This is a genomic window from Flavobacterium qiangtangense (genome assembly GCF_042658345.1).
Lineage (GTDB): Bacteria > Bacteroidota > Bacteroidia > Flavobacteriales > Flavobacteriaceae > Flavobacterium > Flavobacterium qiangtangense.
Window position 1 is genome coordinate 519,044 of sequence record NZ_JBHSQB010000007.1, and the last position, 57,671, is coordinate 576,714.

Consider the following 57,671-nt stretch of genomic DNA (forward strand, 5'->3'; position numbering starts at 1 on the left):
CTGTTTTAAGACCCGAAAAAAATATTGAAACTTGCCATTTTGATGGTGATAATTTAGAATCAACACGTCATTTTGGATTATTTATCGACGATGAATTGGCCGGAGTTGCTTCTTTATTCAAATCAAATTCAGATTTATTTCAAGAAAAAGAACAATTTCAATTGCGAGGAATGGCTGTTTTAGAAAAATTTCAAAAAAAAGGAATTGGAGAATCACTTGTAAAATACGCTGAAGAAAATGCCAAATCCCGCTCTGGCAAATTGATTTGGTTCAACGCACGCGAAGTTGCCGTTCGTTTTTATGAAAAAATGGGCTACCAAATTATCGGCGAACCTTTTGACATTGGCGACATTGGAAAGCATTTTGTGATGTACAAAATTTCAGTATAATTAAATTTAACTTAAACTGATTAATTATTTGCTGATTTTTAAGTAATTTCGATTATAAATTTCAGCAATAATTCAAATGTTTAAATATTTCTCAATATCCGCCTTTTCACTGCTTTTATTTTCTTTTCCCGAGAAAGAAATCTCCTTTGTTAGTAAGTCATCGCCAAGATTTAATTCCGAAATAAATAGACGTACAATTGATTCCACGCTCTTAAGTCCGTTTTCAAATTCTGAACTCACTTCATTTTATAGAATGAACAATTTTAAAACAGTCTGGAATTCGTCAGAAAACAGAATTCTGGTAACAAGAATTTTATCAAAATCGGAAGAAGACGGCTTAAATTCAGACGATTATCAAGGCAAAGATTTGGCTGAAATTGAATCCAGAATCAACGATTTGACCGAAAAAGAATTGGTGAGTTATGACATTTCGCTGACAATTGCCACGCAAAAATACATTTCTCACATGACCAACGGAAAGTTAAATCCGAGAGAATTGTATGATGATTGGGATTTAAAATCGCCTTCTTTTGACATTAATAAAAACTTGACTGATGCTATAAATGGCGATTCTTTAAAAGTGATTTTTGAGAAAATTAAGCCAAAACACATCGTTTATAAAAAGCTAAAAACAGCGCTTTCTATTTTAAATTCTTTTCCCGAAGACACTTTAAAACAGATTGAAATTGCAACGAAATTAAAACCGAACGACTCTGATAAATCGCTGATTGGTTTAAAACAAAGATTGATTTATTGGAAAGATTTAAAACCAAAAGATTCATTGACCAAAATTTATGATGAAGAAACTATAAAAGCGGTCAAAAAATTCCAAAAAAGACACGGTTTGGCTTCTGACGGAATTATTGGAAAAGCCACAGTCACTGCTTTAAATATTTCAAAAGAAGAACGAAAACGACAGATTATTGCCAATTTAGAACGCTGGCGCTGGTTTCCAAAAGACATGAGCGAACAATACGTGATTATCAATATTCCCGATTTTAAACTTCACGCGATTGATAAAAATGATACAATTCGAACGCACAATGTTATCGTGGGAACTAGCAAACGAAAAACTCCGGTGCTAAATTCGAAATTGAGTTATGCCGTTTTTAATCCAACTTGGACGGTTCCTCCAACGATTTTAAAAGAAGATATTATTCCGGAAACAATAAAAAACAGGAATTATTTAGGCAAAAAAAACATCAAGATTTACGATTACAATAATAATGAAATCAGCGTTTGGAAATGGAAACCAGAAAAAGCGATGAATTATAAATATGTTCAGAGTCCGGGAACTTATAATTCTCTTGGGATGGTTAAAATTCTTTTTCCGAATGATTATACTGTGTATTTGCACGACACAAACCACAGAGAATATTTTGAAAAAACCGACCGTTCTTTAAGTTCTGGATGCGTGAGAGTTCAAAATCCGCTGGAACTTACAGAATATTTATTGGATGATAAAGAAAATTGGAATTTAGAAAAAATAACAGAAACGCTGAAAAAAGAGAAAACTCAAAATGTAAAAATCAAGAACGATATTTACATCTATCAGCTTTATTGGACTGCCTGGAGCGATAAAAACACGCTCCAGTTCAGACCAGATATTTATGATTTAGACAGCGATTTATATTGTCAATTACGAAATTAACTTCGTTGCTGTAGTATAATTTGTAGAAGGATGGTAGATAAAAAGACACGATTTGTCTTTAATTACATTGATGATTTCTTTTGTAATTCCCACCGGAAGTGCTGGACATCCTTGGCTTCTGCCTAATCTTCCGTGTGCTTTTATAAAATCTTCAGCAACATAATCAGCTCCGTGAACCACAACCGCTCTGCTTCTTGCATTGTCATTGATTCCTTTTTCAAGGCCGTCAAGACGAAGCGAAAGACCGTGTTTTCCTTGGTAAACTTCGCCGGTAGCATAAAATCCTAAGCTACTTTTGAAAGAAGAGCCAACGTTTGAAAAATCTTTTGCAAATTCTTCACCAGTATTTCTTCCGTGTGCCACCAATGAGTTGTAAAGCACTGTGTTTGTTGCCATATCGATGATCCACAATCTTTTGGTATTAGAAGAAAGCGTGAAATCTACGATAGTTAAAATATCTTTTTTAATGGTGCCTTTTGCTTTTAAAGCATAAAATCCTTGTAAAGCTTTTTGAAAACTTTCCATTTTTGGCAATGCAAGGTTGTTTGAATGTAAATTGCTGTAAATTTTTTCCGCTTTCATTTCGAAAGTTGATTCGGTGTTTGATGCAATTAATTTTTTAGGCTCAGTAGGTTTTGCTTCGTTTACAGAGAAAGAACTGAAAAAGAACATTAAGACGGGTAAAAACTTGTATATCATTGAAAATGTTTGGTTTAATATGACTTGGGGGTGGCCAAAAGTATTAAAAAAAATTTATTATCAAAATTCTGTTACTGTTAAAAAGTGGTATTTAACAAAAATGGTAATTGCGTAATGTTTATACAACAATTATATAACGTCATTATTTCAAATATATTGTAAACTAATTGTGTATGTTCAATTTATGACTATTTTTGTCTTACAAAACAACACTGATGCACGTACGCTTTCCCCAGATTTTATTTGCCTTGACACTACTTTTCGGTGTTGATGGATTTTGTCAGAAAAAAACTTTACAGACAAAGTCAATTTCAGAAAATATATCAATCGACGGGAAAATAAATGAACAAATCTGGAATTCAGCAACAGTTGCCACAGATTTTATCATGTTTGAACCAGATAATGGAAAACCAATTAGTCCTGAAAAAAAATCTGACGTGCGAGTATTATACAACAATGATGCCATCTATGTTGCTGCTATTCTGTATGATAACAATCCGGAAGCAATTTTAAGAGAGATGACGCAACGTGATAATTTTGGCACGGCAGATCATTTTGGAGTCTTTATAAACGGTTTTAACGATGGCCAGCAAGATTTTAGATTTTTTGTAAGCGCGGCTGGTGTTCAAATGGATGCGCTTGCTACTGAGGGAAACGAAGATTTTACTTGGGACGCCATTTGGGACAGCGAAGTTTCGATAACAGAATATGGCTGGGTCATAGAAATGAAAATTCCGTATGCGGCATTGCGCTTTTCAAATGAAGAAAAACAAACTTGGGGAATTAATTTTTTCAGAGAAATTAAACGCGACAGACAAAAATATACTTGGAATATTATTGATACGAAAGTTGGCGCACTGATGCCACAAATCGGGCAACTGGAAGGGATCGAGAACATAAAACCTCCCACACGCCTTTTCTTCATTCCTTATTCGTCTTATTATATTGAAAATAACGAAAACGGCACCGAACACACCTTTAAAGCCGGAATGGACATAAAATATGGAATCAACGATTCGTTCACGCTTGACGCAATTTTAGTTCCTGATTTTGGCCAGACAAAATATGATAATGTTGTTTTAAATCTAGGTCCGTTTGAGCAACAATTCAATGAAAACAGGCCTTTTTTCACCGAAGGAACTGATATTTTTAACAAAGGAGATTTATTATATACCCGAAGAATTGGTGGCGTTCCGTCGCTATATCTTTCGCCAGAAAATGAATTTGAAGAAACCAATAATCCGGCCACGGTAAATTTAATTAATGCCGTGAAAGTTTCAGGAAGAACTTCTGGCGGACTGGGAATTGGAGTTTTAAACGCTGTGACCGAAAAAACGGTTGGAACGATTCGAAATACAGAAACCGGCGATACAAAAAAGGTTGTCGTCGAACCATTGGCAAATTATAACGTAGTTGTTTTTGACCAAAGATTTAACCAAAATTCATCGGTAGCCTTCGTAAACACTAATGTTACCAGAAATGGTGAGTTTCGCGACGCCAATGTTTCGGCCTTGGTTTATGATTTAAACACAAAAAACAATCGCTTTAATCTTTCGGGAGATTTTAAATACAGTTACATCAATGAATTTGGCGATGCCGATAATCTTGAAGGTATCAATTCTTCAATTTCGATTGGTAAAAAAGGCGGAAATTGGCGTTATGATATTGGAGGAAATTATGTTTCAAAAGAATATGATTCAAATGATCTGGGATTACTTTACATTAACAATTATCACGGAATTTATACAAATACAAGCTATCGAATTTTAAATCCAAATAAAACGTTCAATACTTTTAGAATCAACCTGAACAACTATGTCGAATTTCACAACGAAACAGGTCGCATTCAACAAGGCCAACTGAATTTTGACTTGGCATCGAATACCCGAAAAAATGATTATATCGGGGCTTCCCTTTACATTAATCCCTTTGAAACTTATGATTTTTATGAATCAAGAGTTGCCGGAAGATTCGTTAAAATTCCAAAAAATTTTGATGCCGAAATTTATATTTCAACAAATTACAATAGAAAATTTGCTATTGACATTACACCCGAAGTTACTGTTACTGAGCAAAAAAACAGAATATATTATGGGCTGACAATTGCGCCACGCTATCGCTTTAGCAATAAATTTTTAGCCCAATATAGTTTCTTAACCAATACGCAACACGCCGACATCGGCTGGGTCGATTTTGACGGAGACGACATTATTTTTGCCGAACGTGATCGAAAAACACTCACAAACGAATTGTCTTTAAAATATTCTCTAAACCCAAAGATGACTTTTAATCTCGCCGCAAGACATTATTGGTCATATGCCGAAAATAACCAATTTTTAACATTGGAAAGCGACGGAAACTTAACGCCAAATAGTACCTTTACAGAGAATAAAAATTCAAATTTCAGCACTTGGAATTTCGACCTTTCTTATTCGTGGTGGTTTGCGCCGGGAAGCCAGATTTCAGTGCTTTACCGAAACAATGCCACAGATTCTCGAACTGAAATCGACAACCGACTTGGCAGAAATTTTAAAAACCTTTTTGAGAACAACTTAAATAATATCTTTTCTATAAGCATCAGATATTTTATAGACTACAATACGATTAAAAATAAATTTTAGATGAACAAGAAAGTAATCCTAATGATTTTGGACGGCTGGGGAAAATCTCCAGACCCAAAGGTTTCTGCAGTTGACAATGCCAATACCCCATTTATTGACAGTTTATATACAAAATATGCCAACGCATCGCTTCGAACTGATGGATTGAACGTTGGACTTCCAGAAGGACAAATGGGAAATTCTGAAGTGGGACACATGAATCTTGGCGCCGGAAGAATTATTTATCAAGATTTGGTAAAAATCAATTTGGCCGTTGAAGATAAAACATTGCAACACGAAAAGGCACTGGTTGAAGCATTTGCGTACGCCAAAGAAAATAATAAAAAAATTCACCTTTTAGGATTGGTTTCTGACGGAGGCGTTCACTCACACATCCAGCATTTAAAAGGTTTGGTTGACGCAACCGAAGAAGCTGGTTTAGACAAAGTATTTATTCACGCTTTCACGGATGGACGCGATGTTGATCCAAAATCTGGAATCTTCTTTATCTCTGAATTGCAAAAACATTTGGAAAACAAGAAGGCAAAATTGGCTTCGGTTGTTGGAAGATATTATGCGATGGATCGTGATAAACGTTGGGAAAGAGTCAAAAAAGCATACGATTTATTGGTTCACGGAACTGGAACTCCAACAAAAGATGTGATTTCAAGTTTACACGCGAGCTATGAAAAAAATATTACCGACGAATTTATCGATCCGTTGGTTGTAACTAATGAAAACGACGAGCCAACTGCAATTATCGAAAACGATGACGTGGTGATTTTCTTCAATTTTAGAACCGATCGCGGCAGACAATTGACCGAAGTTTTAACTCAGTTTGATTGTCACGAGCAAAACATGCATAAACTGAATTTGTACTATGTGACAATGACAAATTATGATGATAGTTTTACGGGAATGCACGTGGTGTATGACAAAGACAATATCACGGAAACTCTTGGAGAAGTTTTAGAAAAAAACGGAAAGAAACAAATCAGAATTGCGGAAACCGAGAAATATCCACACGTGACATTTTTCTTTTCTGGCGGAAGAGAAAAAGAATTTGTGGGCGAAAGCAGAATCTTGAAAAATTCTCCAAAAGTAGCAACATACGATTTACAGCCAGAAATGAGCGCTTTTGAATTAGCCGATGCTTTGGTTCCAGAATTGGAAAAAGAAGAAGTTGATTTTGTGTGCTTAAATTTCGCAAACGGAGACATGGTTGGACATACCGGAGTTATGGAAGCGGCAATCAAAGCATGTGAAGCAGTTGACAAATGTGCAGAAAAAGTAATCACAACGGCTTTAGAACACGGATATACAACCATCGTAATTGCGGATCACGGAAACTGTGAAACCATGATTAATCCAGACGGAAGCCCAAATACGGCACATACGACAAATCCGGTGCCCATTATTTTGGTGGATAAAGAATTGAAGCACGTGAATGACGGCGTTCTTGGAGATATTGCTCCAACAATTTTAGCATTAATGGGAGTTGAAAAACCAGAAGCAATGTCGAGACATTCATTGTTATAAGTTTCTTGATTTTTAAAATATAATTTGCCTGTTGGGATTTCTTCTTGACAGGCATTTTTTTTTAAAATTCTGACGTGATTTTTATTGTGAAATTTAAAATTTGGCTAAAGCCGATTTCTATGATCTTGATTTGAGAACGGGCTAAAGCCCGTTCCTATTCGTCTAATTGGAATTGATTTTTTTTTTCACAATCCTATTTTTCGAAATATTGTCATGAATAGGAATTGTTTTTTTGTTCACAATCCTATTTTCGAAATATTGTCATGAATAGGAATTGTTTTTTTGTTCACAATCCTATCTTCATGAATATTGTCATGAATAGGAATGAGGCTTTAGCCCATTCACAAAAAGGTTTTCTATATTCGGCTTTAGCCAAATTTTATGCAGCAAGCTGGAACCAAATTTGTTTTAACTGATTATTTCTTGAAAAAACACAAATTTTGTTTTAACCGAAATGCCCTAGCCCAGATTACTTCACCTGATTTTTATTTTTTAGTGGAGTTCAGTGAATTTCATTTGTCGCGGAAAGCCCGGAAGCCGGAAAGCTATTTTTTCTTGCAGGAAAAGAGCGACCAAAGGAAGCTCCTTTTACTGCTTAGAAAAAAAGCTTTCTGGCTGAGGACTTGTAGCAGAAAGCAGGATTGGCTTCAAAAAAAATTTAAAAAAAATGTGTACTTTTGCAAATCAAATTTTGAAATATGATTATCCAGAAAACCAGAGAAGAAATTGAATTAATGCGCGAAAGTGCGTTGTTGGTTTCAAAAACATTGGGAATGATTGCGAGAGAAATCAAGCCTGGCGTGACGACTTTGCATTTAGACAAATTGGCGGAAGAATTTATCAGAGATCACGGCGCTGTTCCAGGATTTTTGGGGTTATATGGTTGTCCGTCGTCGATTTTGACGAGCGTTAATGATCAGGTTGTTCACGGTTTGCCAACGAATACGCCAATTCAAGAAGGCGATATCGTTTCGGTGGATTGCGGGACATTGATGAATGAATATTATGGTGATCACGCTTATACTTTTGAGGTTGGCGAAGTGGCTCCAGAAACTAAGAAATTATTGCAGATTACAAAGGAATCTTTATATGTTGGAATCCGTGAATTTAAAGCCGGAAACCGTGTGGAAGATGTGGGTAATGCTATTCAAAAATTTACGGAAGCGCACGGTTATGGCGTGGTTCGTGAGCTAGTCGGACACGGTTTGGGCAAGAAAATGCACGAAGATCCAGAAATGCCAAACTATGGAAAACGCGGTCGCGGAAAAATGTTTGTGGAAGGAATGGTCGTGGCCATCGAGCCGATGATCAATATGGGTACAAAAAATATCAAGCAGTTGAAAGACGGCTGGACAATTGTAACGGCAGATAGAAAACCAAGCGCGCATTTTGAACACGACGTGGCATTAATTGATGGAAAACCAGAATTACTTTCAACGTATGCTTATATTTATGAAGCGTTGGGAATTGTGAGTAATGAGGAGGAAGAGTTTAGAAGACAGCCTTTGGTACTTTCGTAATGAAGAAAATTTTTAGATTTATACTCAATACTATCCCTCGCCCACTGTTAATCAGGCTGAGTTATGTGATTCGTCCGGTTCTGGCTTTTGCTTTAAAAGGACGCACTTATACTGATCCAATTGACGGAAAGAGTTTCAAGAAATTCTTGCCTTATGGCTACGGAACGCAACGCAATAATGTTTTGTCGCCAAGCACTTTATCATTGGAAAGACACCGTTTGCTTTGGCTTTATTTGAATAATGAAACTGATTTTTTTACGGCTACAAAAAAAGTTTTGCACTTTGCTCCTGAACAGGCTTTTTATAAATTGTTCAGAAATCAAAAGAATTTAGATTATACAACAACCGATTTATTTTCGCCTTTGGCGGATGTGAAAGCGGATATTTGCAATTTGCCTTTTGACGATAATTCGTATGACGTGATTTTATGCAACCATGTTTTAGAACATATTCCGGATGATACAAAGGCGATGCAAGAATTATATCGCGTCTTGAAACCTGGCGGTATGGGAATATTTCAGATTCCGCAGGATTTGAATCGAGCAGAAACTTTTGCAGATGATTCGATTACTGATCAAAAAGAAAGAGCAAAAATCTTTGGCCAATATGATCATGTTAGAATTTACGGAAGAGATTATTTTGACAAATTGAGAAGCATCGGTTTTACCGTAGTTGAAGAAGATTACACAAAGAAATTAGACCCTGAATTAGTGGAAAGATATTGTTTAGCGAAAGGAGAAATCATTCCGGTTTGTTATAAATAAGATTTTAAACAAAATAGAAAAAGCCTGAATTTCATCAGGCTTTTTCGGTTTAAACAACTAAATGAATTAGCTTTTTTCTGGCATCAAAATACCTACAACTTTATCTTTTGTCAAGTATTTTTTAGCCACATCTTGAATGTCTTTTGACGTGATTGCATTTACTTTTGCCTCCACTTGCAAGATATCTTCCGGACTTGTTTCGTTTGTGTAAGAACGGTTGAAATTTGTTAACCAATATTTATTTTCCTTGATATCTTTCTTGTAATCAAGAATTTCAGCTTCTTTGAATTTCTTAACATCGTTTTCTTGCGGTCCTTTCTCAATTATTTTTTGTAATTCTCTCAAAGCTGAATCCGTTAATTTCTCAGCATTATCAGGTCCGCACGGGAAACCGATATTAAAACTGTACGCTCCGTTTGGCACTTTGTTCATGTTTCCACGGGCGCTGATTCCATAAACACCGCTTTCGTTTTCTCTTAATTCTTCTATTAATTTGATAGTCAAAACTTCGCCTAAAGCTTGCATCGCCAGAGCTTCTTTTGGAGAATAATTTGCGTCGCCATAGTACATAATTGTTACCGTACTTTTTGGGTCTGTACCTTTATTGACTACTTTTTTAAGATCACCTTTCAACATTCTGTATCCCAAATCAACTGCTTTTTCTTTCTTTTGAGTTGATGGCAATGCGGCAATATATTTTTTAGAAAATTCCTCCATTTTTGCATCATCTAAATTTCCTACGAAGAAAAATTCAAAGTCGCCAGCATTTGAAAAACGCTCTCGGTATTTATCATAAGCCAACTTATAATCTGTTGTTTCCCAAGCCTTATCATCTGGAATCATTCCGAAAAATCTTGGGTTTTCTTTATACAAATAGCCAAAAAATTCTTGTTGAAAATAAAAATTTGGTTGCGACGCCATGTTTTTATAAAAACCAGATTGTTTCTGCTTGTAACCCTCAAAAGCATCTTTGTCTAAATTTAAATCTGCCATATAACCCACGGTCATTTGGAACAAATATTCTAAATCTTTTGGCGTTGTACTTCCTCTTAAACCTTCTGTTGTATTCGAAATATAAGGGTAAACGCTTGCGACTTTTCCCGACATAAATTTGTTAATATCATTTTCTTTAAGTCCCGAAAATCCGGCTTGGGCAAGGCCTCCGTTTGCAAATTGTGTTTTCTTTAATTCCTCATTTGAATAAAGATTTGTACCTCCAAAACTTACTGCTTCCATCAAAACTTCGTCGTTTTTAAAGTCAGTTTTTTTATAAGTTACTTTCGCTCCATTTGACAAAAATAAAGTCGTTGTTCCAATTTTCGCATTCGTTTCTTTTTTGAGAATCGTTCCTGGTTTCAATTCTTTTCTAAGCAAACTTGTGGCGATTTCTGTTTCGGCATAAGGCTGAATTTCATCAACATTTACTTTTAAAGCGTTTAAAACCTCTTGCTCTGTCACTTTTTTCAAACCCTCTTTTTCAGGTCCTGTTAAAATCACAACGCGATTATCTTCTTTAATATAATCTTTCAATAATCCGTTAACATCTTTTAATTCAATTGACGGCAAGATTTTATTCACTGCTTTAAATGTCCATTCAATTCCGGGAACTGGCTCTTTCTCTAAAAAATGATCTTGCAATTCAGTCACAAATTCCTTTGAATCTGTTTTGTCTCTGTCATTATATTGGTTTTCTAATTCAGCAAGATTTTCTGCTTTTGCACGATCTAATTCGCCTTGGGTAAACCCAAATTTTTTAGCTCTTTCATTTTCTGTAAGCAATGTTTTTAAGGCCTCCAACTGTTTGTCTTCTTGAGAAACCGCAAATGATTGATACGCTTCTTTTGTTCTTGCCCAAGTTCCTCCGTGATATGAATATCCAAATGTGAACGGCGGCGTTGGTGAATTCACCAATTCACTCAATCGATTATTAATCAGTGAAACATACAATTCTTCGATCAAATAATTTTTTAGATCTTTAACTTTTTCAACCACTTTTGGAGCATCATAATCTTTGTAAACCAATTGAACTTGTGCCATCGGAGCTTCTTTATCGCTTTCAATTGCTACAAAAGTTTCTTTGTGATTTGGCACTTCATAAATTTTTCTCGGTTTTTCATTTACCGGATTTTTATAGCTTGAAAAATGCTCTTTAATTTTCTTTTCCATTGCCACAACATCGATGTCACCCACAACAATAACGCTCATCAAATTTGGGCGGTACCAATCTTTATAAAAACTGATCAATTTATCGTGCTTAAAATTTTCGAGAATTTCTTTTTTACCAATTGGCAAACGATCTGCATAATGCGAATTGTGCATCATTTTCGGCATATATCGTCCCATCATTCTTTTGCTGGCGCCAAGACCAATTCTGTATTCTTCAAGAACAACGCCCCTTTCTTTATCAATTTCTTCTGGAGTCAAAACTGCATTAAAAGCCCAATCTTCAATAATTTGGAATCCTTTTTCTAATTTTTCTGGATCGTCTGAAGGAATTGGCAAAAAGTAAACGGTCTCGTCAAAACTTGTGTAAGCATTCAAATGCTGTCCAAATTTTACCCCGATGCTTTGCAGATAATCGACCAATTTATTTTTTGGAAAACGCTTTGTTCCGTTGAAACACATGTGCTCCATGAAATGTGCCAATCCTTGTTGGTCGTCGTTTTCAAGAATTGAGCCGGCATTGATCACAAGCCTCAAATCGACTTTATTTTCTGGCTTTGAATTCTTTTTAATGTAATATGTAAGTCCGTTTTCTAATTTTCCTGTTTTCACACTAGGGTCAAAAGGAATCGGGCTTTCACCATTAAAATCTTGTGCAAAAATTGACATTGGGAACGCCAAAAGCACTAGGCATAGTTTTCTGTAATGTTTCATATTGGTTTATAAATTAGTTGTTAAAACTATGCTTATAACTATAATAAGCAGAACTTATTATAAAAAATTTAACAGAATCTACTTACTTTTTAAATTTTTATAGTTTAAATTATAGAAATGTGAAGATGGTATGATTTTGGCTAAAACTTAAATCGTAATAAATTTGCTATATTTATAGCCAGAATTCAAATTTTCTACTGATGACCAAAAATAACTTTGCTTCCCTCATATTATTTCTTTTTACTACGTTACTGAATGCTCAAATTCAACAAGAAGTTGCGCCTCCATTTAATATTAAGACAGTCAGTTTTGTGCAAGGTGGTCAAAATGTTATTCCTATTTTTAAATTAAATGAAGGTTTTCAAGTTCAATTTGATGACCTTTTTGGCAACGAAGCAAATTATTATTACGAACTGGTTCACTGCAATTATGATTGGACGCCGTCACAGTTGGTGAAAAGCGAATACATTCAAGGATTTGATAATCAGAGAATTCAGGATTATGAAAATTCGTTCAATACCTTACAATTGTATTCACATTACAGGCTTTCTTTTCCAAATAAATTCACACAATTTCGTGTCACCGGAAACTATATCTTGAAGGTTTTAAACGAAGATCGCGAAATGGTTTTTTCGAGAAAATTCATCCTTTATGAAGATATTGTGGGCGTTCCGTTGCAGGTAAAAAGAGCGCGTGATGTTCGCGATATAAATTTTAAGCACAATTTGGATTTTGCCATAAAAACTACTGCCATAAATTTCATCAATCCGTTGCAAAACGTGAAAGTGACGTTGCTTCAAAATGGAAATTTCAACACTGCAATCAACAACATAAAACCGCAATATACAATTGGGAATGATTTGATTTATAAGTATGACAAAGAGACGCAATTCTGGGGTGGAAACGAGTTTTTATATTTTGATAACAAGGAAATTCGAGGTGTTGCGAACAATATAAATTATATAGAATCGAAGGAATTATACAACACGCATTTGTACCCAAATAAAGCAAGAGCGAACCAAATTTATACTTTCAATCCCGACGTAAATGGAAATTTTGTGGTTCGTAATTTATACGTAGAAAACAACCAAATTGAAGCAGATTATGCTTGGGTTTTCTTCCTTTTAGATGCGCCAGCTTACTTCGGAAAAAGTGATATTTTCATCAACGGAATGTTCAATAATTATGCTTTGAACGACGAAAATAAAATGGAGTTCAACAAAAAAACCGGAATGTATGAAAAAGCCATTTTGATCAAGCAAGGTTTTACCAACTTTCAATATGTGCTTGCCGACAAGTCAAAAAAGATTGATAACGAAAATGCAATTGACGGCAATTTTTATCAAACTTTAAATGATTATCAAGTGCTTGTTTATTACCGCGGAGTCAACGAACGATATGACAAAGTGATTGGAAAAGGAATGGCGTCTTCAGAAAACATTGTGAACTAACCTGATAGCTAAAAAACTGTTTATAAAACCTTTAAGTAAATTTTATTGTTTGTAAACGCATAACAAAGGCAAAAATTTGTAGTTTTGTAATATTAAAGAAAACTATGGTTACACAAATAACACGAGGCATTAAGATTTCAGTCTTGACTAGTTTTGAAGGAACTTACTTCAAAAACTACAAGATTCACTTTGCTTTTAGTTATGAGATCACCATCGAAAATCACTCGAAAGATTCGGTACAATTAATGTCACGCCACTGGGAAATTTTTGATTCCTTAAATGATAAAGAAATCGTTGATGGCGAAGGTGTTATCGGAAAAAAACCCGTTTTAAAACCCGGAGAATCACACACTTACAGTTCAGGATGTTTGCTTTCATCTCCATTTGGAGCTATGAAAGGCTACTTTAATATGATCAATTTTACCTCAACAAGAAACTTTAGAGTTATTGTTCCAAATTTCAAATTGAGCGCACCTTTTGCTTTGAATTAATTCTTTTTCACGAGAATAACTTCCTCTTTCGTAACGGCGTAAATCAAATCATTTACTTCGGGAACCATAATATATTTTCCAGTAAACTCACCAAAAGCTGGTAAAATCATCTGGTTTTCTTTCTGAAAAAAACAAGGCAATTTTATATTCTGACCACCGAAACCGCGTAAGGAAACTCCTGGATGAATGTGTCCCGAAAAATTAAAAAATTTCTCTCTTTCTGTTGGATGATGCGTCAAAAGAAAACCATCAATCTCAAGTTCCTTAAAAACTTTTACATCGATTTTATCATAATTTTCTTTGGCAATAATGTCGTGATTTCCTGCAATCAAAATGATTTCTGCCACACAACAATCCGACCATTCGACGAATAAATTCCATTCGCTGTTTTTGGAACTATGGAATAAATCACCCAAAAAAATGACACTTTCTGGGTCAAAATAATCTACGACTTCCGTCAATTTTGTAAAGTTTTTCGAAACCGCATTGTTTGGAATAGCAACGCCGTGTTTACGGAAATGTGATACTTTTCCTAGATGAACATCTGAAATTAAAAGTGCTTTTCGGTCTTCCCAAAATACCGTACCGCTTGGATGCAAGATAAAAGTATTTCTGTTTATTTTTATGGTAATGGTCATTTGTAAATTCTAAATCACTTCATATACGAAGCTGTCATTTTTTTAATTCGTTCGGCTAAAGTTTCACTAGATAATTTTTCTCGAAGTCGGTCGGTAATAATCGGAAAACTAAAAGGCGTTGGCTTTTTGCATTGTTTCCAAACAATTTCTTGATTGGCAATCCGTTCCAAAGCTAATAATAATCGGCCTTCTTCTAACTGATGTTCAAAAGTTTCGCGATACGCTTGCTGAAACAATAAATTTTCTGGTTCATAATCTCTGAAAACTTCAAATAGCAATTGTGAACCGCTTTGCAAATGCTTTGTCTTAACCATTTTTCCAGGCATTCCCGTGAAAACCAAACCTGCAATTACGGCAATATCTCGGAACTTTCTTCGGGCCATTTCGGTTGCGTTCAAACTTTTCATTAAATCGGAATGGACGTAATCGGTGGAAAAAAGATTGTTGTCCAACACTTCTTGCATATTAATTTCTTGATCAGAAAGCAATTCAAAGCCGTAGTCGTTATAGGCTAACGAGAAACTTATCGGCGAAAGCAAACTGATTCTATACGCCAGCAAACTCGCCAAAGCTTCGTGTACAAACCGTCCTTCAAAAGGATAAAAAATAGCGTGATAGCCTTCTCTTGTTTTAAAGGTTTCAATCAAGAATTCATCGGCGGTTGGAACAATTGATTCTTTTCGTTGTCGAGTAAACATTGGCTTTAACGCTTTCAATTCGGGAGATAAATCATTCGTATTCGCACGATACAATTCCTGACGAAGCAATTCACTCATTTGTGCCGAAAGTGCCATCCTTCCTCCCATCCAACTGACTAATCTTGATTTTTTAGTTGGGTCGGCTTTTTTAACCAAAACCTGCATATTTTTGACGCGGTACAGTTCTAATTTTTTTCCACCAAAAGTAAAAGTATCGCCCGGATTTAATTTCGAAATAAACCATTCTTCAATCGTTCCAATAAAACCGCCACTCATAAATTTCACGTTCAGCGTCGCATCGCTTACAATGGTTCCAATCTGCATTCGGTGGTGCATGGCAATCATTCGGCTGTTGATTTTGAAAAGTCCGTTTTCTTCGATTTCTACTTTTTTATATTCGTCATACGCTTGCAAACTTTGACTTCCGTTGACGATAAAGTTTAAAATCCAATTCCAATTTTCCCTCGTCATCGCTTGATAACAGAATGTTCCTTTGACTTCTTCGTAAATTTCATCGGGAGAAAATCCATCCGAAACTGCCAATGTATTCAGGTATTGCACCAAAACATCCCAACTGTTCAAATACGGCACTCTGTCTTCGACAACGGTATTTTCAACTGCTTTTTTCAAGGCCGAAGCTTCAATCAATTCGATCGAATGGGTTGCGAGAAAATAAATTACGCTTTCTTTTCCCGGCTGGTGACCACTTCGTCCGGCACGTTGCAAAAATCGGGCAACGCCTTTCGGACCACCAACTTGAATAATGGTTTCCACTGGAGCAAAATCGACCCCCAAATCCAAGCTCGAAGTACAAACCACGACTTTCAATTCTTCATCCCGAATGGCTTGCTCCACCCAAAGTCGGGTTTCGCGGTTGATGCTTCCGTGGTGCATGGCCATTTCGCCAGCAAACTCTGGATATTTTTCTAATAATCGTTGAAACCAGATCTCACAAGCCGAACGTACATTCGTAAAAAGTAAGGTCGTTCGGCTTGCTTTTATAATTTTCGCCACCTCATCAATTAAGTGCAAACCCATGTGTCCACGCCACGGATACGTTTCCATCTTGTCTGGGATTATCGAAATCACGTTTATTTTTTTATTGATAACCGCCTTGATTAAAACCGAATTGCGATAAGCTTCCGAATCAATTCCAAGCAATACTTCCTGTGCTTGTTGCAGATTTCCGATGGTTGCCGAAATCCCCCAAATGCGCATATTCGGAGCGATTTTCTTTAATCGAGATAAGGCCAATTCGGTTTGAACACCACGTTTTGTTCCCAATAATTCGTGCCATTCATCAATGACAATTGCTGAACATTCCTTGAACGTTTTTTCATAACCTTTGGAAGCCAAAAGCAATTGCAAACTTTCGGGAGTGGTAACCAACAAATCGGGCATCTTGCCTTTTTGTTTGGCTCGTTCACTTGCCGATGTATCGCCTGAGCGAATCCCGACGGTCATTTGAGTTCCTAAATCATTCACAACACGTTCTGCAGATTGTTTTATTTCTACAGATAAAGCTCTCAAAGGTGTAATCCAAATCGCTTTCAGTCCAGGCTTATGTTTTTCTTTATAATCTGGATTTTTTTTGATGTAATCGAGAACAATCGGCAACCATAAAGCGTAGGTTTTTCCGCTTCCTGTTGGAGCGTTTAATAGGCCGTTTTTACCCTGCAAGAAAGCCGTCCAAGTTTGGGTTTGGAACGGGAATGGCTTCCATCCTTGTTGATGGAACCAGTCGCTTGCTAGGTTAAAAAGTTGTTCTCTGTTCATTTAAAGCATTTGTTTTTGTTTTTGTTTTTTGAACCATTAAAAGATTAAGGAAAATCAAGAATTAGCTTAATGAAACTTAATTCCTTAATGGTTTATTTTTTTAACGCAAAGTTCACAAATCTTTTTCGCTAAAAATCTGTGTTAATTTGTGAAATCTGTGTTGTGTTTTCTCGCAAAGGCGCTAAGTCGCAAAAGCTTTTGCCTTTTGGCTAATTACTCTTGCCTATCTCAAACAATCATACCCTTCAAATCATCAATCGAATTCGCTTCTTCGATTTTCTTGTCGATTCGCCATCTTAAGATTCTTGGGAAACGTGTGGCAATTCCGCTTTTATGCCTTTTGGAAAGTGCAATTCCCTCGAAGCCGATTTCGAAAACTAACTTCGGTGTCACACTTCGGACTGGTCCAAAACGTTCCAACGTATTTTTTTTGATGAAATCATCGACCATTCTGAATTCAGCATCTGTTAAACCGGAATACGCTTTTGCGAAAGTGACCAATTCGCGTTCGCCATTTTCGTTGTCTTGCCATAAGGCAAAAGTGTAATCGGTAAACAAATTCGAGCGTCTTCCGTGGCCTCGCATTGCATAGGTGAGGACGGCATCGATGGTTAGCGGTTCTATTTTCCATTTCCACCAATCGCCTTTTTTTCTTCCTACCAAATAAGGAGAATCTTTTCTTTTCAGCATCAAGCCCTCGCTTTTCATTTCTCTGGAACGGATTCTTTCTTCCGCAACTTCTTCCCAAGTGGAAAATGAAACGCGTTCTGAAAGCTGCAACGGAATGTCTTTATCTTTTATTTCTTCATATAATTTTTCCAATAAAATCCGTCTTTCTTCAAATGGTTTGTTGCGAATATCTTCTCCTTTCCATTCCAATAAATCGTAAGCCCGAATGACGACAGGAGAATTTTTCAAAATTGCCTGAGACACCGTTTTTCTTCCGATTCTCGTTTGCAAATCATTGAAGGTTCCTATTTCTCCGTGTAGGAAGGGTAGAATTTCTCCGTCGATAACCGTTCCGTCAGGAATTACTCCGATGAACGATGCAAATTCTGGATACTTATCGGTTACTAATTCTTCTCCCCGACTCCATACATAAATTTCATTTTCACGAATAATGGTTTGCGAACGAATGCCATCCCATTTGTGTTCAGCACTCCAGTCTTCGGGATTTCCGAGATTCGACACTTCGCCTTCTATCGGATATGCTAGATAAAACGGATAAGGTTTCGATAAATAATCACTGCTTTTTTCATCCAAAATCAATTCTTGAAAAGTGATGGTATTTGGGTTCCAATCGCCCATTAGTTTATAAGCCAAAGCATCTTCTTGAATATTTTCTGCTTTTGACAAGGCTCTTGTCATCAGTTTTTGACTGACACCGATTCTAAAACTTCCGGTGATTAATTTGGTAAAAACAAAGCGTTCGTAATAATTTAAAGCCAGCCAATTTTCGTGTAAGTATGCTCTTTTTTCTTCGTCAGTTTTCTTTTTTAGGGCTATAATTTCTTGTAGATATTCCGTCAGACTTTTTTCGGAATGTTCTTTTGTGGTAGGAATTACGAGTGCAATTGTTTCAGCCAAATCGCCGACGATATGATAACTTTCTTCAAACAACCAAAGCGGAATATTCGCCAATTCATTTGCCCATAATCTTAATAAAGTAGTATTTACAGGTCGTGGCGGACGACGATGCGAAAGAATGGCGATTGTCCAGACTTTATCTTCATCGCTGGCGCTTTTGAAATAAGTTGTAAGCGCGTCAACTTTGACCGACGTTTTGTTGGAGCTATCTAGGGCTTTTATGAGTTCGGCGAAGTTTTTCATATTTTTTTATTTCACGGAGATTCACTGAGGTTTTTCGCAGAGATTCGCAAAGTTTCAGTCATTGTTCTTTTCTTTTGATTCTATTCTCATTCTACATTTTCTTCTTGGTTTTTATCACTTTCTTCTTCCTCCATTTTTGCGTTCATTTCCCCTGATTCGCCTTCGTATTGGGTATTGGCGGTTCGGGCATCGTAGCCTAATTCAATCAAATACTTTGAAAAAATATCGGAATAACCGTGAGTGCAAATTACTTTCTCAGCTCCGGTTGCTTTTATGCTTTCTAATAATCCGGTCCAATCGCAATGGTCGCTTAATACAAAACCTCTATCAACAGCTCGTCTTCTTCTGGCACCTCGGAATGCCATCCAGCCACTTGCGGAACCGGTAACATAAGGCGTCATTCTTCGAATCCAAGTGCTTCCGTGTGCGCTTGGCGGCGCGAGAACAATACTTCCCAATAAATCTTCTTTTTTGGTTTCCCTTGTAATTCGTGTGGTTTCCGGAAAGTCAACCATCGGACGCAACACTTCGGTCATATTTTCTATGGCTCCGTGGGTGTATATTTTTCCGATATCAGTGTCTAGATATTTTAAAAGACGTTGTGCTTTTCCGAGTGAATAACCAAACAATACAGATGTTTTTCCGTCGGCTCGATTTTCTGCCCACCAATTATTGATGTCCGTCATGACTTCGGCTTGCGGCGTCCATTTAAAGGCTGGTAATCCGAAAGTGCATTCTGTTATGAAAGCATGGCATTTTATTACTTCATAAGGTGTTGAAATTCCGTCGTCTTCGGTTTTATAGTCGCCTGTAAAAACCCATACTTCCCCTTTATATTCTACTCTTATTTGGGCCGAACCGATGATGTGACCGGCAGGATGCAACGAGAATTTCACTCCGTTGATGGTAAAAGTTTCGTTCCAATCTTTTCCGGTAACGTTTATTGGTCCGAGGCGATGTCTTATAATAGGTACGTTTGTGTGATGCGTGATGTAATTTTTGTGTCCCCAACGAGAATGATCTGCGTGGCCGTGGGTTATAATAGCATTGGTGACAGGTCGCCATGGGTCTAAATAAACGTCAGCTTGCTGGCAATAAATTCCTTTATCGTTGAATGCTAAGAGTGGCTCTTTCATTTTTTGCGGTGTTGTATATAAATTTAAGATTTGATTTTTTTGTTTGGAAGTGAATTGTGGGAAGTTTAACTTTTGTTTGAAAGATTGTTTTTGAGATTTTATTTAACGCAAAGGGCGCGAAGTTTTTCGCAAAGTTTTGAGAGGTTTTCTCGCAAAGGCGCTAAGACGCAAAGCTGGATGCGTACTTTGCGAAACCTTTAAATCTTTGCGTTAAATTGACAAAGAATATCGACAATCTTGGTCCCGAAATTTAAAAAAGGAAATGACCTTTGGAAATAGCCCCGATTGGCGGCAGTAGCCTTTTCTTCCGTTTTCGGAGAAAAACTACTGCAGAAAGCGGGACTATGATTAAAAAATGTACTTGCGTTTTTGCTTCTGGAAAAGAAATATTTTGTGAATTGTTATTGAAATGGTAAATCGTTTATTAATCTAATTGGTTTTGTATCTTTGTGGTGCAAAAATTTGATAATTCTTAAAAATTTAAAAAGTATGCCAAAAGGAATTTTTCACGTACCGAATGCGGTTAATGAGCCGGTAAAATCGTACGCACCAAATACTCCAGAAAGAAAAGCGGTTCTGGATGCTTATAAAACAATGTGGAATTCGAAAATTGATGTTCCGTTATACATTGGAAGCGAGGAAATCAAGACCGGAAACACTAAAAATATGACTGCGCCTCACGATCACAAACATGTGGTTGGAACGTATCATTTGGCTGAAAAGTCGCATGTTGAAAAAGCGATTGCAAATGCTTTGGAAGCTAGAAAAGCGTGGTCTTCAACTCCTTGGGAACAAAGAGCGGCGATTTTCTTGAAAGCAGCAGAATTGGTTGCCGGACCTTATCGTGCGAGAATAAATGCAGCGACAATGGTGGGGCAATCTAAAAATGTACACCAAGCGGAAATTGACGCAGCGTGCGAATTCATTGACTTCTTGCGTTTTAACGTGGAATATATGACGCAGATTTATGACGATCAGCCGAATTCTGACCAAACAATGTGGAATCGCGTGGAATACCGTCCGTTGGAAGGTTTTGTGTATGCGATTACGCCGTTCAACTTTACTGCAATTGCCGGAAATCTTCCTGCAAGCGCGGCGATGATGGGAAATGTTGTGGTTTGGAAACCAAGCGACAGCCAAGTTTTTTCTGCAAAGATTATTATTGACATTTTCAAAGAAGCTGGTGTTCCGGATGGTGTTATCAACGTGGTTTTTGGTGATGCTCAGATGATTACGGATACTGTTTTGGAAAGCCGTGATTTTGCTGGAATTCATTTTACGGGTTCTACTCACGTATTTAAAGATGTTTGGGGAAAAATTGGAACGAAAATCAGCCATTATAAAACATACCCGAGAATTGTTGGAGAAACTGGTGGTAAAGATTTTATCATCGCGCATCCAAGTGCGAATGCGAAGCAGGTTTCTACAGGAATTGTTCGTGGTGCTTTTGAATTTCAAGGTCAGAAATGTTCTGCGGCTTCACGAGCTTATATTCCGCAAAGCCTTTGGGGCGATGTGAAAGAGCAGATCATCACGGATGTGAAATCTATGAAAATGGGGTCTCCTGAAGATTTAGGAAACTTTGTTACAGCGGTTATTCACGAAGGTTCTTTTGACAAATTGGCAAGTTATATCGACCAAGCGAAAAATGACGCTGACGCGGAAATTATCGTGGGTGGAAATTATGATAAGTCTGTAGGATATTTTGTGGAACCTACGGTTATCGTGACTACGAATCCGAAGTATAAAACTATGGAGACAGAATTATTCGGACCTGTGATGACAATTTATGTTTATGAAGATGCAAAATGGGCTGAAACATTAAAATTGGTTGACGAAACTTCTGAATATGCGTTAACTGGAGCAATTTTCAGCAAAGACAGATATGCTGTTGCAGAAGCTACAAAAGCACTTGAAAACAGTGCCGGAAATTTCTATATCAATGACAAGCCAACTGGCGCTGTTGTTGGGATGCAACCTTTTGGTGGCGCAAGAGCTTCGGGAACAAATGACAAAGCGGGTTCTGCATTGAACTTGTTGCGTTGGGTTTCTCCGAGAACTATTAAAGAGACTTTTATTACTCCGGTGGATTATAGATATCCTTTTCTTGGGGAATAGATAGCAGTTTGCAGAGGTCAGATTTCAGGCCTTGTTTGCGTATAAAAAAAGCCGAATCTAGATTTAGATTCGGCTTTTTGTTTGAACACAGATTTCACAGATTAGCACAGATTCCTTGTGATTTTAATCTGTGGAAATCTGTGAAATCTGTGTTATACTCTATGCTTTAAACTTCAATGGCAAATGAACAACCTTTTTAGTTTCAAAAAATTCATTGTCAAAAAATTCTGAAATGTTGTATTCTGTGGCTTTTGGGAAATCTTTTAATTCTTCGGTCAAATCGCCTCCTTTTAAGTATAAAATTCCGTTTTTAAGCTCGTGCTTGTTTTGTTTCTTGATTTTATCTTTGATCCAGGACACGAAATCGGGCATATTTGTTACGGCACGGCTGACAATAAAATCGAAATCTCCTTTTACATTTTCAGCTCTAATTTGTTCGGCTTTTACATTCTTTAATTCCAATGCTTCGGCTACTGCTTTTACGACATTTATTTTTTTTAGAATAACATCAATCAGATAAAATCTGGTTTCTGGGAACAAAATTGCCAGCGGAATTCCAGGAAAACCACCGCCAGTTCCTACATCTAATATATAAGTTCCTGGTTCAAACTCTTGAATTTTGGCAATTGCCAAAGAATGAAGCACGTGCTTTGTATATAATTCGTCGATATCTTTGCGCGAAATAACATTGATTTTTGCGTTCCAATCTTGGTATAATTCTTCTAATTTTTCAAACTGTTGCTTCTGAATATCAGTTAGATTAGGGAAATATTTTAGGATTTCTTCCATTTTAATAATTTTCACAAAAGTAATCAATTCCGATTGAAATTTTTTAGGTTTTTCAACGTTTACATACATAAGAATATTTACCTTTGAAACTTCTATTTTGAATAATTATAAATTATCTATGAATACCACCATTCCTACTTTTTCTAAACAGGACAGCCTAAAGTTTTTTAGAACGCTGAATTCTCGCGTGAACAATTACTTTAAGGAAAATAACATCAAAAAAACCGGAAACTGGAAACTGCACCTAAAAGCAGTGATTATGTTTGTGCTTTTCTTGACGCCTTACTTTTTAATACTGACGTTGCAAATGCCTTTTTGGGTAATGCTTTTACTTTCGATTGTCATCGGAATTGGGATGGCAGGCGTTGGTATGAACGTTATGCACGACGGAAACCACGGTTCATATTCCAATAAAACTTGGCTGAACAAATTTATGGGCGGAAGCATTTATATCTTAGCTGGAAATGTTCATAACTGGCAAGTACAGCACAATGTTTTGCACCACACTTATACCAATATCCACGGTCACGATGAAGATTTAGATGCGGGAAGAATTATCCGTTTTACGCAAGAAGCAGAATGGCATCGTTTTCATAAATTCCAACATTATTATTCTGTTTTTCTTTACGGATTATTGACTTTTAACTGGGCTTTGACTACAGATTTTAAGCAAATGAAAGCGTATTTGAAAAGAAAATTATCATATGGAGAACCGCAAAGTCCAACTAAATTATGGACAGTTTTAGTAATTACTAAAATTATTTATGTTTCGGTTTGGCTAGTCCTTCCAATGATTATTGGAATCACTTGGTGGAAAGTTTTGATCGGATTTTTTGTAATGCATTATACGGCTGGTTTGATCTTGAGCATTGTTTTCCAATTGGCGCACGTTGTGGATGAAACCACAAATCCTGTTCCGAATGAAGAAGGAGAAATTGAAAATACTTGGGCAATCCACCAATTGTACACTACTGCAAATTTTGCTCCGAAGAACAAAATCGTAAACTGGTTTACCGGCGGATTAAACCACCAAATTGAGCACCACATTTTTCCGCACATCAGCCACGTTCATTATGGCAAAATTGCTGAAATTGTGAAAGAAACGGCTAAAGAATGTAATTTACCTTATCACGAATTTAAAACGATGCGAGGTGCTGTTATTGCTCACTTTAAACACTTGAGAGATTTAGGACAAAATCCTGCAATTGCATAATTAACTACAAAACCCATAAACAACAAACCCTTATTCAATGAATCATTTATCGGATAGAATTAACAGCTTATCAACTTCACAAACATTGGCAATGGCAGCATTGGCCAGAGAATTAAAAGCACAAGGAAAAGACATTATCAGCTTAAGTTTGGGCGAGCCAGATTTCAATACGCCAGACTTTATCAAGGAAGCGGCAAAGAAAGCGATCGACGAAAACTACAGCACTTATTCTCCTGTTGACGGATACGCTGAATTAAAAGATGCTATTTGCAGAAAATTTAAAAGAGACAATAATTTAGATTATAAACCAGCAAACGTAGTGGTTTCAACTGGTGCAAAACAATCTTTATACAATATTGCCCAAGTAATGTTAAACGACGGAGACGAAGTAATTCTTCCGGCGCCTTACTGGGTTAGCTATTTTGAGATCGTAAAAATGTCTGGTGGAGTTCCTGTGGAAGTACCAACTTCTGTGGAAAGTGATTTTAAAATTACGCCAGAACAATTGGAAGCTGCGATTACGCCAAAGACAAAAATGATCTGGTACAGTTCTCCTTGCAACCCAAGTGGTTCTGTTTACAGCCGTGAAGAATTGACTGCTTTGGCAAAAGTTTTGGAGAAATATCCAAATATTTTTGTGGTTGCTGATGAAATCTACGAACACATCAACTTTTCTGGAACTTTCTGCAGTATTGCTTCGATTCCGGGAATGTTTGACAGAACAATTACCGTAAACGGAGTTGCAAAAGCGTTCGCAATGACTGGTTGGAGAATCGGTTACATCGGAGCGCCAGAATTTATCGCAAAGGCGTGTACAAAAATGCAAGGGCAAGTAACTAGCGGAGCAAATTCAATTGCGCAAAGAGCTACGATTACTGCTGTTGACGCTGATCCAAGCGTCTTGAACGACATGGTTGCCGCTTTCAAAGGCCGTAGAGATTTGGTTGTTCGTTTGATCAACGATATTCCAGGATTAAAATTGAATGTTCCTGAAGGTGCATTTTATGTTTTCCCAGACGTTTCTTCTTACTTCGGAAAAACTTTGAGAGGAACTGAAATCAAAAATGCAGATGATTTTTCTATGTATCTTTTGGCAGAAGCAAATGTGGCGACCGTAACCGGAGACGCTTTTGGAAATCCTAACTGCATCCGTTTTTCTTACGCGACAAGCGAAGAGATTTTGACGGAAGCCTTGAAAAGAATAAAAGAAGCTTTAGCTTAAATATAAAATCATTCAAAGTTTAAGGTTCAAAGTTTAAAGTTCTTCCAAAACCTTAAACTTTGAACCTTAAACTATTTATAGAAGATGTCAAAAATACTATTACTCGGTTCGGGAGAATTAGGAAAAGAATTTGTAATCGCTGCACAGCGCATCGGGCAAACCGTGATTGCTGTTGACAGTTATGAAAACGCGCCAGCAATGCAAGTCGCACACGGTTTTGAAGTCATCAATATGCTTGATGGAGAAGCTTTGGATAAAATCGTGGCGAAACATAAACCAGACTTCATCGTTCCAGAAATTGAGGCGATTCGCACCGAGCGTTTTTATGATTATGAAAAACAAGGAATCACCGTAGTTCCTTCCGCGAAGGCGGCGAATTTCACGATGAACAGAAAAGCAATTCGTGATTTGGCTTCAAAGGAATTAGGCTTAAAAACCGCCAATTATAGATATGCCACTTCATCCGAAGAATTACAAAATGCCGTGAAAGAAGTCGGGATTCCGTGCGTTGTGAAGCCTTTAATGTCGTCTTCTGGAAAAGGACAATCGACCATCAAAACGCCAGACGACATTGAAAGAGCTTGGAATTATGCCGTGGACGGTTCTCGTGGCGATGTTGTGGAAGTGATTGTGGAAGCTTTCATAAAATTCAATTCAGAAATCACGCTTTTAACGATTACTCAAAACAATAATCCGACACTTTTTTGTGCTCCAATCGGACACCGACAGGAACGTGGCGATTATCAAGAAAGCTGGCAACCGGCTCGAATTTCCGACAAGGATTTATTTGAAGCCCAAGATATGGCCGAAAAAGTGACCGAAGCCCTTGGTGGTGCTGGACTTTTTGGTGTTGAATTTTTCTTGGCAGATGATGGCGTTTATTTCTCCGAATTATCTCCAAGACCTCACGATACCGGAATGGTGACTTTGGCTGGAACCCAGAATTTCAATGAATTTGAATTGCATCTTCGTGCGATTTTAAGCCTTCCTATTTTTGAGATTACGTTAGAAAAATTTGGAGCTAGCGCTGTTATTTTGGCTTCAGAAAATTCATCAAATCCTAGTTATGAAGGTTTGGAGAATATCGCTGGATTAGCTAAAACAGATTTCAGAATTTTTGGAAAACCTACGACAAGACCTTATCGAAGAATGGGCGTTGCTTTGACTTCTGACACTTTGGAAACCAACATTGAAGAAGTTGTGGAACGAGCAAAAGAAGCCGCAAAATTGGTTTCGGTAAAATACTAAAAATCATTTCATAAAATATACAAAGTGCCTTTTTTGGGCACTTTTTTTTTGATTATTTCAGAGTAAAACTTCTTAAAAAAATTGCATCTGATTCTTTTATTCCAGTTACATTAGGAATCTAGCAAAAATGTTTTATTCTAAATTGTTTTGCATAACTTTAAGAACTCAATGCTTATTTTTGTTTGTTAAACGTTAAAAATCCCCTGCATGAAGTTACTTGTTGTTGAAGATGAACCGAATTTGCTATCCATAATTAGGAAAGGACTTTCTGAAAACAATAACGAAGTAAGCGTGGCGATGGACGGAAGAACGGCTTTGGAAATGATTCAGAATCACTCTTTTGACGTAGTTATTTTAGACATTATGCTTCCGGATATTAACGGAATTGAGATTTGCAGAAGATTACGCGCTGCTAAAAATTTTGTTCCGATTTTGCTTTTGACAGCGCTTGGAACTACAGAAAATGTCGTCACCGGATTAAACGCTGGAGCCGATGACTATATGGCAAAACCGTTTAAATTCAGCGAATTGCAAGCCAGAATCAGCGCTTTGGCAAGACGTTCAAATCAAGATAACAAACCAAATGATATTATTTCTATTGACGATCTGGAAATCGACGGACGCTCAAAATCAGTAAAAAGAAACGGAGAATCGATCGTTTTAACGGCAAAAGAATTTAAACTTTTGTATTATCTGGCAAAAAATGCGGGAACAATTTTATCCCGCGAACAGTTGCTTGACAACGTTTGGGACATTAATTTTGACATGAATACCAATGTTGTTGACGTTTATATCAACTATGTCAGAAATAAAATTGACAAACCTTTTCAAAATAAATTAATCCACACAATGAAAGGTTTGGGTTATGTAATGCGACCGATTTAATGCAAATTAGAAAGAAAATAACGTTTACTTACATCGCACTTTCTTGCTTCAGCACGCTACTTTTGAGCGTGGTGGTTTTCTTTTTATTTAAGCAAAACAACCAATACCATTTCTTGAAAAGGCTTCAGGACAGAGCAAAAGTCGCTTCGTCAATTTATTACCAACACGATACTTTAAAGGCAAAATATTTCCAGGAATTTAAGAAAGAAGGCTTGGAAGAATTGATCGATGAGAAAGATTTCGTTTTAAAAGTAAACGGAAGCGAGAGCTTTGAATACAACACAAATTTAGACCTTCCGGCCTCTTTTTATTCCAAAGTAATGAAAACAGGAAGTGGTTGGATTGAAGACGATAACCGTTATTTTTATGGCCAAATTTTCTCAGAATCTGGGCAAAAATATATGGTAATTGTCACGGCAAAAGACCGAAGAGGAAGCGTTAGTGCAATTTACATACTTCAAATTTTAGTTTTTGGAGGAATTGGATTTGTGATTTTAGCTTATTTCTTCGGAAAATTTCTGGCTAAAAGAGTAATCAATCCGATGGCGCGAATTACGAAGGAAGTCAAACGAATAAGCGCTTCGAATTTGCACAACAGACTTCCAGAAACGGAAGGTCACGATGAAATTTCTGACTTGACAAAAACCTTCAATGATATGTTGGATCGTTTGGAAACGTCGTTTGAAATTCAGGCAAACTTCATCAACAATGCTTCCCACGAATTAAAAACTCCGATTACCACAATCATCGCCGAAACCGAAATTATGCTTTTGAAAGACCGAGAAACTTCAGAATATATTTCTTCGTTGGAAACCATAAATAAGCAAGCTTCAAAACTCGGAAATTTAACCGAAGGCCTTTTAAAATTAACCCAAACTGGTTATGACGGAACCAAACAAGTTCTGGATGTGGCCAGAATTGACGAACTTCTTTTAGATGCAAAATGTTCGATTGACAAAATTTATCCGAATAATCGCGTGAACATTAATTTGAGCGAAGTTCCTGATGATGAATCGCTTTTGAATATCGCTTGCAATCGACCATTATTAGAATTGGCTTTGAATAATATCATTTCAAATGGTGTAAAATATTCTGATAACGATGAGGTTTTTGTGTCGCTTTCAGCGGATAAAAGCAAAATTAAAATTGCAATAACCGACATTGGAATTGGAATTCCGCCAGAAGATATTCCTTATTTATACGAACCTTTTTTTCGAGGAAAAGTGGCTTCGAAATATAATGGCTACGGACTTGGGCTTCCGCTGGCGATGAAAATAATTAGAATGCACAACGGCGAACTCCAGATCAATTCTGAAACCGGAAAAGGAACCGTGGTGAATATCATTTTCGATAAAACCAACATTAGAAATTCTAATCTAAAATCTTAGAAAGTTCTAATTTTAATCTAAACTCGCTCTAATTTTAGAGAACTTAATTTGTATGTATAATAATAAAAGCAATTATACATATGAAAAACATATTGATACCCACAACACTTCAGGCAGACACGATTAACGCTGTAAAAACTGCCATCAAGCAATCAAAAGGAAAAAATTGCCACGTTATTTTATTGCAAATTTCTGATGTTCCTGATACTGATTCAAGTGCTTTTTTTCTAAGAAGTATTAAAACTCAACTGACTGTTTCTCAAAAAAATATCTTGGAATCTAGCCGAAACTTGGTTGCAGTTTCTCAGAATTGTACTTTTAAAATCCAGCATCAATACGGCGTTTCAGCACCTTTGACACGAAACTTATTAGACCATCTTCATGTTGGACTGATTATTTTGACGCCTTCGTATAAAAATGCAGAAAAGAAAATTCACAAACAGTTTCTTCAGATTTTAGGAAATTGCAAATGTCCGATTCTTCACTTGAATTCTAATTTTGAGGAGCAAGAATTAAACAAAGCAATGTATTTGGAACAAACAAAATCAAAACTTCAAGCAGAAGATTTACAACAATTAATGCAAGGCCAATTTGATTTTAGAATAGTGAGCCAAGCCAAAATTTTTGAAGATCAAACGGTGGAAGAAATCAATCCGCAGTTATCAGAAGCGATTTCAAAAAACCAAATCAATCTACTGATTCAGACGAGAAAACCAGAAAAAATTAAATTATCTAAAAAAGATAAATCAAACATAAATGAAAGCTTAGGATTGCCGGTTCTGTCACTTTATGAGGAAATGGTTTAGTCTAAAAAATTACAAATTTTAAAGAAAAGATATATGCTGTTGAAGAAAAAAATCCCGATGAAATATGTTCTCGGAAAAATTAGAGTAGAACTTATTTTGGTACTATTATATGTAATATCATTTGACTTATTACACCGTTTTTATGAAACCGAAGCGATGAATATTCCAATCGCAATTCCCACGATAATTGGTACCGTTATCTCGTTATTATTGGCATTCAAATCAAACCAAGCGTATGACCGTTGGTGGGAAGCCAGAATGATTTGGGGCGCGATCGTAAACGATTCAAGAACTTTATTGCGTCAAGTAATTGGTTTTTACAAAGATCCAGATTTTTCTGTGGAAGCTAATGAATTCAAGGAAAGTTTTGCGAAAAGACAAGCTGCCTGGTGTTACAGTTTAGGCCAAGCTTTGAGAGGAAAAGATCCATTGAAACCTATAAAACATTTATTGACTGCTGATGAATTTCGCTATGTTTCAAAGCACAAACACGTTCCGAATGCGATCTTGATTTTACATTCAAGAGCGCTGAAAATCGCCAAAGATCAAGGAAAAATCAATACTTATCAGCAAGTGGAAATCGATAATACATTGACGCGCTTGTGTGATTCGATGGGAAAATGCGAACGAATTAAGAATACAGTTTTTCCAACAACGTATAGTTTGTATATCAGATTCACACTTTGTTTGTTCATTATGTTATTGCCTTTTGGATTGACAAATTTAGTGGGTTGGTTGCAAATTCCTTTGGTTACCACGATTGCCGCAGCTTTTTTCTTGGTAGAAAAAATGGCAATTCATTTGCAAGATCCGTTTGAAAACAGACCAACAGATACGCCGGTGACAGCAATTTCCACAGCCATTGAAAAGAATTTGATTCAAATGGTAAATGAATTTAGAGATGAATTTGACGAAAATATTGAGAAAATCGATTCTTCGTTACATCATATTCAGCCAGTAAAAAATGCTTATTTTGTTCTTTAGTTAGAACCGTTTTATTGTTAAAACTGGCTTTGATTGGCCAGTTTTTTGTTTTTTAAAACATTTTTGTTCCAGAGACTAAAAATATGTGAAAATTCTTTACTTTTACATAAACATTAACAATCAATTTATGAAGACAAATTTTAAAAACATCGCTAACAAAACTTTCTTTCTTTTAGCATTCGTATCATTCGGTTTCTTGACTTCTTGCTCAAATGACAGCAATCCAGAAGCAGTTGCAGAAAAATTCTTAAACCATGTAAACAAAGGTGAATTTAAGGAAGCAAAAGAATATTGCGACGAGCAAACAGCACAATTAATTGGTATGATGGAATCAATGGTTGCTGGAAAAAAAGAGGAGATGAAAAATGCTGACGCAAAAGTTGAAATTATTTCTTCTGAAGTAAAAGACGACAAAGCGACTGTAAAATATAAAATCAGCAACCCAAAAGAACCGGCTACAGCTGAGCAATCTTTACAACTTGTGAAAGTTGACGGAAAATGGAAAGTGTCTATTGACAAAGAAAATATGAACAAAGAAGGTGGAGCAAAAGGTGCTGAAACTGACATGGAATCAGAAGATACTATGGAAATGCCAGTTGATACAATGTCAACAAAAGCAGATACAACAGTTGTTGTTGAGTAATTGTTCAAAATCATAATTTTAAAAAGCATCACTAAAATGAAGAAAATCTTACTTTATTTTGTGATGCTTTTTCTTTTGGCTTTTACTATTTACAAAGCATTTTTCTATTTTGACCGAAAATCAGAACAGGCAGCAATTGTAAAAAATGAAGCAATAACACGACTTTCACCTGCCGAAATTTCCCAAATTAAAGAAGGAGATTTTATTTTAAGAAGAGGTTTTGGTTTCTTCAGCGATTATATTTCTGAAGAATTAAACGACAGTATAATCGATGTTACACACGCGGGAATTATCACGAAACGCAACGACTCTTTATTCGTAATCCATTCACTTTCTTCGGATGTTACTGATATTGACGGATTGCAAATCCAACCTTTAAAAACATTTTTGAGATATTCTTTTCCGGAAAAAATTGTGATTACACGACTTAGAAATTCCGATCCGGAAATTGGTTTAAAAATTACTTCTTTAGCCAAAAACTACCTTCAAAAACATATTCCGTTTGATCACAAAGGAAATTATGACGATGATTCTGAGTTATTTTGTACCGAAATGATTTGGAAAATTTTAGAAAAAGACCTCAAATGCGTCAAGATTCCAACGGAAGCCGAAGCTCGAAAAAAGTTCTTTTATTCGATGACTCCGATGTATGACACCACATATTTTGACATCAAGGTAAATCAGTATCTAAAGAATAAATAGTATTTTTGTCGTACAAAACTAAACGATTTAAAATGAAAGCATACGTATTTCCAGGTCAAGGAGCCCAATTCACAGGAATGGGAAAAGACCTTTACGAAACCTCAGAATTAGCAAAAGAATTGTTCGAAAAAGCCAATGAAATCTTGGGTTTTAGAATTACCGATATTATGTTTGAAGGAACTGCAGACGAATTAAAAGAAACAAAAGTGACGCAACCAGCGGTTTTCTTGCATTCTGTAATTCTTGCCAAAACTTTAGGCGAAGATTTCAAGCCAGAAATGGTTGCAGGACATTCACTTGGTGAATTTTCAGCATTAGTTGCCAACGGAGCTTTATCTTTTGAAGACGGATTGAAATTAGTTTCACAAAGAGCAATTGCAATGCAAAAAGCGTGTGAAATCAAGCCTTCAACAATGGCAGCCGTTCTTGGATTAGAAGATAAAATCGTAGAAGATGCTTGCGCTTCAATCGACGGAGTTGTGGTTGCTGCAAACTACAATTGTCCAGGACAATTGGTGATTTCGGGAGAAACTTCAGCAGTAGAACAAGCTTGCGAAGCGATGAAAGCGGCAGGCGCAAAACGTGCTTTGATTTTGCCAGTTGGCGGTGCTTTCCACTCGCCGATGATGGAACCAGCAAGAGAAGAATTAGCTGCAGCAATTGAAAGCACAACTTTTTCAACTCCGATTTGTCCAGTTTATCAAAACGTGCCGGCAACTGCGGTTTCAAGTGCTGACGAAATCAAGAAAAACTTAATCATTCAGTTGACAGCTCCAGTAAAATGGACACAATCTGTTCAACAAATGATTGCGGACGGCGCGACGTCATTCACAGAAGTTGGTCCAGGAAAAGTATTGGTTGGATTGGTAAATAAAATTGACAAAAGCGTAGAAACTTTTTCAGCTTAATCAATTTTTAAATATAAAAAAATCCCAAGTTAACGCTTGGGATTTTTTGTTTTATAAATATTTCGCATCTTTAGAATGACTATTAAGAATTCCGGTAATAATATATTTTTCATTTTTGTTTTCGAAAAATATGTACCAAAATGTTCTTGAATTGGCTTTATAAAAAATATATTTTGAACCGAAATGTTTCAGTTCTTTTGGAGAAGGTTTATAATTATTTGCTTTGAGATTTTCTGGAACTGAATCATAGATTTGAAAAACATAGTCTTCAGCAGATTCAATAAAACCAAAATATTCTTTTTTATATAAAATCTTGACTAAATCATCTAAATAAGAAATTACACTTGGAGTAAAAATGACTTCTATTTTCCCCACCATTCCCTTATCCTTCTAATTGATTCTGCCTTGGCTTCTTCTAAAGTGTAACCATTTTCAAATTCTTTGTCAAAGTCAAATTCTGGTTTTTCTTCAGATTCAGACTCTTCCTTAATCTTTGAAATTTGATACCAAACCTCTGGCTCTTCCAATTTTGAAAGCCATTCCATCAACTCATTTTTTCTGTATCGCGTGTCCACAATAATTTATTTATGTAGCTAATTTACAAATAATTAACTTTTCTTCCACAGAATTTTACAAAAGCTTTGTAAACTTTGCGAAAAAACTTAGCGCTGCTTTGGGTTACTTTTTTTCTAGCTTCTAATCTTTTTCTCCCACTTCCAAGCAGATTCTACAGCTTCATCTAAAGTGGATTCCGCTTTCCAACCTAAAATTGCATTTGCTTTTTCAGTATCAGCAAATGCTTCAATCACATCGCCTTCTCTCCTATCGACTAATTTATACGGCAATTTTTGACCGCTTACTTTTTCGAAAGAATTTATTACTTCTAAAACTGTACTTCCAGTTCCTGAACCAATATTAAAAGTCTCCACTTTTGACTCATTTTTACTTTCGATTAATCTTTTCAAAGCAACAACGTGTGCTTTTGCCAAATCAACTACGTGAATGTAATCACGAATGCAAGTTCCATCAGAAGTTGGATAATCTGCACCAAAAACAGACAATTCTTTTCTCAAACCAATTCCGGTTTGTGTAATAAACGGAACTAAATTTTGAGGAACACCATTTGGCAATTCTCCAATTTCTGCTGAAGGATGTGCTCCAATTGGGTTAAAATAACGCAATAAGACGGCAGTGATATTAGAAACTTTAGCCACATCTTCGATAATTTCTTCGCCTATTTGTTTTGTATTTCCATACGGAGAATTCGCCGGTTGAATTGGAGCATTTTCTGTAATCGGCATTTTTTCGGCTTGACCGTAAACCGTACAAGAAGAACTGAAAATAAAATTAGCTTTATCTTTTTGTTGCAATTCCTGAAGAATATAAATTAACGGATTTAAGTTATTTTCATAATAAAGTAATGGATTTTCTACGCTTTCTCCAACTGCTTTTGAAGCTGCGAAATGAATTACGCCAGAAACATCTGAATACTTTTTGAAAAAATCTTGAACGGAAGCTTTTTCTCTTAAATCTAATTTTTCAAAGATTGGTTGCCTTCCAGTAATTGCAATAATTCCGTTTAAAACATTTTCAGTTGAATTAGAAAGATTGTCAATAATTACCACTTCAAAACCCTCATTTTGCAATTCAACAACTGTGTGAGAACCAATAAAACCTAAACCTCCAGTTACAAGTATTTTCATTTTGCTTATAATTTAAAAACCACGAATTCACGAATGTAATTGTATTTCGTGAATTCGTGGCTTTACCTTACTATTTATTTATTTTAAAAATTCTAAAATCGAATCTGTAATAAATTGAATCTGTTCGTCGTCTAATTCAGTGTGCATTGGCAACGAGATAACTTCTTTTACCAATTGATTTGTCACCGGAAAATCTTCCTCTTTATAACGAGAATCTAAATAAGCTTTCTGGCTGTGCAACGGAATTGGGTAATAAATCGCACACGGAATTCCTTTATCTAACAAATATTGCATCAAACCGTCACGGTCAGCGTCAACAATTCTTAAAGTATATTGGTGGAAAACATGAGAATCTCTTTCGCCAGCAATATAAGGCGTTACGATGTTTTCGTGGTTGGCCAAAGCCTGGCTATATTTTTGAGCCGCCAATTGACGCGCTGCATTATATTCGTCTAACTTTGGCAATTTTGCATTTAAAACCGCCGCCTGAATACTATCCAAACGAGAATTTACGCCCACAACATCGTGATGGTAACGAACATACATTCCGTGGTTTACAATACCGCGAAGTTTGTGCGCCAAATCATCATCGTTTGTAAAAATTGCACCGCCGTCGCCATAACAACCTAAATTTTTAGAAGGAAAAAAAGACGTCGAAGCCACGTGACCGATAACTCCAGCTTTCTTTTTCTTACCGTCAAAATATTTGTAATCCGCTCCAATTGCTTGCGCGTTATCTTCAATTACGAATAAATTATGTTCTGAAGCCAATTGCATAATCGCTTCCATATTTGCAGCTTGACCAAACAAATGAACGGGAACAATCGCTTTCGTTTTTGGCGTAATTGCTTTTTTAATAGCTTCGATAGAAATATTAAAAGTATCCATTTCCACGTCAACTAAAACCGGAGTCAATTGCAATAAAGCGATAACCTCAACAGTTGCAGCGAATGTAAAATCAGCCGTAATTACTTCGTCGCCAGGTTTTAAATCCAGCGCCATCATTGCGATTTGCAAAGCATCAGTTCCGTTTGCACAAGGAATTACGTGTTTTGCGCCAAGATAATCTTCTAAACTTTTTTGGAATTTGTGAACTTCAGGACCGTTGATGTAAGTATTGGTGTCCAAAACTTCTTGAATTGAAGCATTTACCGCTTCTTTTATATTTTCGTATTGACCTTTCAAGTCAACCATTTGAATTTTTTTCATCTAAATTTGAATTTAAAACACGCAAAATTACTAAATTAAACGTTGGTCAAGCAATGTTATTATTACAAACTAATGTATTTTAGCAATTCAAAATTGGTCTTATGTCTTTTCTCTATAATTTATTGGTAATCATTGCGGGTTTTGCATTGAAAATTGTCGCACTTTTTAATCCAAAAATGAAACTTTTCATTAACGGAAGAAAAAATGTTTTCAAAACTTTAGGCAATAAAATCGGGCCAAAAGACAAAACTATTTGGTTTCATTCGGCGTCGCTTGGCGAGTTTGAACAAGGACTTCCTGTAATGGAAAAGATTCGTATTTTATATCCAAGTTACAAGATTGTGCTGACTTTCTTTTCGCCTTCTGGTTATGAAGTCAGAAAAAATTCGACTGCCGCAGATGTGATTGTTTATCTTCCTTTGGACACAAAAAACAATGCTAGAGAATTCATAAAATTGGTGCATCCAGAAATGGCTTTTTTCATCAAATATGAATTTTGGCCAAATTATCTAAACGAATTAAAACAGAGAAATATTCCTACTTATTTATTCTCAGGAATTTTCAGAGAAGACCAAGTATTCTTTAAATGGTATGGCGGTTTTTACCGAAAAGCCTTGACTACTTTCAAGATGTTTTTTGTGCAAAATGAAACTTCGAAATTGCTCTTGCAGAAAATTGGCTTCAACAACGTAAAAGTCAATGGCGATACGCGTTTTGACCGAGTTTCAAAAATTTTAGAAAGAGATAATACGTTAGATTTCGTAGAAAAATTCAAAGACAATAAACTGACAATCGTTGCCGGAAGCACTTGGCCAAAAGACGAGAATAATTTGGTCGATTTTATAAATACAAATTCCTTCGGAGTGAAATTTATTTTGGCTCCACATAATGTCAAGCCAGACCAAATCGAGGATTTGAAAAATAGTATTTCTAAAAAAGTGGTTTTATTTTCAGAAATGAAAAACAAAAACGTAGCTGAATTTGACGTTTTTATAATCGACACCATCGGAATTTTGACCAAAATTTACAGCTACGCAGATATTGCTTACGTCGGTGGAGGTTTTGGGACTTCAGGATTGCATAATATTTTGGAACCGGCGACTTTTGGGATTCCGATAGTAATTGGTCCAAATTTTCAGAAATTTTCCGAGGCCGTTGCTTTGGTAAATATGGGCGGATGTGTTTCGGTAAAAACCAAAAAAGAATTGGAAGAAACGTTGGATTTCTTGATTCAGAATGATGATGAGCGATTTGAAAAAGGACATATTTCTAAGACTTTTGTGGAAATGAATAAAAATGCGACGGAGGTTATTTTGAAGAATTTGTAATTTTTCTAACTACAAATTCACGAATTTTCAACACAGATTTCTCAGATTTTCACAGATTTTTATCCAAGTTTGTCATTCCGACGGAGGAGGAATCTCTATAAAAAATGCCTCAATATTGACGAAGATCCCTCCTCCGTCGGGATGACAAAAAACTCAAAAAAGCAAGAAACATGACAGAATTTAAACCTTTACAAACTTCAGATATCGAAACAATTGTTCCGATGATGCAGGAATTTTATGCCATTGAAAATTATCCAATTGACATTGTAATTTCAAAAGCTTTGTTTCTAGAATTTTTAGAAAATCCGCATTTGGGAAGATGCTGGCTGATTTTTTCGGACGGAGAAATTGTGGGCTACGCAATCCTGACTTTCATTTTCAGCTTTGAATATAAAGGAACGATTGCGTTTTTAGACGAATTGTATATTTCGTCTAAAGCAAGAGGAAAAGGAATTGGAAAATCGGCTTTAGATTTTATCCACGAACAAGCAAAATTGCTTTCTTTAAAAATAATTTATCTGGAAATTGAAGGCCATAATGAAATTGCAAAAAAGCTATACGAATCAAAAAACTTTGCCGTTCACAACAGAAATTTGATGAAATTAGACATAAAGTAACTTTGAAAAATGTTGAATTTATAACGAAATCAGCTTCCAAATTTAATTTTATTGCTTTTTAAATCTTCGTTCCAAAATCTACTAAAAACCACAAAACAGCCCTCGAAAACGAAATAGTTCTACAAAAATTATCAAAATATTATGCGTGCATAGTTTTTTATTTGAATTATAATCCTTAATTTCGGAGCCTAAAATAAATCAACACTATAATTTTATATAAAATGAAAATATTAGTTTGCATCAGTCACGTTCCTGATACTACTTCAAAAATTAATTTTGCGAATGGCGATTCAGAATTTGACACAAACGGAGTTTCTTTCGTAATAAATCCTAACGACGAATTTGGTTTAACAAGAGCAATTTGGTTCCAAGAACAACAAGGCGCAAATGTTACTGTAGTTAACGTTGGTGGTCCAGAAACAGAAGCAACTTTAAGAAAAGCATTGGCAATTGGCGCAAACGAAGCAATTCGTGTGAACGCAAATCCAACAGACGGATTTTTCGTGGCAAAACAATTGGCTGAAGTAATCAAAAACGGAGGTTATGACCTTGTAATCGCAGGAAAAGAATCTTTGGATTACAACGGTGGAATGGTTCCTGGAATGATTGCTGGAATTACCGGAATGAATTTCTTAAATTCTTGTACAGATATTAAAGTGGACGGAACTTCAGTAAAAGCCTCAAGAGAAATCGACGGCGGAAAAGAAACTGTTGCTACAGAATTGCCATTAATAATCGGCGGACAAAAAGGTTTGGTTGAAGAAAAAGACCTTAGAATCCCAAATATGAGAGGAATCATGACGGCAAGAACAAAAGCCTTGACAATTCTCGAGCCAGTTGATGCTTCGTCAAATACAAAAGCGGTGAAATTTGAAAAACCAGCTCCAAAATCTGCGGTAAAATTAATCAGCCCAGATAACTTGGATGAACTTATCAACCTTTTGCATAACGAAGCTAAAGTAATTTAATTAAGAATTAAAAATTACGAATTACGAATTTTTGAAATCTTTAAATGCTTAAATTTTTCAATCTTTAAATTTAAAAAATTATGTCAATATTAATATACGCAGAATCCGCAGAAGGAAAATTCAAGAAAGTTGCTTTCGAATTAGCTTCATACGGTAAAAAAGTAGCAGAATCTTTAGGAACAACCGTTACCGCAGTTACCATTAACGCTGGCGATGTTTCTGAACTATCAAAATATGGAGTAGATAAAGTCTTGAAAGTAAGTGATGATAAATTATCAAAATTTACGGCAAAAGCATATGCTGATGTTATCAAGCAAGCTGCCCAAAAAGAAGGAACAAAAGTAGTTTTGCTTTCTTCAACAACAGACAGCCTTTATTTAGCACCGCTTGTTGCTGTTGGCCTTGACGCTGGTTATGCTTCAAACGTTGTTGGTTTGCCAGTAAGCACATCTCCTTTTCAAGTAAAGAGAAATGCGTTTTCAAACAAAGCTTTCAATATCACTGAAATCAGCACAGACGTTAAAGTTTTAGGCCTTGCCAAAAATTCTTACGGCGTTTTTGAAAGCGCTTCTAATTTATCTCAAGAAGATTTTTCACCATCAATTGGCGAGAATGATTTTGGCGTAAAAGTAGAATCTGTAGAAAAAGTAACCGGAAAAGTAACAATCGCTGACGCAGAAGTTGTAGTTTCTGGAGGAAGAGGATTAAAAGGACCAGAAAACTGGGGAATGTTGGAGGATTTGGCGGCTGTTTTAGGCGCTGCAACCGCTTGTTCAAAACCAGTTTCTGACTTAGGCTGGAGACCTCATAGCGAACACGTTGGTCAAACCGGAAAACCAGTAGCAACAAACCTTTACATCGCAGTTGGAATCTCAGGAGCCATCCAGCATATCGCCGGAATCAACTCTTCAAAAGTAAAAGTCGTTATCAATCAAGATGCTGACGCGCCATTCTTTAAAGTTGCCGATTATGGCATCGTTGGCGACGCTTTTGAAATCGTTCCAAAGCTGACAGAAAAATTAAAAGAATTCAAGGCGAATAATTCATAAATATTTTTTTAAATTTGTCCATCTTAGGGCTATCTGAAATTAGGTAGAAATATCAAGATTCAGATAGCCCTTTTTTTGTTTTTTATTAGGCATTTCAATACTGCTGACTAAAAACTGATTACTGAAAACTTTTTTTGAAGCGAATGGTTAAGGCTTTTTCAGTGATGGCAATTCCTGCTTTCCGTTTCAATCTTTTTTGATGAAGAAAAATCACCAAAAAAGGATTTTCTCTGCAATCAGGGCTAAAAAGCAATCCATTTATTGCCAATCTTTGTCAAAAATCTTTGAGCAATAAAAAATAAATAGTAATTTCAAAATAACAAACACCAAATATATTTCAGGTTTAAAATCTGAAATCTGAAATCTAAAATCTGAAATGAGCTTAGTAAAACTAACCATAAAAGGAATTTCTTACAGCCAAACACAAAACGGTGCTTACGCATTGATTTTAAATGAAGTGGACGGAGAGCGAAAACTGCCAATCGTGATTGGTGCTTTCGAGGCGCAATCAATTGCAATAGCATTAGAAAAAGAAATAAAACCACCACGTCCGTTGACGCACGATTTGTTCAAGAATTTTGCAGAACGTTTTGACATTGTGGTAAAACAAGTCATCATTCACAAGCTTGTGGACGGCGTTTTTTACTCTAGCATCATTTGCGAAAGAGATAAAATCGAAGAAATTATCGACGCAAGAACTTCTGATGCCATTGCTTTGGCATTACGTTTCAGCGCTCCAATTTTCACGTACAAAAACATTTTAGACAAAGCCGGAATCTTCTTGAAAACAAATCCGCAGGAAGGCGACAACGAAAACCAAGATTTAGACGACGTTCTTTCAGCGCCAGAAACTTTTGGCATGGAAGAAACCAACGAATCAGGAAGCGCTTACAACAAATTCAGTCTTTCAGAACTCCACGAACAATTGGAAAGTGCGGTTCAAAACGAAGATTATGAAAAAGCAGCAAAAATTCGCGATGAAATTTCGAAGAGAGAATCTTAGGAAAAGTTGAATCGTTTATCGTTTAAACGTAAACCAGCAACCGATTAAACAAACCTACAATTAACCGATTAAACATTTACCGATGCAACAATATTTAGACCTCGTAAAACACGTTCTTGAAACTGGAACTCAAAAAGGAGACAGAACCGGAACCGGAACAAAAAGCGTTTTTGGTTACCAAATGCGTTTTGATTTATCAGAAGGTTTTCCGATGGTTACTACTAAAAAATTGCATTTAAAATCAATCATTCACGAGTTGCTTTGGTTCTTGAAAGGCGAAACAAACATCGCTTATTTAAAAGAAAACGGAGTGAAAATTTGGGACGATTGGGCAGATGAAAACGGAGAATTAGGTCCGGTTTATGGACACCAGTGGAGAAATTGGAACAGCGAAGAAATTGACCAAATCACCGAATTAATTGATACTTTAAAAACAAATCCAAATAGCAGAAGAATGTTGGTTTCTGCATGGAATCCTTCGGTTTTGCCAGATACTTCAAAATCTTTTGCAGAAAATGTGGCCCATGGGAAAGTAGCTTTGCCTCCGTGTCACGCCTTCTTTCAGTTTTATGTAGCGGACGGAAAATTATCTTGCCAATTATACCAAAGAAGTGCGGATATTTTCTTGGGAGTTCCATTTAATATTGCTTCTTATGCTTTGCTAACCTTGATGATTGCTCAGGTTTGTGATTTAAAACCAGGCGATTTCATCCACACTTTTGGGGACGCTCATATTTACAACAATCACTTTGAACAATTAGAATTACAGCTTTCGCGCGAGCCAAAACCGTTGCCAAAAATGATTTTAAATCCTGAAGTTAAAAACATTCTTGACTTTAAATTTGAAGATTTTACTTTGGAAGGATATGAACCACATCCGCATATCAAAGGCGCGGTTGCTGTTTAAACTCTAAAAACATCTTATGAAATCAAACCTGCTTTCGGCGTTATTTTTAATGATGTCGCTGTCGACTTTTGCCCAAAATGAAAATGACAAAAAAGTGTTTCTTGATTCGCTGTGGCGCGAAACCACTAGCGATTACAAATACTTTAGGATTATCAAAAATTATAATTTAGTTCAGGACGAATATCAATTTGAAGACTATTATAAATCGGGAAATCTTCAGATGAGAGGAATGTCAATCAGCAACGAAACCTTGATTGAAAAAGGTGGGTTTACTTTTTTCCATGAAAACGGAAACATCAAGCAAATAATCAGTTATGAAAACGGCGTTCCGGTGGGAAACACTATTTCTTATTATGAAAACGGTAAAAAGAAATTTGATGGTGAATATTTAAAAAATGATAAAAATCTAAAAATTGCTGGCCCTTTAAAAATTGAAAGCTATTGGAATCCAAATAACGAGCAAACCGTCATTAATGGAAATGGATTTTTTAAAGATGAAGCTGACAATGAAGTATCAGAAGGAAACTTAAAAAACGGTCTTAAAACCGGAGTTTGGAAAGGAACAAGTGCTACTTATAAATTAAGTTTTACTGAAAGTTATGAAAACGGCACTTTGATTTCGGGAGAAAGTACTGACGAAACTGGTGAAAAACACAAGTATGACAAGATTTTTGAACAACCTGAGCCAACAAAAGGATTTGGTGATTTTTATAAATTTGTTGGAGCTAACTTCTTAATCCCGGAAGACGAGCCAGTTAACGCACGTCTTATGGTAGGTTTTGTTGTAAATAAAGATTCATCTGTAAGCAATGTGAATGTGGTGAAAAGCATCAATTCAGCTTTAGATAAAGAAGGAATTAGAATCGTTAGCCTCTATAAAGGCTGGGGTGTTGGCAAGTTTCGAGGCATTATTGTTCGTACGTCTTTTACTATTCCTATAAAAATTGTGGTTGAAGATTAAACATTCTTCTGATGACGTATTTTAAATTTTAAAATTAAATACTATCTTTATTTTCAAATTCAAACATTTATGGACAATAATCAACAGCACGAACTTTATGAATATGCCCGAAGAAGAATCAAGCAAAAAAAACGCTTGTATTTTCACTTCATTTTGTTTTTTGTTGGAAGCATTTTTTTTGTCATAATTCATAGACTTTTAAAAATAGACCTTTCCATTGGCTCAGATTGGGACATTTGGGCAATTACAATTTGGGCTTTCTTTTTCATACTTCACTTCATCCGGGTTTTTATTACGGATAGTTTTATGAACAAAAATTGGGAGCGTGCGCAAATCGATAAATTAGTAGCGAAACAAGAACGAAAACTGGATCAACTTCAATCCAAAGTAGGCAATTCCCAAAACGAAAATTTATAATATGATTACAATGGTTGCTGCGATTGCAGAAAACAATGCGCTTGGGAAAGACAATGATTTGCTTTGGCATTTGCCAGATGATTTTAAAAGATTTAAGCAAATTACTTCTGGTCATTATATTATTATGGGAAGAAAAACTTTTGAAAGCTTCCCAAAACCGTTGCCAAACAGAACTCACGTAATTATCACGCGTCAAAAAGAGTATCATCCAGAAGGTTGCATTGTCGTTGACAGCATGGAAAAAGCAATTGAAGCTTGCCCAAAAGACGAAGCTATTTTTATCATTGGCGGAGGAGAAATTTACAATCTGGGAATGGATTTTGCAGATTCGATTGAATTGACAAGAGTTCACGAAAATTTTGAAGCCGATACTTTTTTTCCTGAAATCGATAAAAACAAATGGCAATTGATTTCAGACGAATATCATCCGGCTGATGAAAGGCACAAATTTGATTTTAGCTATCAGACTTTTACGAAAATTTAAATAAAAAAAAAACATCCTGATTGCTCAGGATGTTTTTTCGTTAAACATTAATTAGATGTTTCCAAGAATAATAACTATTCTATAAACAATATCTGATAACTTAAAATAAATATCACCACTGCCATCAAAACTCCAGAAATGAAGATAATGACATTGGCAAATTTTTGAGAATACATCTCAAAAAAGCCTTTAATACCAAATACCACAAAGGTAGAAAAGACGAAAAAAACTAAAATTTCCAAAAACAAATTTAACCCTAAGAACGTATTTGGCACCCCAATTTCAGCATTGCTCGCAAAAGCACTACTGTTGATACTGTTCACCAGAAGAAATGAGATCGCTAGTGCCAGTAACACCCATTTCAGTTCCGCTATTAAATTTCTTGAAAACATATAATTAATTTTATGTGTTTAACGTGATGTAAAATTGCAGAAATTAAATACTTCGCGCAATCGCCTAATTCTGGTAAATTTTTTTCTAACCTAATTAGGTTATTTCTTGTTTATGAAATCTTAAAAAAAAGTAAACAAGTCTTAAAAATACTGTTTTTTGTAATCGAATAATAATAGTTTATCTTTGCTGAAAATATTGAAAATGTCAAAGAATATCACTCCTTATAAAGATTCAGAATTAGGTAAAAAAGAGCAGGTTGAAAAAATGTTCGACACTATTTCAGCAGATTATGATGGATTAAACCGCGTTATCTCTTTTGGAATTGATAAATCTTGGAAAAAGAAAGTTTTAAAAATCGTTGCTTCAAAAAATCCCAAAAACATTCTTGACATTGCCACCGGAACCGGAGATATGGCCATTTTATTATCGCAGACCACGGCTCAAAAAATTGTCGGCTTGGATATTTCTGCTGGAATGCTGGAAGTTGGACGAAAAAAAATAGCTTCAAAAAATCTTTCTGATAAAATTGAAATGGTTCAGGGCGATTCAGAAAATCTTCCGTTTGAAGAAAATTCTTTTGACGCAATTACCGTTGGCTACGGAATTAGAAATTTTGAAACTCTCGAAAAAGGACTTTCAGAAATTTATAGAGTTTTAAAACCAAACGGAACTTTGGTTATCTTAGAAACTTCGAACCCAACAAAAACGCCTTACAAACAATTTTACTCTTTTTACACTAAAAATATCCTTCCTTTAATTGGAAAAATGTTTTCAAAAGACAACGCTGCTTATGGTTATCTTTCAGAATCTGCGTCGGTTTTTCCTTATGGCGAAGCTTTAAACAATATTTTGAGAAAAATTGGGTTTATAGATGTTGCAGACAAACCACAAACCTTTGGAGTCGCAACAATTTATTCTGCATCTAAGAAATAGTATGAAAAAAATATTTGCCATCATTCTTTTATCGCTTTCATTGCAAAGTCACGCTCAGTTTGGAAAAGGGCTTTTCAGCAGTGATCCAATTATCAACCTTGAAAACTGGGACAAACAGCGCGTTCACTGGGGATATTTCCTCGGATTTAACGCTTATGATTTTAAATTTGACTACAAAAATCCGGATCAAGATATTCAAGTTAAAGGAACAACCGGATTTAATGTTGGCCTTATCGGAAACTTAAGATTGCAAGAATATATTGACCTTCGTTTTGAACCGGGACTTTATTACACGCAAAGAGATTTATATTTTCCAGGATTTGCAGATGAAGCTGATGCGCTTCGCCAAGTGAAATCTACCTATATTCACTTTCCTTTATTGTTGAAATTTTCTGCTTTGAGAACCGGAAATATCAGGCCGTTTCTGGTTGGAGGTGTTTCTACATCTTTAAACTTGGGAAGTAATTCAAAGTCAAAAGACGACAACTTGAACGAACGTTTTAGAATGAAACAATGGACCAATAACTATGAACTTGGTTTTGGAGTTGATTTATACTTAGAATATTTCAAGTTTTCTCCGTCGATCCGCGGTGTGTTTGGTTTAAATGACGAAATTATTCGTGACAATGACCCAAATTCTCCTTGGACCGGAAACGTTGGTTCAATGAAAACAAGAGGTGTTTTTGTTAATTTCACATTCCAATAAATCAGGAATTTCGTTTAAACTCACTTAAAATTATCGAAGTTGCGGTTGCCACATTCAGACTTTCTGTTTGTTGCAAATCGCCAAATCTTGGAATAGATAATCTATTTTGGGCTAAATTTTCAATCGCAGCAGAAATTCCGTTGGCTTCATTTCCCATTACAATAATTCCTTCCGAAGGCAAATTAGTTTTATAAATATTTTTTCCGTCCATAAAAGTTCCAAAAACTGGAAGTTTCGTGTCCTTAATATAGTGTTCCAAATTTAAGTAGGAAACATTCACGCGCGCGATCGAACCCATCGTGGCCTGAACTACTTTTGGATTATAAATATCCACAGTTTCCTCAGAACAAATTAATTCTTTGATTCCGAACCAATCACAAAGACGAATTATAGTTCCAAGATTTCCCGGATCTCGAATATCATCAAGAGCCACAATCAATCCAGAAGCATTAATTTCCTTTTGATTGGGGATTTTAAAAACTGCCAAACAATCGTTAGCCGTTGTTAAAGCTGAGATTTTTTTTAAATCAGCATCAGAAACTATCGTAACTTTATTTTGGTTTAATTCCGGAAAAATCGCTGAAGTCGCAAAAAGGCTTTCCAATTCAAAATTTGACTGAAGCAATTCTTGAATAACCTTTCGGCCTTCGGCAAGAAACAATTTATGCTCTTTGCGATATTTTTTCTGCTGTAAGCTCGTTATTAATTTTATTTGGTTTTTACTAACCATAAAAAAATGTATTTTTGAATTAAATATGCCTGACCACTTGAAAAAGATCTGTACAAAAATATCACTATTTATTCTAATTGGAATAATAATGACTGCCTGCGACACCGTAAAAAGAGTTCCAGACGGAAAAAAGCTTCTAAAAAAGAATGAAATCTTGGTAAATGACAAAATTGAAAAAGACGAATCTATCGAGAATCTTCTTTATCAAAAGCCAAACAGCACCTTTTTAGGTTACAATCTTCGCCTGAATATGTATAATCTTGCAAAGGAAAATCCAGATTCGACTTTTAAGGCAAAGGTCATTGATAATCCAAAGAAATACGAGCGATTGTCAAAATTACTTTCTAAAAAACAAGTGGAACGCTTGGGCAACTCCTTTTTTTATTCGGGTTTTCATAAGTTTTTAAAGAGAACTGGTGAACCGCCAGTAATTTTAGACGAGGCCAGAGCAAAAAAATCGGCCACAAGATTAAAAGCGTATTATTTCAACAATGGTTTTTTCAATGCTAAAGCTTCGTATGAAATTGACACACTCCCAAACAAAAAAGCGCAAGTAAAATATACAGTCAACACCGGACAACCTTATATCATTGACTCTTTGACCAGAGAAATTGCAACACCAGCATTGGATTCTTTATATGAAGTAAACAAAAGCAAAAGTTTGATCAAAAAAGGCGAGCAATTTAAAGCATCCAATTTTGAGGCGGAGCGCGAAAGAATTACGACGAATTTCAGAAATAACGGAGCTTATTATTTTCAGCCAACAAACATAACTTTTGTTGGAGATTCGATTGATACCAATCACAAAACCAATATGTTGCTTAAAATCAGCGATCGAAGTGTAAGAACTGGCGACACCATTATCACAAAACCTTTCAAACTTTATAAAATTACACAGGTAAATATTTTTACGGACAGCCAAACTTCAAATACCACAAAAAGAGTTGCTGACAGCGCAACTTACAACGGATATAATATTTACAGCGTTGATAAATTACGTTATAAACCAAAGGCGATAACAGATGCCGTTTTCTTTACTCCGGGCGTTACTTATGCCGATTTCAGAAGAACTTTAACATCAAGATATTTGAACAATCTGCGTGTTTTTAATGCTCCGAGCATTCAGTTTGTGGAAGATTCTACTGACGTTGACGAAAAATCATTGATTACCAATATTTATTTGATGCCGAGAAAAAAATTCAGTTTTGGAGCTTCAACAGATGTCACGCATTCAAATATTCAGGAATTTGGTATCGCCGGAAGTCTGACAGGAACTTTTAGAAATGTTTTTAGAGGTGCAGAAATTTTAGAACTTTCGCTACGCGGAAATATTGGATCTTCAAAAGACAACGGAATTGCAAATCCAAACAACGTTTTTTTCAATCTATCAGAATATGGCGCTGACGTAAAATTGAATTTTCCAAGGGTATTTTCTCCTTTCAACACCGATAAAATTATTCCGAAAAATATGATCCCGAATACGGTTTTGAGCCTTGGTTTTGCAAAACAACAAAACATTGGTTTGGACAAGGAAAGTTTGACTGGCGGTATGTATTATACCTGGAATCCGAAGCGAAATGTGACTTCTCGCTTTGATTTATTTAATATTCAGTATGTAAAAAACATCAATAAATCCAATTATTTTAATGTTTATCGTTCGTCTTACGGAAGGCTAAATGACTTGGCAAACGATTATATTTCTCAGGTAAATCCGTCGTATTTTGAAACTGACAGCAACGGAAATAACTTTTTAACTATTGAAAACGGTACCGACGGGTTTATCGCCGACGTAATTCAAAACGGAGCAATTACAACTTCACCAGAAGATGCGCGTGCCATCGAAAGTATTTCTGAAAGAAAAAATAGATTGACAGAAAACAATTTGATTTTTGCTTCAAGTTTTACTTATACAAAAACAACGAAAACCGATTTATTAGACAATAATTTTTGGATTTTCAAAACCAAATTAGAGTCGGCAGGAAACTTTCTCGGATTAATTTCTGGATTGTCAAGTCAGCCAAAAAATGAAAACGGAAACAAGACGATTTTAGAAGTCGAATACAGTCAATATATTAAAGGAGAATTTGACTTTATCAAACATTGGGATTTGTCAAACAGCAAAGTTTTGGCGATGCGCGCTTTCTTTGGAGTTGCAATTCCTTACGCAAATTCAGACAACATTCCGTTTTCAAAAAGTTATTTTGCTGGTGGTTCCAATGATATCAGAGCTTGGCAATCGTATGGTTTAGGGCCAGGAAGCAGCGGCGGTATCAATGATTTTAACGAAGCCAATATGAAAATTTTATTTAGTACAGAGCTTCGTTTCAAAATGTTAGGTAAATTAAACGGAGCCATTTTTGCCGATGCCGGAAATATCTGGAACGTTTTAGACAATGAAACCGACGAAGATTATACTTTCACCGGAATTAAATCTTTAGAAAACATTGCGCTTGGTTCAGGATTTGGATTTAGATATGACTTCAATTTCTTCGTAATTCGTTTTGACTTAGGATTTAAGACCTACGATCCGGGCAAAGAAGTGGGCGGAAGATGGTTCAAAGAATACAATTTAGGCCACTCGGTATTAAATATTGGAATTAATTATCCATTCTAATTTCAGAAATTCTTATTTTTGTAACCTTTAACTATAAACAAAAAACACAATGGCGCATAATATTAAACCAGGCGTTGCTACAGGAGATCAAGTTCAAGCGATTTTTAAATATGCAAAAGAAAAAGGATTTGCACTTCCAGCAGTAAACGTAACTGGCTCAAGCACAATCAATGGCGTTATGGAAACTGCTGCAAAATTAAACGCACCAGTTATTATCCAATTCTCAAACGGAGGATCAATTTACAATGCAGGAAAAGGTTTGTCTAATACAGATGAAAAAGCAGCTATTTTAGGCGCAATTGCAGGTGCAAAACACATTCATACTTTGGCTGAAGCTTATGGAGCAACAGTTATTCTTCATACTGATCACTGCGCAAAAAAACTTTTGCCTTGGATCGACGGACTTTTAGACGCTTCTGAAAAGCATTTTGCTGAAACAGGAAAATCTTTGTTCAGTTCTCACATGATTGATCTTTCTGAAGAGCCAATCGAAGAAAACATCGAAATCTGCAAAGAATATTTGACAAGAATGAGCAAAATCGGGATGACTCTTGAAATCGAACTTGGAATCACAGGTGGCGAGGAAGACGGAGTTGACAATTCTGATGTTGACAGTTCAAAATTATACACACAGCCAGAAGAAGTTGCATTTGCTTACGAAGAGCTTTCAAAAATAAGCCCTCGTTTTACAATCGCTGCAGCTTTTGGTAACGTTCACGGAGTTTACAAACCAGGAAACGTAAAATTGACTCCAAAAATTCTTCACAATTCTCAAGTTTTCGTACAAGAGAAATTCAACACAGAAGCAAACCCAGTAGATTTCGTTTTCCACGGAGGTTCAGGCTCAACTGTTGAAGAAATCAGAGAAGCAATTGGTTACGGAGTTATTAAAATGAACATCGATACAGATTTGCAATTTGCTTTCACTGAAGGAATTAGAGACTATGTTGTTAAAAATGTAGATTACTTGAAAACTCAAATTGGTAACCCAGAAGGTGAAGAAGTTCCAAACAAAAAATATTACGATCCAAGAAAATGGATGCGTGAAGGTGAAGTTACTTTCAACACAAGATTAGAGCAAGCTTTTAAAGACTTGAACAACGTTAATACTTTGTAATATCATAATTCCAAATGCTGGTTTTCAATAACTGGTATTTGGAATTTATTTTTTTATATAATACAATTTAACCATAAATAATTAAAGATGGCTTGGTTTAAAAGAACAGAAAAAGGAATCACGACAGCGACGGAAGATAAGAAAGATGTTCCAAAAGGACTTTGGTATAAATCTCCAACCGGAAAAATTATTGATGCTGACGAACTAGCAAGAAATCTTTTTGTAAGTCCAGAGGACGGATTTCACGTTAGAATCGGAAGTAAAGAATATTTCTCAATTTTGTTTGACAACAATGAGTTCACAGAATTAGACGCAAAAATGACCTCAAAAGATCCGCTACATTTTGTGGATACTAAAAAATATTCTGACCGTTTGAAAGATGCAATGGACAAAACCAAATTGAAAGATGCGGTTAGAACGGCTGTTGGAAAATCAAAAGGCAGAGATTTAGTGATTTGCTGTATGGATTTCGCCTTCATTGGAGGTTCAATGGGAGCTGTTGTGGGAGAAAAAATCGCAAGAGGAATCGACCATTCTATTAAAAACAACATTCCGTTTGTGATGATTTCAAAATCAGGCGGCGCGAGAATGATGGAAGCGGCTTATTCTTTGATGCAATTGGCAAAAACTTCTGCAAAATTAGCGCAGTTGGCAGATGCTAAAATTCCTTATATTTCGCTTTGTACAGACCCAACAACTGGAGGAACAACGGCATCTTACGCAATGTTAGGCGACGTAAATATTTCTGAGCCAGGAGCGTTAATCGGTTTTGCGGGACCAAGAATTGTTAGAGATACCACTGGAAAAGATTTGCCAGAAGGTTTCCAAACTGCAGAATTTTTGTTAGAGCACGGTTTCTTGGATTTCATTACACCAAGAAAAGAATTGAAAGATAAAATCAACTTATATTTGGATTTAATTTTAAATAATCCAGTTAGATAATAAGTTCTACTTAAAATAATTTAGCCACAAATTCACGAATTTTATCTCTGAATTTGTGGCTTTTTTTTATCAACTTGTAAGTAAAATTCTTAGCTAACCTTTTACATTCCGGTTCTAATTGCTTCTACAGGATCTAATTTTGAAGCAGAGATTGCAGGAAGAATTCCGGAAACAAGACCGATGAACATTGCCAAACCTGTTCCTAAAACTACATTTCCGAAGCTTAAAACAAACTCAAAGTCTAATGCTTTTGTCAACCCTAAAGCGATTATCCAGACAAAGAATAATCCGATCAATCCGCCAATTAAGCAAAGGATTATGGCTTCAAATAAGAATTGAAGCAATATAAAACGATTTTTCGCTCCGAGTGATTTTTGGATTCCGATCAAGTTGGTTCTTTCTTTTACGGAAACAAACATAATATTAGCAACTCCAAAACCACCAACAAGAAGAGAGAAAAAACTAATTGCCCAACCGATTAAATTCATCACGCCAACAATTTGATCAATCATTTCAGTAAATCCAGAAAGTACGTCGATGAAAAAATTATCTTCTTGACCGATTTTCAGTCCGCGTTTGTTTCTTAGTTTTTGAATAACTTCGCCTTTAAACTCATCAACATCAATGCCTTCATTTGGCTTGATTATGATAATCGGCGTCATTGTGTCGTTGTGATCTCCAAATTTATTTCTCATAAAATTTACGGGAATGCAAACCGCTGTATCGTTGCTATCGCCGAAAGTTCCTTGCCCTTGTTTTTCTAAAACTCCGATTACCGTAAATTTTTGCCCATAAAGACGAATCTTTTTCCCGATTGGATCTATGTTTTCAAAAAGACTGTTTGCAATTTCATATCCCAAAACAATTACCGCCGTTCCAGAATTTGATTCTGATTCATTGAAGAAACGACCTGATTTAAATTTCATCGGCTGAATTTCCACAAATTCGTGTGTTGCCGGAATGACATTGACATCACTTACCGTTTTTGTATCATATTTTGCAATTTGTCTTGCCGTAAATAATTGATAGGTTGCTTTGTCCATTCCGTTTACCGAATTTTTTAAGAATTGGAATTCGTCATAAGTTACATCTGGAAATTGTTCTCGTTTCCAACGCGGAATTTCTGATGGCCCAAACGAAAAACGTTTTAAGTACATTGTATTTTTATCGAGCGAACTCATATCGCTTTTGATTTTTTTATCTAAAGAATCGACTGCAGCGAGAACGGCAATGATAGAAAAAATTCCGATTGTCACGCCTAAAAGCGAGAGAATGGTTCGCAATTTATTATTACGTAAGGCGTTCAGGGCGAAGCCCAAGCTTTCTCGCAATAATCTAAAATATAAAACCATAATCGTGAATTTGTGTTGTCGTAAAATTCAGTAATTTAATTTTTATTTCCTAAAAAAATGACCACAGATTCGCAGATTAAAAAATCAATTAAAAATCTGCGAATCTGCGGTAAGCGCTTTAGACGAAATTGTATTGATTTCAGTTTTCACGCAATGGTTCAAAAGATTACAAAAATGCCTGAACTTTCTCCTTTAGCCCCGATGGGCAGCAGTAGCTTTTTTCTCTGAGTTCAGAGAAAAAACTACTGCAGACAGCGGGAAAATGGATGGCTGAAAATTACTGGCTTTTCGCTTCAAAAAAAACTTCAAAAATTAATAAAAACATATGTGTAATGTCTTGAATGTTAAAGTTTGAATAACTACTTTTGCACCTTTAAACACAACTACACAATGAGTACTTCAAAAACTATTAAATCGGCATTGATTTCTGTCTTTTCAAAAGACGGATTGGAGCCAATCGTGAGAAAATTGCACGAGCAAAATGTTACTTTTTATTCTACTGGCGGTACAGAAGATTTTATCAAAAACCTTGGAATTCCTGTAGTTCCGGTTGAAGATGTAACTTCTTATCCATCGATTTTAGGCGGAAGAGTAAAGACTTTGCATCCAAAAATTTTTGGCGGAATCTTAAACCGTCAAGATCACGAAGGCGATGTGCAACAAATGGAAGAATTTCAAATTCCACAGATTGATTTGGTGATTGTTGACTTGTATCCTTTTGAAAAAACGGTGGCTAGTGGCGCTTCTGAGGCCGACATTATTGAAAAAATTGATATTGGCGGGATTTCTTTGATTCGTGCTGCGGCGAAAAATTTTAAGGATACTGTGATTGTGGCTTCGGTGGATCAATATGCAGATTTCTTAGAATTGATTACAAAGCAAAACGGAGAATTGACATTGGAAGATAGAAAACTTTTTGCTACAAAAGCATTCCACGTTTCGTCTCATTATGATACTGCGATTTTTAATTATTTTAATACTGACGATACAATCTATAAGGAAAGTGTTGAAAAAGGTCAGGTTTTGCGTTATGGCGAAAATCCACACCAAAAAGGATTTTTCTTCGGAGATTTTGACGCAATGTTCAGCAAACTTCACGGAAAGGAATTGTCTTACAACAACTTGCTTGATGTTGACGCAGCGGTAAATTTGATTTTAGAATTTAAAAATAACGAGCCGACTTTTGCAATTTTAAAACACAACAACGCATGCGGATTGGCGACGAGAAGCACGATGAGAGAAGCATATCTTGATGCTTTGGCTGGAGATCCAACTTCTGCTTTTGGTGGCGTTTTGATTGCTAACGGAAAGATTGATGCTGACACAGCAAGGGAAATCAACAAATTATTTTGTGAGGTTGTGATTGCTCCAAGCTATGATGAAAGTGCGATCGAAATTTTATCTGAAAAGAAAAACAGAATTATTTTGGTCCAAAACGAAGTGGAGCTTCCTCAAAGACAGGTTCGTACATGCTTGAACGGATTGTTGGTTCAAGATAAAAATAATATTACAGACAATAAAGAGCAACTGAAGACCGTTACAACAACTCCCCCATCTTCGGAAGAAATCGAGGATTTGTTGTTTGCATCTAAAATTTGCAAGAACACAAAGTCAAATACAATCGTATTTGCAAAAAACAGACAGCTTATCGCATCAGGAACCGGACAAACATCTCGTGTTGATGCACTAAAACAAGCGATTGAAAAAGCAAACAGTTTTAATTTTAATTTGAAAGGTGCTGTGATGGCAAGCGATGCTTTTTTCCCTTTTCCTGATTGTGTGGAAATTGCTGATAAAGCGGGAATTACTGCTGTCATTCAACCTGGAGGATCTATAAAAGACGAATTGAGTATCGATTATTGCAATGAAAATAAAGTTGCAATGGTATTTACAGGAACTCGTCATTTCAAACATTAATTTATGTAACTTTGCACGTTACTTTTTATAAACATTTTTAAAGCCTAAAAATACGTATGGGATTTTTTGATTTCATGACTGAGGATATCGCGATAGACCTTGGTACCGCTAACACTCTGATTATTCACAACGATAAAGTTGTGATTGACAGTCCATCAATTGTTGCTCGCGACAGAGTATCTGGCAAAATCATTGCCGTGGGAAAAGAAGCCAGCTTGATGCAAGGTAAAACCCATGAAAACATAAAGACCATTAGGCCATTGAAAGATGGAGTTATTGCTGATTTCGATGCTTCGGAAAAAATGATCAGCATGTTTATAAAAAGTATTCCTGCATTAAAGAAAAGAATGTTTACTCCAGCATTGAGAATGGTGGTTTGTATTCCTTCTGGAATTACCGAAGTAGAAATGCGTGCGGTTAAAGAATCTTGTGAAAGAGTAAATGGTAAAGAAGTTTACTTAATTCACGAACCAATGGCCGCAGCAATCGGTATTGGTGTTGACATCATGCAACCAAAAGGAAATATGATTGTCGATATTGGTGGTGGAACTACTGAAATCGCGGTTATCGCTCTTGGTGGAATTGTTTGCGATAAATCTGTAAAAATTGCCGGTGACGTTTTCACAAATGACATCGTTTATTATATGAGAACACAGCACAATCTTTTTGTTGGAGAAAGTACTGCGGAGAAAATCAAAATTGAAATTGGTGCTGCGACGGAAGATCTTGAAACTCCGCCAGATGATATGTCAGTTCAAGGTCGAGATTTATTGACTGGAAAACCAAAACAAGTGGAAGTTTCGTTCAGAGAAATTGCAAAAGCTTTAGACAAATCAATCCAAAGAATCGAGGATGCTGTTATGGAAACTTTGTCTCAAACACCACCAGAATTAGCAGCCGATATTTATAACACAGGTATTTATCTTGCAGGTGGAGGTTCAATGTTGAGAGGTTTAGATAAAAGAATTTCACAAAAAACCGACCTTCCGGTTTATATCGCAGAAGATCCTTTGAGAGCTGTGGTTCGAGGAACAGGAATGGCACTAAAAAATATACCAAAATTCAGAAGCATACTAATAAAATAACAGCATAGTTCATGCAGCAAATATTAAACTTTATATTTAAAAACAGCAATAAGTTGCTGTTTTTGCTGCTTTTGGGCATTTCGTTAGTGCTTACCATCCAATCGCATTCTTACCATCGAAGTGAGGTGGTAACTTCTGCCAATTTCATTTCTGGAGGCGTTTATGAAAAAATTCATAACGTTCAAGAATACCTGAACTTAAAAACGCAAAACGAACAGCTGGCAAAAGAAAATGCAATCTTAAAAAAATTGCTTTACAATGCTAAAGATTCTACTGCAATTGTGGTTCGAGACAGTTTGAAAGGATATCGCGGAATGAACACGATTATTTCAAAAGTCATCAAGAATTCTTATAATGTAAAAGAAAATTACCTGACTTTAAATTCTGGAACAAAAGCCGGAGTCAAGCCAGACATGGGGGTTGTCAACGCTTTAGGAATCGTTGGAATTGTGGAACATACTTCGACAAATTACGCTACAGTAATCAGTGTTTTAAACGTAAAATCTCAGATTAACGCTAAAATCAAGAAGTCAAATCACTTTGGAACTTTACGCTGGGACGGAAAAAACACTGGATTCGTTCAGTTAATTGATGTTCCGAGATTGGCAAATGTTCGAAAAGGCGACACAATTGTAACCGGAAACGAGTCTGTAACGTTCCCTCCAAATGTGGGAATTGGCGTAATTGATAAAATTTATACTGACAAGGAAACAAACTATTTCACTTTGAATGTTAGATTGTTTAATGATATGACCAATTTAGGTCACGTTTATGTAATTGAAAATTACGAGAAAAAAGAGATTGAAGAATTAGAAGCAAAAACGGTGATTGAAAATGAATAGCACAGTATTATTAAATATCGCCCGCTTTATTCTTTTGCTTGCCGCACAAGTTTTAATTTTCAACGAAATTGATTTTTGGGGTTATGTAAATCCGTATCCTTATATTTTATTTATTTTGCTTTTTCCGGTAAATGGAAATAAATCAGCGTTATTGGCTGCAAGTTTTTTCCTTGGAATCATCATGGATATGTTCTGCGATTCTGGTGGTGTTCACGCAACAGCTTGTGTTGTTCTGGCTTATGTCAGACCTACTTTTTTTAAGTTTTCTTTTGGCGTGAGTTATGAATATCAAACGGTTAGAATCAATGACAAACTAACTCCAGAACGGTTTTCATTCTTATTAATTTCAGTATTTACACATCATATTATCTTATTTTTATTGGAAATTTTTAAGATAAGCTTTATTTTAGACATTTTACTCAGAACATTATTAAGTTCGATTTTTACTTTAATCCTTTGTATCGTAATTATTTATATATTTAAGCCAAGCACCAAACGATGAGAAAAATATTTTTGCCCTCTTTGATAATTGTTTCTGCAATTGTAATTGTGGCGAGGCTTTTCTACCTTCAAATCATTGACGATTCCTTCATCAAAAAATCAGATAATAACGCGATCAAGATAAAATACGATTATCCTGAACGCGGTTATATGTATGACAGAAATGGTGTGCTTTTGGTTGCAAACCAACCTTCTTATGATGTCATGGTTATCCCAAAAGACATTAAAGACATTGACACCATTGGATTTTGCAAGCTTTTAAAAATTACCAAAGAAGAATTTATTAAAAAATTAGAAAAAGCTAAAATTTATAGTCCAAGGCTTCCTTCTGTTTTTCTTCCGCAATTAAACAAAAAAGAATACGCCGGCTTTCAAGAAAAAATCAGGAAATTCACAGGATTTTATATCCAAAAACGTTCACTTAGAGATTATCAAGTAAATGCTGCCGGAAATGTTTTTGGTTACATTGCCCAAGTTAATGACGCGATTATTGCCAAAAGTCCGTATTATAAAAGTGGTGATTTGATCGGAAGACAAGGCGTTGAAGAAGTTTACGAAGAATTTCTTAGAGGAAGAAAAGGCGTAAAATACATCCAGAAAGACCGTTTTAACAGAGATATCGGCTCTTACAAAGAAGGAATTTATGACACCGTAGCCATTCAAGGTGAAGATGTTCGACTGACTTTAGACATTGAACTCCAAAAATACGGAGAATCTTTAATGATCAACAAACGTGGTGGAATTGTAGCTTTAGAACCAAAAACTGGCGAAATCTTAGCCTTGATTTCCGCGCCAACTTATGATCCTGCGTTATTGGTTGGTCGTGATCGTTCGAAAAATTATACAAAATTAGACCAAGATTCTTTAGGAAAACCACTATATGACCGAGGACTTTTGGCAGAATATCCTCCTGGTTCTCCATTTAAAA

52 protein-coding genes (2 of these 52 running past the window's edge) are annotated in these 57,671 nt (G+C 35.9%); 38 read left to right on the top strand and 14 right to left on the bottom strand.

Going from position 1 to position 57,671, the window contains the following annotated elements; translation table 11 throughout:
* Positions 1 to 389: the 3' portion of a GNAT family N-acetyltransferase gene (locus ACFPVY_RS10190; RefSeq protein WP_379791888.1), read on the top strand. 52 nt of this gene lie to the left of the window's left edge; only the last 389 of its 441 coding nucleotides appear in the window; its start codon lies off the left edge, out of view; the stop codon is at positions 387 to 389.
* A 76-nt stretch (positions 390 to 465) separates the two neighbouring features.
* Positions 466 to 2,040 carry a L,D-transpeptidase family protein gene (locus tag ACFPVY_RS10195; protein ID WP_379791889.1) on the top strand — a complete coding sequence of 525 codons (1,575 nt, stop codon included), beginning with the start codon at positions 466 to 468 and terminating at the stop codon, positions 2,038 to 2,040.
* On the opposite strand, the gene ACFPVY_RS10200 is transcribed toward ACFPVY_RS10195, so the two are convergent.
* A complete protein-coding gene (locus ACFPVY_RS10200; protein WP_379791890.1) occupies positions 2,029 to 2,739 on the bottom strand; it encodes a murein L,D-transpeptidase catalytic domain family protein in 711 nt (236 codons plus the stop codon). The two genes, ACFPVY_RS10195 and ACFPVY_RS10200, sit on opposite strands and share 12 nt — an antisense overlap.
* Before the next feature lie 215 nt (positions 2,740 to 2,954).
* Here ACFPVY_RS10200 and ACFPVY_RS10205 point away from each other — a divergent pair, with 215 nt between their 5' ends.
* From ACFPVY_RS10205 to ACFPVY_RS10220, 4 genes are all read left to right on the top strand, one after another.
* Positions 2,955 to 5,360: a DUF5916 domain-containing protein gene (locus tag ACFPVY_RS10205; RefSeq protein ID WP_379791891.1), complete on the top strand. Its 2,406-nt coding sequence runs from the start codon at positions 2,955 to 2,957 to the stop codon at positions 5,358 to 5,360.
* The gene (gpmI, locus tag ACFPVY_RS10210) at positions 5,361 to 6,878 is read left to right on the top strand and encodes a 2,3-bisphosphoglycerate-independent phosphoglycerate mutase (RefSeq protein ID WP_379791892.1); all 1,518 of its coding nucleotides are present in this window, start codon (positions 5,361 to 5,363) and stop codon (positions 6,876 to 6,878) included.
* A 698-nt stretch (positions 6,879 to 7,576) separates the two neighbouring features.
* A complete protein-coding gene (gene map / locus ACFPVY_RS10215) occupies positions 7,577 to 8,398 on the top strand; it encodes a type I methionyl aminopeptidase (protein ID WP_379791893.1) in 822 nt (273 codons plus the stop codon).
* Complete coding sequence (locus ACFPVY_RS10220; RefSeq protein ID WP_379791894.1) at positions 8,398 to 9,162, top strand: class I SAM-dependent methyltransferase; 765 nt, start codon at positions 8,398 to 8,400, stop codon at positions 9,160 to 9,162. The genes map and ACFPVY_RS10220 overlap by 1 nt, the downstream gene beginning before the upstream one ends.
* A gap of 66 nt (positions 9,163 to 9,228) precedes the next feature.
* Here ACFPVY_RS10220 and ACFPVY_RS10225 read toward each other — a convergent pair whose 3' ends face one another.
* Positions 9,229 to 12,039: a M16 family metallopeptidase gene (locus ACFPVY_RS10225; RefSeq protein ID WP_379791895.1), complete on the bottom strand. Its 2,811-nt coding sequence runs from the start codon at positions 12,037 to 12,039 to the stop codon at positions 9,229 to 9,231.
* Between the two features lie 200 nt (positions 12,040 to 12,239).
* Here ACFPVY_RS10225 and ACFPVY_RS10230 point away from each other — a divergent pair, with 200 nt between their 5' ends.
* Complete coding sequence (locus ACFPVY_RS10230; protein ID WP_379791896.1) at positions 12,240 to 13,490, top strand: type IX secretion system plug protein; 1,251 nt, start codon at positions 12,240 to 12,242, stop codon at positions 13,488 to 13,490.
* A gap of 104 nt (positions 13,491 to 13,594) precedes the next feature.
* Positions 13,595 to 13,981, top strand: a complete 387-nt coding sequence (gene apaG / locus ACFPVY_RS10235; RefSeq protein ID WP_379791897.1) for a Co2+/Mg2+ efflux protein ApaG — start codon at positions 13,595 to 13,597, stop codon at positions 13,979 to 13,981.
* Here apaG and pdeM read toward each other — a convergent pair.
* The 4 genes from pdeM to ACFPVY_RS10255 all read right to left on the bottom strand — a co-directional run bounded on the left by pdeM (position 13,978) and on the right by ACFPVY_RS10255 (position 20,059).
* Positions 13,978 to 14,619, bottom strand: coding sequence for a ligase-associated DNA damage response endonuclease PdeM (gene pdeM, locus ACFPVY_RS10240; protein WP_379791898.1), 642 nt, complete (start codon positions 14,617 to 14,619; stop codon positions 13,978 to 13,980). The two genes, apaG and pdeM, sit on opposite strands and share 4 nt — an antisense overlap.
* 14 nt (positions 14,620 to 14,633) lie before the next feature.
* Complete coding sequence (locus tag ACFPVY_RS10245) at positions 14,634 to 17,093, bottom strand: ligase-associated DNA damage response DEXH box helicase (RefSeq protein WP_379791899.1); 2,460 nt, start codon at positions 17,091 to 17,093, stop codon at positions 14,634 to 14,636.
* A 228-nt stretch (positions 17,094 to 17,321) separates the two neighbouring features.
* Positions 17,322 to 18,923 carry an ATP-dependent DNA ligase gene (locus tag ACFPVY_RS10250; RefSeq protein ID WP_379791900.1) on the bottom strand — a complete coding sequence of 534 codons (1,602 nt, stop codon included), beginning with the start codon at positions 18,921 to 18,923 and terminating at the stop codon, positions 17,322 to 17,324.
* A gap of 86 nt (positions 18,924 to 19,009) precedes the next feature.
* Entirely contained in the window at positions 19,010 to 20,059 is a 1,050-nt protein-coding gene (locus ACFPVY_RS10255) for a ligase-associated DNA damage response exonuclease (RefSeq protein ID WP_379791901.1), read from the bottom strand.
* A 489-nt stretch (positions 20,060 to 20,548) separates the two neighbouring features.
* Here ACFPVY_RS10255 and pruA point away from each other — a divergent pair, with 489 nt between their 5' ends.
* Complete coding sequence (gene pruA / locus ACFPVY_RS10260; RefSeq protein ID WP_379791903.1) at positions 20,549 to 22,177, top strand: L-glutamate gamma-semialdehyde dehydrogenase; 1,629 nt, start codon at positions 20,549 to 20,551, stop codon at positions 22,175 to 22,177.
* A 159-nt stretch (positions 22,178 to 22,336) separates the two neighbouring features.
* On the opposite strand, the gene rsmG is transcribed toward pruA, so the two are convergent.
* On the bottom strand, positions 22,337 to 22,966 hold the full coding sequence (rsmG, locus tag ACFPVY_RS10265) for a 16S rRNA (guanine(527)-N(7))-methyltransferase RsmG (RefSeq protein ID WP_379791904.1): 630 nt from the start codon (positions 22,964 to 22,966) through the stop codon (positions 22,337 to 22,339).
* 118 nt (positions 22,967 to 23,084) lie between these two features.
* Between rsmG and ACFPVY_RS10270 the strand changes: the two genes are divergently transcribed.
* The 10 genes from ACFPVY_RS10270 to fabD all read left to right on the top strand — a co-directional run bounded on the left by ACFPVY_RS10270 (position 23,085) and on the right by fabD (position 32,965).
* Positions 23,085 to 24,179: a fatty acid desaturase family protein gene (locus ACFPVY_RS10270; RefSeq protein WP_379791905.1), complete on the top strand. Its 1,095-nt coding sequence runs from the start codon at positions 23,085 to 23,087 to the stop codon at positions 24,177 to 24,179.
* Positions 24,180 to 24,216: 37 nt separating this feature from the next.
* On the top strand, positions 24,217 to 25,401 hold the full coding sequence (locus ACFPVY_RS10275) for a pyridoxal phosphate-dependent aminotransferase (RefSeq protein ID WP_379791906.1): 1,185 nt from the start codon (positions 24,217 to 24,219) through the stop codon (positions 25,399 to 25,401).
* A gap of 84 nt (positions 25,402 to 25,485) precedes the next feature.
* Positions 25,486 to 26,649 carry a formate-dependent phosphoribosylglycinamide formyltransferase gene (purT, locus tag ACFPVY_RS10280; protein WP_379791907.1) on the top strand — a complete coding sequence of 388 codons (1,164 nt, stop codon included), beginning with the start codon at positions 25,486 to 25,488 and terminating at the stop codon, positions 26,647 to 26,649.
* A gap of 207 nt (positions 26,650 to 26,856) precedes the next feature.
* The gene (locus ACFPVY_RS10285; RefSeq protein ID WP_379791908.1) at positions 26,857 to 27,534 is read left to right on the top strand and encodes a response regulator transcription factor; all 678 of its coding nucleotides are present in this window, start codon (positions 26,857 to 26,859) and stop codon (positions 27,532 to 27,534) included.
* Positions 27,534 to 28,922 carry a HAMP domain-containing sensor histidine kinase gene (locus tag ACFPVY_RS10290; RefSeq protein ID WP_379791909.1) on the top strand — a complete coding sequence of 463 codons (1,389 nt, stop codon included), beginning with the start codon at positions 27,534 to 27,536 and terminating at the stop codon, positions 28,920 to 28,922. Before ACFPVY_RS10285 ends, ACFPVY_RS10290 begins: the two co-directional genes overlap by 1 nt.
* 80 nt (positions 28,923 to 29,002) lie before the next feature.
* Positions 29,003 to 29,728 (top strand): hypothetical protein, encoded by a 726-nt coding sequence (locus ACFPVY_RS10295; protein ID WP_379791910.1) that lies wholly within the window; start codon positions 29,003 to 29,005, stop codon positions 29,726 to 29,728.
* Positions 29,729 to 29,785: 57 nt separating this feature from the next.
* Positions 29,786 to 30,712 carry a bestrophin family protein gene (locus ACFPVY_RS10300; RefSeq protein ID WP_379791911.1) on the top strand — a complete coding sequence of 309 codons (927 nt, stop codon included), beginning with the start codon at positions 29,786 to 29,788 and terminating at the stop codon, positions 30,710 to 30,712.
* 127 nt (positions 30,713 to 30,839) lie between these two features.
* Positions 30,840 to 31,355, top strand: a complete 516-nt coding sequence (locus ACFPVY_RS10305) for an MTB12 C-terminal domain-containing protein (RefSeq protein ID WP_379791912.1) — start codon at positions 30,840 to 30,842, stop codon at positions 31,353 to 31,355.
* A 36-nt stretch (positions 31,356 to 31,391) separates the two neighbouring features.
* Positions 31,392 to 32,057 (top strand): YiiX/YebB-like N1pC/P60 family cysteine hydrolase, encoded by a 666-nt coding sequence (locus ACFPVY_RS10310; protein WP_379791913.1) that lies wholly within the window; start codon positions 31,392 to 31,394, stop codon positions 32,055 to 32,057.
* 32 nt (positions 32,058 to 32,089) lie between these two features.
* Positions 32,090 to 32,965 carry an ACP S-malonyltransferase gene (fabD, locus tag ACFPVY_RS10315; RefSeq protein WP_379791914.1) on the top strand — a complete coding sequence of 292 codons (876 nt, stop codon included), beginning with the start codon at positions 32,090 to 32,092 and terminating at the stop codon, positions 32,963 to 32,965.
* Positions 32,966 to 33,016: 51 nt separating this feature from the next.
* Here fabD and ACFPVY_RS10320 read toward each other — a convergent pair whose 3' ends face one another.
* The 4 genes from ACFPVY_RS10320 to ACFPVY_RS10335 all read right to left on the bottom strand — a co-directional run bounded on the left by ACFPVY_RS10320 (position 33,017) and on the right by ACFPVY_RS10335 (position 35,877).
* On the bottom strand, positions 33,017 to 33,343 hold the full coding sequence (locus ACFPVY_RS10320) for a hypothetical protein (RefSeq protein ID WP_379791915.1): 327 nt from the start codon (positions 33,341 to 33,343) through the stop codon (positions 33,017 to 33,019).
* Entirely contained in the window at positions 33,328 to 33,540 is a 213-nt protein-coding gene (locus tag ACFPVY_RS10325) for a hypothetical protein (protein WP_379791916.1), read from the bottom strand. Before ACFPVY_RS10325 ends, ACFPVY_RS10320 begins: the two co-directional genes overlap by 16 nt.
* A gap of 114 nt (positions 33,541 to 33,654) precedes the next feature.
* Positions 33,655 to 34,668, bottom strand: a complete 1,014-nt coding sequence (galE, locus tag ACFPVY_RS10330; RefSeq protein ID WP_379791917.1) for a UDP-glucose 4-epimerase GalE — start codon at positions 34,666 to 34,668, stop codon at positions 33,655 to 33,657.
* Positions 34,669 to 34,746: 78 nt separating this feature from the next.
* The gene (locus tag ACFPVY_RS10335; protein ID WP_379791918.1) at positions 34,747 to 35,877 is read right to left on the bottom strand and encodes a DegT/DnrJ/EryC1/StrS family aminotransferase; all 1,131 of its coding nucleotides are present in this window, start codon (positions 35,875 to 35,877) and stop codon (positions 34,747 to 34,749) included.
* A gap of 101 nt (positions 35,878 to 35,978) precedes the next feature.
* Between ACFPVY_RS10335 and ACFPVY_RS10340 the strand changes: the two genes are divergently transcribed.
* From ACFPVY_RS10340 to ACFPVY_RS10380, 9 genes are all read left to right on the top strand, one after another.
* Entirely contained in the window at positions 35,979 to 37,205 is a 1,227-nt protein-coding gene (locus tag ACFPVY_RS10340; RefSeq protein WP_379791919.1) for a 3-deoxy-D-manno-octulosonic acid transferase, read from the top strand.
* 170 nt (positions 37,206 to 37,375) lie between these two features.
* Positions 37,376 to 37,822, top strand: coding sequence for a GNAT family N-acetyltransferase (locus ACFPVY_RS10345; protein WP_379791920.1), 447 nt, complete (start codon positions 37,376 to 37,378; stop codon positions 37,820 to 37,822).
* Positions 37,823 to 38,043: 221 nt separating this feature from the next.
* On the top strand, positions 38,044 to 38,790 hold the full coding sequence (locus ACFPVY_RS10350) for an electron transfer flavoprotein subunit beta/FixA family protein (RefSeq protein WP_379791921.1): 747 nt from the start codon (positions 38,044 to 38,046) through the stop codon (positions 38,788 to 38,790).
* 80 nt (positions 38,791 to 38,870) lie between these two features.
* Positions 38,871 to 39,839 carry an electron transfer flavoprotein subunit alpha/FixB family protein gene (locus tag ACFPVY_RS10355; protein ID WP_379791922.1) on the top strand — a complete coding sequence of 323 codons (969 nt, stop codon included), beginning with the start codon at positions 38,871 to 38,873 and terminating at the stop codon, positions 39,837 to 39,839.
* Between the two features lie 376 nt (positions 39,840 to 40,215).
* Positions 40,216 to 40,842 carry a bifunctional nuclease domain-containing protein gene (locus tag ACFPVY_RS10360; protein WP_379791923.1) on the top strand — a complete coding sequence of 209 codons (627 nt, stop codon included), beginning with the start codon at positions 40,216 to 40,218 and terminating at the stop codon, positions 40,840 to 40,842.
* Between the two features lie 82 nt (positions 40,843 to 40,924).
* Entirely contained in the window at positions 40,925 to 41,749 is an 825-nt protein-coding gene (locus tag ACFPVY_RS10365) for a thymidylate synthase (RefSeq protein WP_379791924.1), read from the top strand.
* A 16-nt stretch (positions 41,750 to 41,765) separates the two neighbouring features.
* Complete coding sequence (locus ACFPVY_RS10370) at positions 41,766 to 42,710, top strand: hypothetical protein (protein ID WP_379791925.1); 945 nt, start codon at positions 41,766 to 41,768, stop codon at positions 42,708 to 42,710.
* Positions 42,711 to 42,779: 69 nt separating this feature from the next.
* Positions 42,780 to 43,127, top strand: a complete 348-nt coding sequence (locus ACFPVY_RS10375) for a 2TM domain-containing protein (protein ID WP_379791926.1) — start codon at positions 42,780 to 42,782, stop codon at positions 43,125 to 43,127.
* Position 43,128: 1 nt separating this feature from the next.
* Positions 43,129 to 43,611 (top strand): dihydrofolate reductase, encoded by a 483-nt coding sequence (locus ACFPVY_RS10380; protein WP_379791927.1) that lies wholly within the window; start codon positions 43,129 to 43,131, stop codon positions 43,609 to 43,611.
* A gap of 74 nt (positions 43,612 to 43,685) precedes the next feature.
* On the opposite strand, the gene ACFPVY_RS10385 is transcribed toward ACFPVY_RS10380, so the two are convergent.
* Entirely contained in the window at positions 43,686 to 44,003 is a 318-nt protein-coding gene (locus ACFPVY_RS10385; RefSeq protein ID WP_379791928.1) for a hypothetical protein, read from the bottom strand.
* 202 nt (positions 44,004 to 44,205) lie between these two features.
* Here ACFPVY_RS10385 and ubiE point away from each other — a divergent pair, with 202 nt between their 5' ends.
* Positions 44,206 to 44,937, top strand: a complete 732-nt coding sequence (ubiE, locus tag ACFPVY_RS10390; protein ID WP_379791929.1) for a bifunctional demethylmenaquinone methyltransferase/2-methoxy-6-polyprenyl-1,4-benzoquinol methylase UbiE — start codon at positions 44,206 to 44,208, stop codon at positions 44,935 to 44,937.
* A 1-nt stretch (position 44,938) separates the two neighbouring features.
* Positions 44,939 to 45,643 (top strand): type IX secretion/gliding motility protein PorT/SprT, encoded by a 705-nt coding sequence (gene porT, locus ACFPVY_RS10395; protein ID WP_379791930.1) that lies wholly within the window; start codon positions 44,939 to 44,941, stop codon positions 45,641 to 45,643.
* 1 nt (position 45,644) lies between these two features.
* On the opposite strand, the gene ACFPVY_RS10400 is transcribed toward porT, so the two are convergent.
* Positions 45,645 to 46,373 (bottom strand): TrmH family RNA methyltransferase, encoded by a 729-nt coding sequence (locus ACFPVY_RS10400; protein ID WP_379791931.1) that lies wholly within the window; start codon positions 46,371 to 46,373, stop codon positions 45,645 to 45,647.
* Between the two features lie 88 nt (positions 46,374 to 46,461).
* Between ACFPVY_RS10400 and tamL the strand changes: the two genes are divergently transcribed.
* The 3 genes from tamL to accD all read left to right on the top strand — a co-directional run bounded on the left by tamL (position 46,462) and on the right by accD (position 51,046).
* A complete protein-coding gene (tamL, locus tag ACFPVY_RS10405) occupies positions 46,462 to 48,987 on the top strand; it encodes a translocation and assembly module lipoprotein TamL (protein ID WP_379791932.1) in 2,526 nt (841 codons plus the stop codon).
* Between the two features lie 49 nt (positions 48,988 to 49,036).
* Positions 49,037 to 50,104 (top strand): class II fructose-bisphosphate aldolase, encoded by a 1,068-nt coding sequence (fbaA, locus tag ACFPVY_RS10410; RefSeq protein ID WP_379791933.1) that lies wholly within the window; start codon positions 49,037 to 49,039, stop codon positions 50,102 to 50,104.
* An 87-nt stretch (positions 50,105 to 50,191) separates the two neighbouring features.
* The gene (gene accD / locus ACFPVY_RS10415; RefSeq protein WP_379791934.1) at positions 50,192 to 51,046 is read left to right on the top strand and encodes an acetyl-CoA carboxylase, carboxyltransferase subunit beta; all 855 of its coding nucleotides are present in this window, start codon (positions 50,192 to 50,194) and stop codon (positions 51,044 to 51,046) included.
* Positions 51,047 to 51,147: 101 nt separating this feature from the next.
* On the opposite strand, the gene ACFPVY_RS10420 is transcribed toward accD, so the two are convergent.
* Positions 51,148 to 52,398, bottom strand: coding sequence for an ABC transporter permease (locus ACFPVY_RS10420; RefSeq protein WP_379791935.1), 1,251 nt, complete (start codon positions 52,396 to 52,398; stop codon positions 51,148 to 51,150).
* 390 nt (positions 52,399 to 52,788) lie between these two features.
* On the opposite strand from ACFPVY_RS10420, the gene purH reads away from it, so the two are divergent.
* The 5 genes in view from purH to mrdA are tightly spaced (at most 56 nt apart) and all read left to right on the top strand, a layout consistent with a single transcriptional unit that may run on beyond the window.
* A complete protein-coding gene (purH, locus tag ACFPVY_RS10425; RefSeq protein WP_379791936.1) occupies positions 52,789 to 54,315 on the top strand; it encodes a bifunctional phosphoribosylaminoimidazolecarboxamide formyltransferase/IMP cyclohydrolase in 1,527 nt (508 codons plus the stop codon).
* A 56-nt stretch (positions 54,316 to 54,371) separates the two neighbouring features.
* Entirely contained in the window at positions 54,372 to 55,400 is a 1,029-nt protein-coding gene (locus ACFPVY_RS10430) for a rod shape-determining protein (RefSeq protein ID WP_379791937.1), read from the top strand.
* Between the two features lie 11 nt (positions 55,401 to 55,411).
* The gene (mreC, locus tag ACFPVY_RS10435) at positions 55,412 to 56,242 is read left to right on the top strand and encodes a rod shape-determining protein MreC (RefSeq protein WP_379791938.1); all 831 of its coding nucleotides are present in this window, start codon (positions 55,412 to 55,414) and stop codon (positions 56,240 to 56,242) included.
* Positions 56,235 to 56,744 carry a rod shape-determining protein MreD gene (locus tag ACFPVY_RS10440; RefSeq protein WP_379791939.1) on the top strand — a complete coding sequence of 170 codons (510 nt, stop codon included), beginning with the start codon at positions 56,235 to 56,237 and terminating at the stop codon, positions 56,742 to 56,744. Before mreC ends, ACFPVY_RS10440 begins: the two co-directional genes overlap by 8 nt.
* On the top strand, positions 56,741 to 57,671 hold the 5' end (the start) of the coding sequence (mrdA, locus tag ACFPVY_RS10445; protein ID WP_379791940.1) for a penicillin-binding protein 2. It continues 932 nt past the right edge of the window; only the first 931 of its 1,863 coding nucleotides appear in the window; it begins with the start codon at positions 56,741 to 56,743; its stop codon lies beyond the right edge, outside the window. Before ACFPVY_RS10440 ends, mrdA begins: the two co-directional genes overlap by 4 nt.

Excerpts from the sequence above, each read along its gene's own strand:
- ACFPVY_RS10195 (WP_379791889.1), top strand. The coding sequence starts at position 466 with ATGTTTAAATATTTCTCAATATCCGCCTTTTCACTGCTTTTATTTTCT.
- ACFPVY_RS10200 (WP_379791890.1), bottom strand. The coding sequence starts at position 2,739 with ATGATATACAAGTTTTTACCCGTCTTAATGTTCTTTTTCAGTTCTTTC.
- ACFPVY_RS10205 (WP_379791891.1), top strand. The coding sequence starts at position 2,955 with ATGCACGTACGCTTTCCCCAGATTTTATTTGCCTTGACACTACTTTTC.
- gpmI (WP_379791892.1), top strand. The coding sequence starts at position 5,361 with ATGAACAAGAAAGTAATCCTAATGATTTTGGACGGCTGGGGAAAATCT.
- map (WP_379791893.1), top strand. The coding sequence starts at position 7,577 with ATGATTATCCAGAAAACCAGAGAAGAAATTGAATTAATGCGCGAAAGT.
- ACFPVY_RS10220 (WP_379791894.1), top strand. The coding sequence starts at position 8,398 with ATGAAGAAAATTTTTAGATTTATACTCAATACTATCCCTCGCCCACTG.
- ACFPVY_RS10225 (WP_379791895.1), bottom strand. The coding sequence starts at position 12,039 with ATGAAACATTACAGAAAACTATGCCTAGTGCTTTTGGCGTTCCCAATG.
- ACFPVY_RS10230 (WP_379791896.1), top strand. The coding sequence starts at position 12,240 with ATGACCAAAAATAACTTTGCTTCCCTCATATTATTTCTTTTTACTACG.
- apaG (WP_379791897.1), top strand. The coding sequence starts at position 13,595 with ATGGTTACACAAATAACACGAGGCATTAAGATTTCAGTCTTGACTAGT.
- pdeM (WP_379791898.1), bottom strand. The coding sequence starts at position 14,619 with ATGACCATTACCATAAAAATAAACAGAAATACTTTTATCTTGCATCCA.
- ACFPVY_RS10245 (WP_379791899.1), bottom strand. The coding sequence starts at position 17,093 with ATGAACAGAGAACAACTTTTTAACCTAGCAAGCGACTGGTTCCATCAA.
- ACFPVY_RS10250 (WP_379791900.1), bottom strand. The coding sequence starts at position 18,923 with ATGAAAAACTTCGCCGAACTCATAAAAGCCCTAGATAGCTCCAACAAA.
- ACFPVY_RS10255 (WP_379791901.1), bottom strand. The coding sequence starts at position 20,059 with ATGAAAGAGCCACTCTTAGCATTCAACGATAAAGGAATTTATTGCCAG.
- pruA (WP_379791903.1), top strand. The coding sequence starts at position 20,549 with ATGCCAAAAGGAATTTTTCACGTACCGAATGCGGTTAATGAGCCGGTA.
- rsmG (WP_379791904.1), bottom strand. The coding sequence starts at position 22,966 with ATGGAAGAAATCCTAAAATATTTCCCTAATCTAACTGATATTCAGAAG.
- ACFPVY_RS10270 (WP_379791905.1), top strand. The coding sequence starts at position 23,085 with ATGAATACCACCATTCCTACTTTTTCTAAACAGGACAGCCTAAAGTTT.
- ACFPVY_RS10275 (WP_379791906.1), top strand. The coding sequence starts at position 24,217 with ATGAATCATTTATCGGATAGAATTAACAGCTTATCAACTTCACAAACA.
- purT (WP_379791907.1), top strand. The coding sequence starts at position 25,486 with ATGTCAAAAATACTATTACTCGGTTCGGGAGAATTAGGAAAAGAATTT.
- ACFPVY_RS10285 (WP_379791908.1), top strand. The coding sequence starts at position 26,857 with ATGAAGTTACTTGTTGTTGAAGATGAACCGAATTTGCTATCCATAATT.
- ACFPVY_RS10290 (WP_379791909.1), top strand. The coding sequence starts at position 27,534 with ATGCAAATTAGAAAGAAAATAACGTTTACTTACATCGCACTTTCTTGC.
- ACFPVY_RS10295 (WP_379791910.1), top strand. The coding sequence starts at position 29,003 with ATGAAAAACATATTGATACCCACAACACTTCAGGCAGACACGATTAAC.
- ACFPVY_RS10300 (WP_379791911.1), top strand. The coding sequence starts at position 29,786 with ATGAAATATGTTCTCGGAAAAATTAGAGTAGAACTTATTTTGGTACTA.
- ACFPVY_RS10305 (WP_379791912.1), top strand. The coding sequence starts at position 30,840 with ATGAAGACAAATTTTAAAAACATCGCTAACAAAACTTTCTTTCTTTTA.
- ACFPVY_RS10310 (WP_379791913.1), top strand. The coding sequence starts at position 31,392 with ATGAAGAAAATCTTACTTTATTTTGTGATGCTTTTTCTTTTGGCTTTT.
- fabD (WP_379791914.1), top strand. The coding sequence starts at position 32,090 with ATGAAAGCATACGTATTTCCAGGTCAAGGAGCCCAATTCACAGGAATG.
- ACFPVY_RS10320 (WP_379791915.1), bottom strand. The coding sequence starts at position 33,343 with ATGGTGGGGAAAATAGAAGTCATTTTTACTCCAAGTGTAATTTCTTAT.
- galE (WP_379791917.1), bottom strand. The coding sequence starts at position 34,668 with ATGAAAATACTTGTAACTGGAGGTTTAGGTTTTATTGGTTCTCACACA.
- ACFPVY_RS10335 (WP_379791918.1), bottom strand. The coding sequence starts at position 35,877 with ATGAAAAAAATTCAAATGGTTGACTTGAAAGGTCAATACGAAAATATA.
- ACFPVY_RS10340 (WP_379791919.1), top strand. The coding sequence starts at position 35,979 with ATGTCTTTTCTCTATAATTTATTGGTAATCATTGCGGGTTTTGCATTG.
- ACFPVY_RS10345 (WP_379791920.1), top strand. The coding sequence starts at position 37,376 with ATGACAGAATTTAAACCTTTACAAACTTCAGATATCGAAACAATTGTT.
- ACFPVY_RS10350 (WP_379791921.1), top strand. The coding sequence starts at position 38,044 with ATGAAAATATTAGTTTGCATCAGTCACGTTCCTGATACTACTTCAAAA.
- ACFPVY_RS10355 (WP_379791922.1), top strand. The coding sequence starts at position 38,871 with ATGTCAATATTAATATACGCAGAATCCGCAGAAGGAAAATTCAAGAAA.
- ACFPVY_RS10360 (WP_379791923.1), top strand. The coding sequence starts at position 40,216 with ATGAGCTTAGTAAAACTAACCATAAAAGGAATTTCTTACAGCCAAACA.
- ACFPVY_RS10365 (WP_379791924.1), top strand. The coding sequence starts at position 40,925 with ATGCAACAATATTTAGACCTCGTAAAACACGTTCTTGAAACTGGAACT.
- ACFPVY_RS10370 (WP_379791925.1), top strand. The coding sequence starts at position 41,766 with ATGAAATCAAACCTGCTTTCGGCGTTATTTTTAATGATGTCGCTGTCG.
- ACFPVY_RS10375 (WP_379791926.1), top strand. The coding sequence starts at position 42,780 with ATGGACAATAATCAACAGCACGAACTTTATGAATATGCCCGAAGAAGA.
- ACFPVY_RS10380 (WP_379791927.1), top strand. The coding sequence starts at position 43,129 with ATGATTACAATGGTTGCTGCGATTGCAGAAAACAATGCGCTTGGGAAA.
- ACFPVY_RS10385 (WP_379791928.1), bottom strand. The coding sequence starts at position 44,003 with ATGTTTTCAAGAAATTTAATAGCGGAACTGAAATGGGTGTTACTGGCA.
- ubiE (WP_379791929.1), top strand. The coding sequence starts at position 44,206 with ATGTCAAAGAATATCACTCCTTATAAAGATTCAGAATTAGGTAAAAAA.
- porT (WP_379791930.1), top strand. The coding sequence starts at position 44,939 with ATGAAAAAAATATTTGCCATCATTCTTTTATCGCTTTCATTGCAAAGT.
- ACFPVY_RS10400 (WP_379791931.1), bottom strand. The coding sequence starts at position 46,373 with ATGGTTAGTAAAAACCAAATAAAATTAATAACGAGCTTACAGCAGAAA.
- tamL (WP_379791932.1), top strand. The coding sequence starts at position 46,462 with ATGACTGCCTGCGACACCGTAAAAAGAGTTCCAGACGGAAAAAAGCTT.
- fbaA (WP_379791933.1), top strand. The coding sequence starts at position 49,037 with ATGGCGCATAATATTAAACCAGGCGTTGCTACAGGAGATCAAGTTCAA.
- accD (WP_379791934.1), top strand. The coding sequence starts at position 50,192 with ATGGCTTGGTTTAAAAGAACAGAAAAAGGAATCACGACAGCGACGGAA.
- ACFPVY_RS10420 (WP_379791935.1), bottom strand. The coding sequence starts at position 52,398 with ATGGTTTTATATTTTAGATTATTGCGAGAAAGCTTGGGCTTCGCCCTG.
- purH (WP_379791936.1), top strand. The coding sequence starts at position 52,789 with ATGAGTACTTCAAAAACTATTAAATCGGCATTGATTTCTGTCTTTTCA.
- ACFPVY_RS10430 (WP_379791937.1), top strand. The coding sequence starts at position 54,372 with ATGGGATTTTTTGATTTCATGACTGAGGATATCGCGATAGACCTTGGT.
- mreC (WP_379791938.1), top strand. The coding sequence starts at position 55,412 with ATGCAGCAAATATTAAACTTTATATTTAAAAACAGCAATAAGTTGCTG.
- ACFPVY_RS10440 (WP_379791939.1), top strand. The coding sequence starts at position 56,235 with ATGAATAGCACAGTATTATTAAATATCGCCCGCTTTATTCTTTTGCTT.